Below are 56,158 nucleotides of genomic sequence, written 5' to 3'. Positions count from 1 at the left end.
CGATGGTGATACCTTGTTCACGCTCGGCGGCAAGACCGTCTACCAGCAGCGCGAAGTCAATTTCCTGCCCCTGAGTGCCCACGGTTTTCGAATCCGCTTGCAAGGCCTCAAGCTGATCCTCGAATATCATCTTGCTGTCGTAGAGCAGCCGCCCGATCAACGTCGATTTCCCATCATCCACCGAACCGCAAGTGATGAAACGGAGCAGCGATTTATGCTGATGCGTTTCCAGATAAGCGTCGATGTCATCGGCAATCAGCGCGTCGGTCTTGTAGATAGTTTCTGCATCGCTCATCAGAAATACCCTTCCTGCTTTTTCTTCTCCATCGAAGCGGCGCTGTCATGATCAATCGCGCGGCCTTGGCGTTCCGATGTAGTGGTCAGCAGCATTTCCTGAATAATCTCCGGCAAAGTCGCCGCTTCACTCTCGACTGCGCCGGTCAGGGGATAACAGCCTAATGTGCGAAACCGGATAGAGCGTTCCACCGGCGTTTCACCCTCGGCCAGCCGAAAACGCTCGTCATCAACCATGAGGAGCATCCCGTCGCGTTCAACCGTCGGGCGTTTTGCCGCATAATAAAGCGGCACGATCTCGATATTTTCCAGATGAATATATTGCCAGATATCAAGCTCGGTCCAATTCGACATCGGAAAAACCCGGATGCTCTCGCCCTTTGACTTGCGGGTATTATAAAGCTTCCACAATTCCGGGCGTTGATTCTTCGGATCCCAGCGGTGATTGGCCGAGCGGAAAGAAAATATCCGCTCTTTCGCACGGCTTTTTTCCTCGTCCCGCCGCGCGCCGCCAAAGGCCGCATCAAAGCCATATTTATCCAGCGCCTGCTTCAGCCCCTCGGTTTTCCAGATATCCGTGTGCAAGCTGCCATGATCGAAGGGATTAATCCCGCGCTCAATTGCTTCGGGATTTTGATGGACAAGCAATTCCATGCCCGCATCAGCAGCCGCCTTTTCGCGCAGCTTGTACATTTCCTGAAATTTCCACGTCGTATCGACATGCAATAACGGAAAAGGCGGCGGTGAGGGATAAAACGCCTTTTTGGCGACGTGCAACATAGCCGCGCTGTCCTTGCCCACCGAATAGAGCATGACGGGTTTTTCGGCCTCAGCCACAACTTCACGCATGATGTGAATGGCCTCAGCTTCCAATCGTTCAAGATGGGTCAATGTTCGTGCAGTCACGGCATGCTCCTAAATATCGGCCCTGTTGACCAGAGAATTTTCTGGCTGAACCCCGGACAAAGGCCATATGGGAATATATATCATCTTGTCATGACATTACCCAAAAATTCCCAGATAGAATTACTACTATCCTTGCAAAAGGTCGTTGTTGATGAGATTGGCTGGACAGGATTTCTGGCACCGATTGCGGCAACATCTTGGGAAAATCATTCTTCAATATCGGTAGCGGATGTTCACTCTGAGCTGGCGCGGCTCGACGGGATGGAAATGCCGATCTTCTGATGATGCAGCCTCGCCTGCTAGCTGTGATTCATAGAAATAGGTGATATCGGAATCCTTGGCGTCCAATAGATTAAAAAGCTCGGCACCGATCCGTAGCCTCCCAAAATCATAATAGCCGCCGAGATTGAGCAGCGTTGTAGGGTCGCTTCGCACGTTGTTATCCTCAATCAGCGGAGCGGACCCAAAATGGCGCAATTTAGCGGTAAGACTTAAAGCGGGCGTGGGATTAAGTGTGATCCCGCCAGAGAATACTTCCGGCACAGCGCCCGGAATATGGTTGTCTGCACCGACATTTACGAAGCGTGCGTCGGTAAAGGCGTAATCGGCATCAATGGTCAGCCAGTCGGTCGGGCGCCAGAACAGCGTCGCTTCAACACCATAGCGGCGCGATCCGTCATTGGGTTCGGTATTGCCCGCATCGCCGACAAACACGAGTTCGCTGCCAAGTTCCAGATAATAGCCGACGAGCGCTGCCGTAAGCCTGCCGCGTTCAAAACGCGCACCGACTTCCGCCCCGTCAGCGGGAGATATCACGCGCACGGGGTCAGTCGCATTACCGCTCGCAGAATCGACGCTGATGCTGGCCCCGCGCACATCATTGGAATGGAAGCTGCGGCCGTAGTTGGCATAAAGTTCAAGATCGTCAATTGGTTGCCATGCCAGCGCCAGCTTTGGCCCGAACAGATCGTCGTGGCCGGCGCCTGAATTGACTGTAAGATCGGACGCGACATCATAGCCGATCCGGTCGTAGCGCAGACTTGCAATCGCGCGCAGACGTGGAGCCAGTTGCATCTCCGCCTGTCCATAAAGTCCGAAACCGAATTCTTCTACCTCATCCTGCCGGACGGTGTTGATGGAAACGCCGTCGACGCTGTTGTAAAGACCAACCCGGTCGATTGCATCGTAACGCCAATCACCGCCGATGGTGAAGCCCACGGACCCCAAATTGAAGCCGTGGCTTGCGGTGCCGCCATAGATGGTGCGGCGGTCGCGCTGGATAAACTCGTCACCATTCACCGGATCGCCCAGAAAATAGGTAAAATTCGAGATAAGTTCGAAGTCGTAATAGGTCGCGAAGGCATTAAACTTCGTATTGCCGACAGTGGCATTAGCCACACCGCCGATGCGCGTGGTGGAACCGCCCAAATCATCATCGATAAAACCGAAGCGGCCAATTGTGCCGTTCTCGACGGCGCGTAGAGGAATCTGGTCGGTCGCGGTCCATCTGCTGTCATAGCCGTTCAGCTGAATATCCAAGCTACCATTGTTCAGCAAATGACTATATTTGACTAGCCCAGCGAAGCGCTCCAGATTCTCGTCGAGAACCCATGGCCCGTCGTAGCTTTGCGCCTCGGCCGCGATGAGCAATGTGCTGTTACCGAGCTGCGTACTTCCGGCCGCAACGCCTCGCAGGTAGGAAAAGGCCCCGACCTCAATCTGGGCAAACGGGTCGATCTCGTCTCGTGTAACAAACTGAACGGTTCCGGCTGCCGAGAAATCACCGACATCCGCAAAATAAGGGCCTTTGCGGTAGTCGATCCGTTCAAGTGTTTCGGGAATGACGAAATTGAAATCAAGATAGCCTTGTCCATGACCGTGACTGCGCATGTTAATGGGTACGCCGTCGACAAATCCGGCAAAGTCGGTGCCGTGATCAAGATTGAATCCGCGTAAAAAATACTGGTTCGCCTTGCCCGATCCCGAATGCTGGGTTGCAATAACGCCGGGGACATTCTCGACGAGTTCACCGGTGCGGCTGATCGGAATATTGTCGAAATCGGCATATCCCACCGTACCTTGCGATCCGGAGGTCGCAATGCCGATTTGTTCGATTGCGCGACCAAAGACTATAATCGGCTTATTTTCGATCGGCTTATTTTCCGTATCTGGTGAAGCCGCCATATCCTGCGTCGGCGTGTCATCGACTGACCTTACGCCTTGGGCATTTACCGGCTGGGAAAGAGCCCATGCGCTACCGAGCATCACCGCCGCCACAGTCAATTGGTTGGATGCACGCATTTACAATCTCGTAAACAGGATGACGGCGCGAGTGCGCGGTCAAATTGAAGAAATAGGCATATAACTAACGTCACATTGTATATAAACGATTTTTTCGCAAATGGATTCATCGGATTTGTGCTTTTTGCAGGCGTGGCATGGCAGCCCCGAGAAGTCAGCAAGCTATGCTGCGCGCCATCAAGTTGGTTCCCTTGCGGAAAACGCACTTTGGGAGTAGCATATCGGGGGTCGCGTAATTTGATTGCGCCGAGGGGGAATTGATGATCAGGAGTATGCTGGCAATCCTGTTGGTTGCGTTGTTTTTGTGGCCGCCTGCCGCAGAAGCCAAGCGTGCTGCGCTTATCGTTGCCAATTCGGATTATAAAAGAGCGGGCACCCTCAGAACGCCGCCCAATGACGCGCAGTTGATCGCTGAATCTGCCCGAAAAGCAGGCTTTGATGAAATAATTGTCGCCGAAAATCTGGAGTTTAAGGATTTCCAGAAGACGCTGGGCGAGTTCCGGGCAAAAGCGAGCGGCGCGGAAGTCGCGATGGTCTATTTCTCCGGCCATGGCATTGAAGGGCAGGGCAAGAACTGGCTCCTTCCGGTTGACGCCAAGCTCAAAACCAATTTCGATCTGACCTATGAAGCCATTGAACTGGAAACAGTCATTCAAACGCTTAGCAGCGCGGCCATACGATTGATCTTTCTTGATGCAAGCCGGAACAGCAGCTTTGGCGAAGCCTGGCGAGCGGGTAGCAAAACCATTCCCCGCGGGTTGGTTGAAATTAAGCCGGATGGCGCGTTACTCATCTATGCTGCTGCGGCCGGGGAAACCTCTGTTGGAAGTGCTGGATTAAATTCACGTTTTGCTTTGTCTCTTGCCGAACGACTGACGCAGTCTGATTTACCGGTGCAGATGCTCGGGGCATCGGTGCGTGACGATATTTCGAGCGCAACCGGTGGGACCCAGCTTCCCTTTGTCAGCGCGAGCATGAGCGGAACGCCGGTCTATCTGGTGCCACGCGGATCAGCGGCCCCGGCTGCCGTGGCCAGTATACCGGCACCTTCCCCAGCGCCTGCCACGCCTTCTTCGAACCGCGCAGGACTGGACGCTTTGGCATGGCGTGGTGCATTATCTGCTGATAATATAGGTGGTTATAGCGCCTATATTCGAGAGTTTCCGAATGGGTTGTTCGCGGATATTGCACAAAGTAAAATTGCCACATTGGGTCAGGCAGCGCCTGCCCCACGCGTGTCGTCCAGCGCATTAGGCGCCAGCGCGGGGACTTCAAACAGCGTCGCATCCGGTCGTCTTTCACTGGCCGGTTCATCTCCGCAGCCGATGGACATTGCCAGCAGCTCTGCGCCCGAACAACCGGCAATTGCGCCACCGAAACTGGAAGGCATATCGTCGCCGCCGACCACACCGGAACCCGCATCCCCGCAACCTGTGGCTGGAGAACAGACGGCCGATGATAATAAAGTCGGGGCAATGAGCATGGAACGGTCTGGCGCGGACGTCGCGCCAAAGGAATTGGCTCCGGAGGACCTGGCCTATGTTCCCCCGGCCGAAGCAGAGCCACCATTGCCGAAATTGCCGCCGACCCCGATCCTGTTGCGCGAAGATTATCCCGATTGCCGGGAAGACCATCAACTGATCGAAGCGCCGTTTGACAAGGCGGACGATATTAATCGTTGCACCGTATTGCTGGATAAATATTATGACGATGTTCTCAACGGCTATCGCAAACGGATGAATCAGCACCAGGACGAAATTTCCGCGATTTTCGAACAAAAAGTTGCTGGCAATATGAAATATTCTGCGGCCACACGTGACCGCTTCTATAAGGAAGTGATGCAGGAACATGCGGACTCCAACCCGGATGGCGTCAATCTGGAGACTTACCGCGCTGCTGTCGCGCTCTATAATCAGGATCGCAATTATCTGAGCGACCGGTTCTGTTATAATACTGGCTGTAATGGTTATCCGATGCCGCAATATGTGGCCAGCAAGAAGAAGCCCAAGAGCGGCGGCGGAGCAGCAGGTGATCGCGATGACGGCGAAAAATCTGCGCGGAACTCGCAAGATGCCAAGAAGTGCAAAAAATCGAGAAGTCGCGGGCAATTGCTCGGCGGCATTTTTGGCGGGCTGGTTGGAAAAGCGGCCGGTCTTGGCAAGGTGGGAACATTGCTAGCAAGCGGCGCAGGCGCGCTGCTGGTCGGTGAACTGGCCTGTCAGCTGGATGAAAAAGAGCAGGAGAAAGCCGGAGAAGCCACGGTTCTGGTTGCGCAGAAAGAAGAAGTCGGCGCGAAGGTGGAATGGCAAAGTCCCACGCGCTCCGGCGTGTCGGGCTCATCGACAATTACTGCTCTCAACACCCAGCCCAATGGTCGCAGATGTTTGAGCATCACTGATGTCGCGATTATTGATGGCGAAGAGACACGGATTGCCAAGCAAATGTGCAAAGGAGTGGGGGACGAGCGTTACGCGATTATGGCGTAATGCTCAGCTCGAGCTGCGTCCTGCCAATATCCGTTTGTTCCGTGCATCCACGGCGCGAAATGCTTTGAATACGCTCAGGTTCGGATCGGTTTTTCCAGTTTTGCCCAATTGCTCTAGCTGTTCGTAGAACCAGTAGATGGTGGCAAAGCCGTCTATCGCTTTGACCATCTGGAAATTCCTCAGAAAGCCGAGCCAGTCGGGAACCAGTTGCAGCTCGTTTTCATAACGTGGCAAGGCTTCCAATCCTTCCATCAGCTGCTTGGGCGCATCGGTCATTACGCACATCGGGCGGCCCAGACCGATGAGGTCAGCGGCTCCACTTTCGAGGGCCTGTTCCATCGCCACGCGGGTCCGAAAGCCGCCGGTAACCATCAAGGGAACACTGACGCTATCTTGCATCGCTTTGGCAAAATCGACGAAATAGGCCTCGCGCGCTTTGGTCGAAGGCGCGACGTTCTGTTCTTCCTTTGCCTCAAGACCAACTGCTCCCATCAGAGCCGGTTGTTCGTAGGTGCCGCCGGAAATCTCGATAAGATCAACGCTCGTCGCCTCGAGCCATTGCACCACTTGCAGGCTGTCTTCAAAAGCAAAGCCGCCTTTCTGAAAATCGGCGCTGTTAAGTTTTACCGAAATCGGGAAATCCGGGCCAACGGCGGCCCGCACCTTAGCGACAACTGCGAGAAGAAACCGCGCCCGGTTTTCAAGCGATCCGCCATATTCGTCTGTCCGCTGGTTCGCGCGCGGGCTCAGAAAACTGCTCAGCAAATAGCCATGAGCAGAATGGATTTGCGCGCCGGTAAAACCAGCCGCCTGGCAAGTTTTTGCTGCCAATGCGAAACGGTCAACCAGTTCTTCAATTTCGCTGGCAGTCAGCGCGACCGGTTCACCAAATTGTCCGCCGGGAAGCCCGAGCTTGACTGCCGAGGGTGCTTTTGGGGTCTTGTTGACGTTTGATTGGGTCTGCCGCCCCGCGTGGCTGATCTGCGCCCAGAAATGATTGCCACCCCGCGTGGCGACGCTTGCCCAGCTGGTCAACGCCGCCATCATCTCGTCATTTGCCGGGGCGTCGATAACCACATTGCCGGGACGCTCCAGATGGTCGCGGTCGACCTGGATATTACCGCTAAGCAGCATGCCAGCCCCGCCATCAGACCAGATGCCATAGAGCCGTTCCAGCTCTTTGGTGGGTACTCCATCCGGCGTCGCTAGTCCCTCGGTCATCGCGCCTTTGCCAATGCGGTTCGAGAGGGTGGCGCCGCAGGGCAGGGCGAGCGGATCAGATAAAGAGATGGTCATAAAAATGGAGCCCCGATTTAAATTGCAACAAGAAACTGATTCTGGAGTAATTACCAAATTATGCAAGCGTTTGCTGGTCTTAACCTTCTAATATATTGAAAATATGCGGATTTGGCTTTTTCGGATTTTAGCGTATACTGAGGGCATTGTATGTTAGGAGAAAAATTTCCGGCTGCAATATGAGAGATGTTTGGAAGGGGAAAAGACATGGTTGCAACGGCATCACATAAGCCATCCCGAAAATCTGTTCCGGTTCATCAGGATCGCGATAGAGTCAGTCCTGCTGGCGGAGTGCGTTGGGACAAAAAAATGAGCAATAACTGCGCGATGGCGCTGCTTGTTTATACCATGATACAAATATTTTTCGTACTCAGCTTTATCAAACCCGGAGGCATGTCGATCGCCCCTTATTTCGGTTTGGTATTGCTCGTAGCGATCATCATTCCGTTTTGCCGCAAATATGAGAAGCGCTGGGAAAATATGGCGCAGAGCGGTTTGACTGGACAAAGCCTCGCCGCGCGTTTTCGCAAAGATCAGGTCATGCTTTGGTTGCTTGCTCTTGGACTGCCATTTGTCTTTGTTGCGATCATCAAGGGCATTTCTGCCGCCTTCTAATTTAGGGTCCTGTTAGACTTGTAGCGTTGACCTGAGGCTACGGCATAACTATGTCCGGTGCATGTTAAAACCTTCCGAAGCGCAAGACCGCGCTGACGCCCTTATTTCCCAAGCCAAAAAAGCCGGAGCCGATGCAGCAGACACTATATACGTCTGCGATGCCTCGACCCAGGTCTCCATGCGGCTGGGCAATCTTGAAGATGTAGAGCGCTCCGAAGGCGAAGAAATTGGCCTGCGGGTTTTTGTCGGTAAACGCTCCGCGACCGTTTCGTCCTCCGATATGGATCCGGCCATATTATCGGCGCTCGTCGGGCGCGCGCTGGATATGGCGAAAGAGGCGCCGGAAGATCAATATGCCGGACTGGCGCCGGAAGCACTCATCATGAAATCAGACCCGCATCCTATCGATGGTGATGACGACGCTGATCCATCGCCGGAAATATTGCGCGAAATGGCGCTGAAAGCGGAAGATGCCGCGCGCGCTGTCGAAGGTGTAACCAATAGCGAAGGTGGCGGCGCAAGTGCCGGTCGCAGCATTGTTGCACTGGCCACCAGTCATGGGTTTTCCGGGGCCTATTCGACCAGCGGCTACAGCATTTCTGCCAGCGTGATCGCTGGTCAGGGCGATGGCATGGAGCGCGACTATGCCTATCACAGTGCGCGCCATTTTGAAGATCTGGATGCCGCCGAAACCATTGGCAAAAAAGCGGGCGAGCGCGCTGTATCAAGGCTCAACCCGATTGAATTTAAGTCAGGCGCGATGCCAGTGGTCTATGATCCCCGGGTGAGCAACAGCCTGCTCGGTCATTTTATCGGCGCGATTTCCGGTAGCAGCATCGCGCGTAAAACGAGCTTCCTGCTGGACGCTCTGGACACGCAGGTCTTTGATAGCGCGATAAATATCATCGATTGCCCGCACCGCAAACGTGGACTTCGGTCCAAGGCTTTTGACGGCGAAGGCTTGCCGACTGCCAAAACCAGGTTGATCGACAATGGCCGCCTCACGCAATGGATCATGGAAAGTGCCTCGGCGCGCCAACTCGGTTTGCAGCCCACGGGCCATGCCTCTCGCGGAGTGGGTGGTTCGCCCGGGGTAGGCGTGACCAATCTGCACATGGCTGCGGGTTCGCTAACCAAGGCGGAGCTTATTCAGGATATCAAGCACGGCGTTTATATAACCGAACTGATCGGCATGGGCGTAAACGGCGTGACCGGAGACTATAGTCGCGGGGCAGGCGGGTTCCTGATTACCGATGGGGAAATCGGTGCGCCGGTGTCGGAAATAACCATTGCCGGAAACCTCAAGGATATGTTCGCAAGCCTCGTCCCGGCGGATGATCTGGATTATCGGTATGCGATTAACGCTCCGACATTGCGGACTGACAGCATGACGGTTGCCGGTGGCTGAGATTGATTTTGACCGGGTCGTAGCCATAGCTGGTGAGGCCGGTGATCTTGCCATGCGTGATTGGCGAGCCGGAGAAAAAGCAGAAAATAGTTGGGATAAATCCCCCGGACAAGTCGTGAGCGATGCCGATCTTGCGGTGAATAAATTTCTGCGCCAAAAACTGGAAGCGCTGGTGCCAGAGGCTGGCTGGTTGTCTGAAGAGACCCATATCGACAAATCAGGTGCTGGCAAGAATCTGACATGGGTGGTTGATCCGATTGATGGCACCAAGGATTTCGTCAAAGGCAAGCCGGGCTGGTGCATTTCGATAGGCTTGGTGGAAAACGGCGCGCCGGTGTTTGGCGTGCTGAATGCGCCGGCCATGGGCGAACTCTGGGTCGCCAAAGCGGGTGATCATACGGAAGTGAACGGCAAGGCGCTTGTTGCAAGTACCCGCGACAAATATGATGGATCGCGGATTCCACTGGACCAGATTCCTCCGGACGTCGATCTTGTGGTTGTTCCAAAGCCCAATAGTATCGCACTGCGTATGGCGATGGTTGCCGATGACCGCGCTGACCTGGTGGCGACAATCCGTTGGGGTCACGAATGGGACATTGCCGCAGCGCACGTCATCGCGGCAGAGGCGGGTGCGCGGGTTACGGATGCCTTTGGCCAGTCGCTCAATTACAATGGCACCCATGGTCAGGCGTTCGGCGTATTATGCTGTTCGCCCAACATCCACGATGCAGCAGTTAAAAGGCTGGATAAAATTGCGCAAGAGATTTTGGCGCGCGAGACAAACCCTAATCTTTAGGTTGATCTTGGAATTTGTGGGAGCAGCTTAACTATTCAGCGCGCGACGGCCCGTTGCGCTGAATTACCGATCGCTTCATTTCTGTTCGCTAAACTGTTCCGGCTCCACAAACTTGATCGATCAACATAGGGTGATTTGAACATTGCCTGCCAAAGGGCTTTGGCAACCCAGCCCGCCTTGGTTGTCTTGGTTGTATAGATGCGCTGAGCGAGCGAACCGCCTTGGGAGACGCGCACTTGCCGGGCGATATCTCCATAGATTCCGGCAGCGGCGAGCACCGCCCAGCGCGACCGAAATGGCAATTGTGCCGCGCCCACCCTCGCAGACGCTTCATATAGCTCGGCAGAATCGCAAAGACGATCAATCAGTATCACCAGCGCATCGCGGCGGTTAATATTCATCAAGTCATCGGGATTGAGGCGCACTTCTGCGATCCAGTCCACCGGCAAATAGCATCGACCAGCTTCATTGTCTTCGGCGACATCGCGTGCGATATTGGCTAGCTGAAAGGCCAATCCCAGATCACAGGCCCGATCCAATGTGTCATTGTCACCCTTGGGGACGCCCATGACGATAGCCATCATGCAACCAACGGCACCAGCGACATGATAGCAATATTGATAGAGATCATCCTCGGTTTCGGGACGCCAGGCGTCTGCGTCCAGAACAAAGCCATCAATCACATCATTGGCGAATTCCAGCGGAATGCCACATTCCTGCGAGACAACACCAAAGGCATCGAAGGCTGGCTTGCCGGTTTTTTCGCCGCCATGCGCGCGCCGGGTGAGCATTCTTGTCGCGGCAACCGCCTTTTTTGGGTCGGGAACTGCTGACATCCTGCCGCCAAGCATTTGGCCATCGGCAAGATCATCACATTCGCGGCACCACGCATAGAGCAGCCAGACGCGTTCGCGGGTTTTTTTGCCAAACAGCTTTGAGGCCGCAGCGAAGGATTTTGATCCGCGATCAATGGTCGATTTAGCATAGAGGACAAGGTTTTTCCGGTTCACGGGATTACGCCAGATCTTCCAGCATCAGCTCAGCCGTCGCCTTCGCGCTGCCGACAACACCGGGAATTCCGGCACCTGGGTGAGTTCCTGCGCCGACAAAATATAGATTATGGATCACATCATCGCGGTTATGCACCCGGAACCACGCGCTCTGCGTCAGCAATGGTTCAAGACTGAATGCACTGCCGAGATGGGCGTTAAGATCTTCTCCAAAATCCTGCGGGGTATAGTGGAAGCTGGTGACGATGCGGTCATGAATATCGGGGATCAGCCGCTGGCCGATCTCGTCCAATATACGCTTTTCGTAGATCGGGCCCATTTCCTTCCAATCGATCGGCAGCTTGCCCTGATGCGGCACCGGTGCAAGCACATAGAAAGTGCTATGGCCCTCTGGTGCCATTTCCGGATCAGTGACTGTTGGGTGATGGAGGTAAAGTGAAAAATCTTTCGGCAGCACGCCATTGTCGTAAATATCTTCCAGCAGGCCTTTATAGCGCGGGCCAAACAGGATCATATGATGTGGGATACCGGGCCATGACCCTTTGAGCCCGAAATGGACAACAAACAGCGACGGCGAATATTTCTTCTTTTTCAGTGACGCAGTTACCTTTTCGCTGCGATGTTTATGCCCCAGCAGATCGCGGTAGCTGTGCATGATGTCGGCATTGGAGGCGACGGCATCAAAATTCTCGTTCCAGCCGGATTTGCAGGTGACACCCGACGCGCGATCGCCGATAGTATCGATTTTTGTAACCGGATCGCTCAGCCGGATTACACCGCCGATACGTTCAAAATGCTTCACCATCGCGGCAATCAGCATGTTGGTTCCGCCCTTGGCAAACCACACGCCGCCAAGCCGTTCCAACTTGTGGATAAGACCATAGATGGCGCTGGTCTTCATCGGGTTGCCGCCCACGAGTAGCGACTGGAACGACAGGAACTCGCGCAGTTTCTCGTTCTTCACAAAACCGGAAACCTTAGCATATACAGAGCGATAAGCCTCAAACTTCATCAGCGCTGGTGCGGCCTTGATCATTGATTTGAAATCAAGAAACGCTTTGGTGCCAAGCTTGACATAACCTTCTTCATATAGTCCGCCGCTATATTCGAGGAACTTTTTGTAGCCTTCCACATCATCAGGCTCGATTGCGGCGATATTTTTGTAAAGCTCTTGAGGATCGTTGACATAGTCGAAATTTGTGCCATCGGGCCAGTTGAGCCTGTAAAACGGCGATACCGGCATCAGCTCAATATCCTTGGCCATATCATGGCCGGTCAACTCCCAAAGCTGGCTGAGGCAATCGGGGTCGGTGATGACGGTTGGCCCGCCATCAAAGATGAACCCTTCTTTTTCCCAGAAATACGCACGCCCACCTGGCTTGTCGCGGCTCTCCAATATAGTTGTCTGAATGCCTGCCGATTGCAGCCGTATTGCCAGCGCGAGGCCGCCAAAACCTGAGCCGATAACGGCGGCTTTCCGGAACAGTTCTGATTGTGTCTGGGTTATGTCAGTCATCGAAATAGATACTCATCGATATTTCATCATAATGGGGAGGGCTTTGGTAATGGGAACCGGCGGTTTGCCGGAGAGCAGGGCGGCCTGATCCAGCATTGTTGTCTTGCCAGCGTAAAATCGCTCGATCAATGCCTGATCTTTTCTGTAAGTATGTTCCAGCGTAAGATATCGTTTATCCGGTTTTGCTGCTTTGAACATCATCGCGCATAACATCCGATAGAATTTCCCTGTTTGCCAGTGAGATGCGGAATATTCATAAAGCATATCATCAAGTTTCTTCTGTGCAATTATAGGCATCTCGGCAATTTTTATTGCTGTCCGCACGGCCATGGGCAGGGAATAGCTGGTCACCGGGTGGACGAGCGCAGCCCGGGCACCGACTTTCGCGTTCGCGCTATTAACGTTATTCCAAAAAGCATCAAAATCGCCGCCGTATAATACTGGCAAGCAACCATGCTCGCTGCGGGTTATTTCGGTGATCTTCCACTCTTGGTCCGCTGCATAGCTAGCAATGCGCTGATGGAGAGCATCCTGATCCAAATCGCGATCATCGGAATAATAGGTGTCTTCGACAAAAATTTCTCTGTCGCCAAACGGCAGGCAATAGACGAAGCGGTAGCCGTCAATCTGGTCAACCGTAGCGTCCATGATGATAGGGCGGTCAACACCATGGGGCTTTTCGAGCCGCAGCATCTGGCCGCAGAATTTTTGCCAGCCATATTCCAGAGCCGAGATATCACCGCCACCGCGCGCATCAATCACGGCTTTGGCAGCAATCTGATCGCCGTTTTCCAGCGTGACCAGGCCTTTTTCCATTGCCGCAATCTTGTGGCCGGCTTTCAAACTGGCTTTGGGCAACATCTTTCGCAGTATTTTGTCAAAATGGTCCGATGTAACGGAGCGATATCCGGTTCCGAAGCTGCGGCTGTATTTTGGAAAATGCACATCATAACTATCCCAACTCTGCGAAATCAGAGGTTCAACCAGCCAGCGATGTTCCGGTTCAATATCGGTTTCGAAGAATGACCAGATATGATTGCCACCAAAATGATTGTCCGCCTCGATCAGCGCGATCTCCAGTTCCGGGCGCAATTTTTGCAATGCCAATGCGACAAGACCGCCCGCCAATCCGCCACCTGCAATCGCAAGATCATATTGATTGGAGACGGGCGTGTTTTTAGGCATGACCGGGCCTTAGCGGAAGGTTCGTTTATGGGGAAGCCTGTCTGAAGGCATGTAGGGTCGTGCTCGCCTTAACTCTTGCTCCCCGGCATTAGTGCGCATACCTCACAAATATGGAATTTGTTGTCCTCATAGCGATCTCGGCATTCGCCATGACCTTAATCATCGGCGTGCGCTATCTTTTGAGTAGTGGTTTTTTCGCATGGCTTACCGGGCGCAAGCACCCCGGTCGCTATGACACTCTGAAATCCCAGATTTCGCGGGAAATACGCTGGTCGCTAGCGTCTGCCGCGATTTACGGCATACCTGCGGGCGTCGTCGCATGGGGCTGGCAGAATGCTGGTTGGACGCAGATATACATTGATCCTAATATGTACCCGATATGGTATTTGCCCTTATCGCTTTTTCTCTATCTTTTTCTCCATGACACCTGGTTTTACTGGACCCATCGGCTGTTTCACCGGCCAAACTGGTTCAAGCTGGCGCACGCCGTCCACCACGATAGCCGTCCGCCGACCGCTTGGGCAGCAATGAGCTTTCACCCGATTGAGGCTGTGAGCGGCGCAATTGTGATTCCGGCTCTGGTTATCGCAGTTCCGATTCATGTCGGCGTATTGGGGGTGGTGCTGCTGATCATGACGGTTATGGGTGTCACCAATCATATGGGATGGGAAATGTTCCCGCGCTGGCTGGTTCAGGGCAGGTTAGGGCGCGGACTGATAACTGCGACCCATCACGAGAAACACCACGAGTTGTACAGGGGTAATTATGGGTTATATTTTAGGTTCTGGGACAAGGTCTGTGGCACTGATATCGGGCTTGGGTCTTTTGATGGCGCTACCGCTGAGCGGACTGGCAGCTAATCAGGGAGCGGGCGCATCGCTGGCGACCGTCGCCGTTTCGATCTCGAATATCCGCTCTCAAAAGGGCGACGTGCTGGTTTGCCTGAGCAATAATCCCAAATATTTCCCTGACTGCAGCAAGGACAAGGCTGCTCGCAAAATCAAGGTTTCGGCGGCCAACGCAGGGAATGTGAAAATAACCGGCGTAAAGCCCGGCACTTATGCGATCGCCCTGGTTCACGACGAAAACGCCAATGGAAAGATGGACTTGCGCCTGTTTTTACCGCGCGAGGGTTTTGGTTTCTCCCGCAATCCAAAAATCGGCATGGGACCGCCCAAGTTTAAATCCGCCCAGTTCACAGTGGGTCAGGACGATGCGGATTATGCCGTGACGATGAAGTATATTTTGTAGCGCGCAAAGATTTACCTAGGAACTAACGCGATTTCAGCGCATTATGTTTCTATGAAAAAAGTCGAAAAAACTAACACCGCTGCATTTGTCCGCACCATTTTCATGGGCTCATTTCTATTCGCTTCCGCGCCAGCTTTTGCGCTACAAGGCCCGCCGGATATGGCCGACAGCGTTTTTGACGATACCTATGTCACCGTCGGTTTGGGCGGCAGCTATAGCCCTAGCTATGACGGGTCTGATGATTACACATTCTCGGTACTGCCGGTCGTCACTGGCAGCGTGAAGGGCATTGATTTTACGCCGCGCGGTCCCGGTTTTGCGATCAATGTGATTCCAGACCGCGACAATGCAAAGATCGATTTTCTATTCGGCCCTGTGATCACCGCGAGCTTTGACCGGGTGAATGACATCAAGGATACGGTGGTTGAACGTCTTGGCGAACTGGATACCGCGATTGAAGTTGGCCCGTCGGCAGGCATCAAGATCAACCGCATCACCAACCCGTTTGACTCGCTGACCGCAGCAGTCGACGTGAAATGGGACGTCGCTGGTGCGCACAAGGGCAGGGTCATCGCACCGAGCCTTACGTTTTTTACGCCGGTCAGTCGCGGTGCTGCGATAAGTCTGTCGGCCAACGCAGAGCATGTTGATGATAATTTTGCCAATTACTATTACAGCATCTCTGCTGCGGGAAGCGCCGCAAGCGGATTGCCCACTTACGCTGCCGATAGCGGCTGGAAAAGTATCGGTGCGAATGCTTTTGGCGTGATTGACCTCGATGGCAATGCGCTTAACGGCGGCTTTGGCATTATTGTGCTTGGCGGTTACAGCCGCCTGCTTGGCGATGCCAAGCGTTCGCCTATAACATCCATTCGCGGCAGTGCTGACCAGTGGTTTGGCGCGCTGGGGCTGGGATATACTTTCTAGATGATGATCGGTTCAGATCGCCAACCGGCTTGATATTGACCACGGTTCGGTCGCAGTTTAACTGAATGGTTAAATATTTTCACTCGATGGGATTGGACCAGCCTTATGAACGCGATCACGATTGATAAAGATGCCCTGAAAGCAAAATATGCCGAGGAACGCGACAAGCGTCTTCGCGGTGATGGCTCGGCGCAATATGTGCGGCTGGAAAGTGAATTTTCCGACCTCGCTACCGATCCCTATACGCCGCGCAAGGAGCGCGATCCTGTCACCGATCATGTTACATTTGCATTTATCGGCGGCGGCTTTGCCGGCCTAGTGGTTGGCGGGCGGCTGAAAGAGGCTGGCATCGAGGATGTCCGCATCATCGAAAAGGGCGGCGATTTTGGTGGCACTTGGTATTGGAACCGCTATCCCGGTGCACAGTGTGATACGGCCTCGATGATCTACATGCCGTTGCTCGAGGAAACCGGGCATGTTCCAACCGAAAAATATGCCCATGCACCGGAAATCCGCGATCATTGCTCACGGATTGGCAATCATTTCGGGCTTTATGAAAAGGCGCTTTTCCATACCGAAGTAAACGATCTGGAATGGGATGAAGCGCAGAAGGTGTGGATTATACGCACCAGTCGCGGCGATGCATTTACCGCGAAATATATCGGCATGGGCACAGGCCCGCTGCATGTTGCAAAGCTTCCCGGTCTTCCGGGAATCGAGAATTTCAAAGGCAAGTCGTTCCACACCAGCCGCTGGGACTATGCATATACTGGTGGCAATCCCGAAGGCGCGCCGCAGGATAAACTTGCCGACAAGCGCGTCGCAATAATTGGCACCGGCGCAACAGCGGTGCAGTGCATTCCACATCTCGCCAAGTCTGCCAAAGAATTGCTGGTGTTCCAGCGTACCCCATCAAGTGTGGATCGTCGTGACAATGCGCCGATTGAGGAAGACTGGTTCTCCGATGTCGCCGAAGAAGGCTGGCAGAGGAAGTGGCAGGAAAATTTTGCCGCGAATTTGGGTGTCGGATTCCCTGCAGAAGATCTGGTCAATGACGGCTGGACCGACCTCGCCAAACGCGTTCGCGCCAACTTGAAAGAAGTACCGCCGAGTGAATGGACACCGGAGCGTATGCTGGAATCATTCGAAGATTCCGACTTTCAAAAAATGGAAGAAATCCGTCAGCGCGCAGCGGAATTGGTGGACGATCCGGACACCGGCGAAAACCTGAAAGCCTGGTACAGGCAGCTATGTAAGCGTCCCTGCTTTCACGACGAATATCTGCAGGCCTTTAACGAACCGGCGACGCGCTTGATCGACACCGATGGCAAGGGCGTTGAGCGTATCACCGAAAATGGCGTCTATGCGGGCGGTCAGGAATATGAAGTCGATTGCATCATCTATGCCTCTGGCTTCGAAGTCTCGCTCGATTCTGTTTCCAGAGCAGGCTTCGACGTGACCGGCAAAGGTGGGTTGAAACTATCCAGGCATTGGGAAGAAGGCATGCGCACCAGACACGGACTGCATATGGCCGGTTTCCCCAACGCGTTCATGGTCCAGCCAACACAGGCCGCCAATTTTATCGCCAATGTTCCCCACAATATTGTCGATCATGCTGATACCATTGCGACGATCGTATCTCATGCCGAGCGTCAGGGGCATCAGACTGTTGAAGTCACGGCAGAAGCCGAACAGGCGTGGCTTGATTTTCTTGACACCGGTTTGGGCGTCAATATCGGAAATACCGAGTGTACGCCGGGATATTATAACAATGAGGGGGTCGGCTGGGGCGACAATACTCGCTTCATGCAGGGGCATCCGCATGGAGCAATGGCTTTTTTCAACTATATGGACGGGTGGCGGAAATCGGGCGAATTTGAAGGATTGGAATTTCGGTAATTTCGCGTTCGTACTGCGGGACAGCCAGCGATGACGTTTTACAGTTTTATTAACAGCATTAACCATCGCTCAGAAAATTCATGACTTTTCAGCCGATTTTGCTAATATCATTGCAGGAGAAATACCATGGGCAATGCGGCGAACATCACTGGCTGGATCACCTTTTTCATCGGCCTATACAGTGTCGCCGCCGGCATTGGCGAGTTTCGCCGTCCGGGTTTTTGGGCGAGCATGGTCCGTGAAGTGCGCGCCAGCAGCGCGATCCGTTTTTTGGTCGGCATGGTTACCATCGCGATCGGCGCGGCGATTTATCTCACCAATCCCTATAATCCGAAAGATATACTCTCCATCCTGATTACCGTCATGGGTGCGTTTATCTTTCTCGAAGGGGCCGTTATCCTTGCTTTTGGCGACTGGTTTCTGGGCGTGGCTGGCAAGATGATGAATGCGGGCAACAAGATTTGGGCCGGGCTGTCGATCGTCATCGGTGTTGCCGCAATTTTCGTCGCGCTGGTGCGTTTGCAGGTTTGACCGGCGCGCTGTTTAAACGCGCAACATTATCCACTGGACGTTTTATCGATATCCGCTAGACTTGCGATCATCCCCGGGGAGTCGCCATCCCATCAAATTTTGATGGGACTCGTAAATGCGTCTGAGAGGCAGGAGTAACGACCTGCGACCCGCTGAACCTGATCCGGCCCCCGTAAAAAGGGCTTACCGGCGGAGGGAGGGAGCGGTTTTCATCCTAGAACCCCGCCCTCGTTCCGAAATGCAAAAGGAACGAATGATATGGCCGATCTCCCCGCAAAAACCGAAATTGGTGTAACTACCGGACCCATTCGCGGTTCGAAAAAAGTGCATGTAGCAGCGCATTCAGGCTCCGGTATTCGCGTGGCGATGCGGGAAATTCATCTGGAGGGCGGCGAGGCGCCGGTGCGCGTTTATGATACGTCCGGGCCTTATACCGATCCCGAGGCGCTCATTGATATTACCACCGGCCTGAACGAACTGCGCAGCCCGTGGATTATAGCGCGCGGCGATGTTGAGGAAGTGGACCAGCGGGAGATTAAACCGGAAGATAATGGCCAGCTTGGCCCTGATCGCTCCGGCGGTGTGGACCCGTTCCCGAACGTGCGGCGCAAGGTTCTCCGCGCCAAGGCGGGCAAAAATGTCTCCCAGATGCACTATGCGCGTCAGGGGATTATCACCCCCGAAATGGAATATGTCGCCGAGCGTGAAAATCTCGGGCGCGAGCGATTGAAAGAATACACCCGCGATGGCGAGAGTTTCGGCGCGGCGATCCCCGATTATGTGACACCCGAATTTGTGCGGGACGAGATTGCACGGGGCCGCGCGATTATCCCGAATAACATCAACCATCCTGAATCCGAACCGATGGCGATCGGGCGCAATTTCCTGGTGAAGATCAACGCCAATATCGGTAACTCGGCGGTGGCTTCTGATGTGGCGGCGGAAGTCGACAAGATGGTCTGGTCGATCCGCTGGGGCGCGGACACGGTTATGGATCTCTCCACTGGCCGTAATATTCACGACACCCGCGAATGGATAATCCGCAATTCGCCCGTGCCAATCGGCACTGTGCCGATCTATCAGGCGCTGGAGAAAGTCGGCGGCGTGGCGGAAGACCTGACCTGGGAAATTTTTCGCGATACGCTGATCGAACAGGCGGAGCAGGGCGTCGATTATTTCACCATCCATGCCGGCGTGCGGTTGCCCTATGTGCCGATGGCAGCGAAACGCGTTACCGGCATCGTCTCGCGCGGCGGGTCGATCATGGCGAAATGGTGCCTCGCACATCACAAGGAAAGCTTCCTCTACGAACATTTCGACGACATTACAGAAATCATGAAGGCCTATGACATCGCCTATTCACTCGGCGATGGCCTGCGCCCCGGCTCGATTGCGGACGCGAATGATGAGGCGCAATTCAGCGAGCTCTACACGCTGGGCGAGCTCACCCACCGCGCGTGGAAGTCGGATGTGCAGGTGATGATCGAGGGCCCCGGCCATGTGCCGATGCACAAGATCAAGGAGAATATGGAAAAGCAGCTCGAAGTCTGCGGCGAAGCGCCTTTCTATACGCTCGGCCCCCTTACCACCGACATCGCGCCCGGCTATGACCATATCACCAGCGGCATCGGCGCGGCGCAGATCGGCTGGTACGGCACCGCGATGCTTTGCTATGTCACGCCCAAGGAACATCTGGGCCTGCCCGATCGCGACGATGTGAAGGTCGGCGTGGTGACCTATAAGCTCGCGGCCCACGCCGCTGATCTGGCAAAGGGCCATCCGGCGGCACAGGTCCGCGATGATGCGCTGTCCAAGGCGCGGTTTGAATTCCGCTGGCGGGATCAATTCAATCTGTCGCTCGACCCCGACACAGCCGAAGAATATCACGACCAGACCCTCCCGGCGGAAGGCGCAAAGACCGCGCATTTCTGCTCCATGTGCGGGCCGAAATTCTGCAGCATGAAAATATCGCAAGAGGTCCGCGACTTCGCCAGCAAGCAAAACCAGAGCGCCGAAGGCTTTATCGCGTCCGAGAAATTGGGCGCAGACACCGCAGCAGCCAGCAAGGCCGCAGCCGAAGAAGGCATGCGCGAAATGGCGAAGGTTTATAAGGACAAGGGCGAGCGGTTGTACTTGCCGGAGGATGAGGTTGGGGAAGTGGCGGAGTAATTGTGGAGTTGCAAGGCATACCTCGCGAACAACGTGCTCAACACTTGCGCCATCGGTTCCAGCCTGAACGCTTATTGCGAGACATAGAGGCAGCTACCTTGCCCAATAGACCCTTCGTTGAATTGATAGGGATCAAGGCGCAGGTCAACGACTGCGAGGAATTTGAAAGTGTTCACGTTCGCGAGTTCAAGGATCACTTGCAGACCGATCCCGCTATCACGGAACAGATTCGTCCGTTGGTCAAGCTAGGATTTCGCTTTCGCTGGACGGGTTATACTGACCCGACTGGGGTGGAATGCTGTCTTGCCATCGTGCGAGATGAAAAGGCTGAGCGTAAGTTGCGCGAACTGGTCGAAGGGCCACTCGAGGAGGAAGGGCCCGACAAGCGGCAATTACCACTTATTTGACTTTCGACTCTTTCGTCATGCTGAACTCGTTTCAGCATCTCCTCCGATTGAGCGCCATCCCCGTGGAGATCCTGAAACAAGTTCAGGATGACCAGATATAATTTTTGGAATATATTTTGACAGTTTCGGACTGAAGGATGCGCGAAATTTCAAAGATACGTAGGCACTAGGGTTGTCAGCTTCTTTTTGGGAGTTACGGTGACAGGTGCAACAACCCCCAATCCCCAAAAACCCTTTCCTACACATCCCCACATAACCTACCGTCCGTCCCATGACAGACACTCCAAATCCACGGCCCGCAAAATGCCGCCACCTGATCTCCCGCATCCCCGCCTTCACGCCGGTCCCGCTGCGCATGTCATTGGATGAAATCCACCTATTCGATTTTTAGAAACCTGATTCACTTCGTAGTTTATCGAGAAGGTTACAGTGCTCGGACCATTTCTCGCGCGCAAGCAAGCCTAAATTTTCATACATCTTACCCTGAATTGCGACCACCTTTTCCGTAGAGACTTTTCCACTGGTGCTCGCTTCAGCCAAATCGTCTTGCCATTGCAAAGAATATTCTTTTGTCGACTTGTCGTCTTTACATATGGGGTGTTCACCGCCTGAGCAGCTGACCATTGTTCCTGCCAAAAGCAGCGTTGTCACCGTCTGGATATATTATTTCATCGCAAATCCTTTTCAACAAATTTCTTTCTACGTAGCCTGATAATCGCACTTTCTTTTGATAACTTTAATATTGGTAAGCTTTTCTAGCATTTACTTCTCAGCGATTTTCTAAAATCGAACGGGTATGAGGGCAACGAGTTTTAAGCGCCCAACCCCCTTTCCTACAACCCCCCACATAACCTACCGTCCGTCTCATGACAGACACCCCAAATCCCCGACCCGCAAAAAGCCCCCAAAAAACTGGACATCACCCGATCTCCCGCTTGCCCGCCTTCACGCCGGTCCCGCTGCGCGCGCGGAAGGATGGGTGGACGCCGCTGCCAATTTCCAATCCAAACTTGACATTTCACCAAGATGTCATATATAAGTGACAATGTATCGCATCGAACAGACCGAAGAGTTTGCTGACTGGCTCGACGGGCTGCGCGATCGTGGCGCACAGGCAAAAATTGCTACGCGGCTGGTGCGGGTGCAGTCGGGATTGCTGGGTGACTGGAAATCGCTTGGCGACGGGGTGAGTGAGTTGCGGATATCATATGGTCCGGGCTATCGTTTATATTATACGATGCGCGGGCAGACTGTCATTTTCCTGCTCTGCGGCAGCGACAAGAAAGGGCAGGCGAAAGCGATAAAGAGAGCCAAGGAGATGGCCAAACAAATTTGATATGCAAGGACGAGGCTAACCTTGGGAAGATAAGCCGAATTTTGGATGATGAAATGGCAAAATTGAAAACCAAGCCCTTTGATGCGGCAAAATATATTACCGAACCAGAGCATGTCGTGGATTTGCTCAACGACGCGCTGGAAAGCGGAGAGGCGGGTTATATCGCCAATGCGCTTGGCGTCGTTGCGCGCAGTGAAGGCATGACTGCCATTGCCGAAAAGTCCGGCGTGAAGCGGCAGGCGCTATACCGCTCGCTGAGTGAAGACGGCAACCCGACGCTGGAAACATTGCTGGGTGTTCTGGGTGCGCTGGATTTGCGGTTAACGGTGAAGGAAGGCGCTACGAAAGCGGCTTGAACTCCACTAAATTTCGTCATTGCGAGGAGCTTTAGCGACGCGGCAATCCAGAGTTGCTATGCACCGCTCTGGATTGCCGCGCTACGCTCGCAATGACGGAACACCCTTTCCTACACACCCCCACATAATCTACCGTCCGTCCCATGACAGACACGCCATATTCCCGGCCCGCAAAACGCCCCCACAAAACGAGACATCACCCGATCTCCCGCTTGCCCGCTTTCACGACGGTCCCGCTGCGCGCCCGGAAGGACGGGTGGACGCCGCTGCGGCAGGCGGAGTTTATCGGTGTGCTGGCGGAGACGCGGTCGGTGAGCGCGGCGGCTGCTTTTGTGGGCATGAGCCGGGAGAGTGCCTATCGCCTGCGCCGCAAGCCGGGGGCAGGGGCGTTTGTTGCGGTCTGGGATGACATTATGGGAACTTCAAAGGTCAAATCAAAGGGGCCGCTGCCAAAGGTCACACTCGAACCGGTTTTCCAGCGCATCTTACAGGACCGCTACCGCCCGGTGATGCGCGGCGGAAAATATGTCGGGACAATCCAGAAACCCGATAATGCAGCGCTTTTGCGGGGACTGGCGCAGCTTGACCGGAGCGATCTGGTAAAGCGCGATGGTTGCGAATTGCCAGAAGTTTTGGCGAAAGGTCACAGAAAATAAAACGAGCCGTTGGTGTGACCCTTGTGCTAATCTTTTTTCCGTTGAGACGATTATGCAAGAAAACCATATAGACAGAGGAGACTATCATGCGCCTTTCCGCATTAACTGCCACTATCGCCGCCACCTTGCTCACCAGCGCCCCGCTCCATGCGAAGGATGCCAAGGACGTACTCATGCCCGAGGACCCGCAGGGCCTGGCGTTTCAAAATGCGGTCGGTTTTGCCGATGCAGTGATTGCGGATGACACCGTCTATCTTTCCGGCGTCGTTGCCAGCCCCAATCCGGGCGAGACTGACCTGAAGCCCGCCTATGAACGCGCCTTTGCCCGCATTGGCCGGACGCTGGAGCGCGCGGGGGTCGGCTGGGATGACGTGGTTGATCTGACGACTTTTCACACCGATCTCGCGGCGCAGATCAATGATTTCGCCGAAGTCAAAAGTCGCTATATCAAGGCGCCATTCCCCGCCTGGACCGCGATTGGCATAGCGGCGCTTTACGAGCCGATTGGCGTGGTGGAAATCAAGATTGTGGCGCAGCGGGCGGGTGACGGTGAAGCTATTGTCGCACGCCTGGACAAAGTGAGGGTTGAGAGCACGGAGCAGGCGCGATAAAAATTCACCGTTCGCCCGGAGCCTGTGGAAGGGTGCCAGTTGAGAGAAGATGTGCTTGCCAATGGCTGACATACGGCCCCGCAACCCGCATGGCCGATATCATGGGACTGGACGGACAGCCGCACCAATCCCGAGTCCAACCGCTCAAGCGACCCGCGCAATAGGCTCTGCACCTGCATCGGCACCCGTATCGGAATCGGCACAAACAACCCGATTGCGGCCTTGCGCCTTGGCGACATACATCGCGGCGTCGGCGCATTTGAACAGGTCTGAAAAAGCTTGAGCAGTTCCCGATGCGACGCCGAAGGAGGCCGTGACCGTCAGTTCGGTCGGCCAGTTTTCATCGCGCAATTTGGCAATGGCGAGGCGCAGCTGTTCGGCGATGGCGGCTGGCTGAATCGCGGTGGATTGGGGGATGGCGACGAGAAATTCCTCACCGCCCCATCTTGCAGCGATAGCTTCTGGCGCGGCATTGGCGAGCGTTTCGCTCAGGCAATGGCCCACGGCATGGAGAACGGAATCGCCCCGGTCGTGACCGAACTGGTCGTTGATCGCCTTAAACTTGTCGATATCGAGCAGCATCACCGCAATCTGCCTGCCGGCCAGCGTCGCGATATGCTCCTTCATCGCGGCGCTGTTGAGCAGGCCGGTGAGGCTGTCATGCCGCGATAGCCATGACGTGCGATCAAGCTCCTGTTCCAGTCTTTCGCTGAGCCGGACAACCTCAATCTGCGCGCGGCAGCTTTTATGCGCCTGCAGGTTGATCGCCTTGATAATCACAAACAGTCCGGCAATCATGAAGGTGAGGGCGGGGCTGGAAAAGTTGCTGAGCGGGAAACCGAGCGCCAGCGCGCAGGTTACGACCGCCGCCGCAAATCCTCCGAGCAAAGGAAAGGCAATACCGGCAATCGGGGCAGCGAGCAGGACGGAAACGGTCATCGAAACAAGTATCGTAATCCACGCCGTCAACGCCGCATCGGAGGAACCGATAATCGGGCCGATATAGAGCAGGATAATGGCCCAGATAGCTCCTGCAGCGGCCTCGGCAAACATCCAGAGGTTATGGCGGATCCGCGGGAAGGGTTTCGATTCCAGGACTTTTCGCAGCCTTTGCGAAGTAACAGCAATGGCACCCTGGGCAATGCATTGCAGACCCAGAAGCAGCCAGATGGTAGAGGTGTTGGGCAGGTTGTCAGCGAGCCAAGCGATCACACCGACGGGCACCATGACGCTGAGTTGTCCCGCAACGCGCCGTTCCAGACCGTCGCGCAGCAATTGACGACTGACTTCGCTGTCGCTGACCATCCTGTGACGATCACTTTTCTGCTCTAATGCCATCGCCATTTCTATCCCGATTATTTTCTATCGGAAAGGCATAGTGAAATATGGATAACGGATGGTTAAGGCGCCGAGAAAAACAGGTTCCAATGACAGGTGCAATAATCCCGCAGCCGATTAAGGAAACAGCCGATTTTTTGATTGGATCAAAAGGCTCTTTCCTACATCAGTCTGAATAAATTAGTGTCCGTCTCATGACAGACAAATCAAATATTTCCCGCAGCCCTGACTTCACGCTCCTCCCGGTTTGCGCGCGTCACAACGATTGGGCACCGGATAATCAGGCACTTCTGACCGTGCGAGCACAGCTGGATCGGGTCGCTCCGGCGGAATACGACGGGGGTGATCCAGCGAGAGATCATGGCAAACAAAAAGGCCGTTTGGCTTAATCTTGGGCGTACCGAGCTGACTGTTCCGGCAGGCGACTATAGTCCGCTATGGTAGCCGAACTTTTGCCAGAGCTTGCCGCCCTTGATCTTGATCTCGGCAATGTTGCGGCTGCCGGTTCTGAAGAAATAATTGTCGATCGGGCCGGCTTTGAAATTATTGGTCGAGTGGTGGCTGGCGTGGCATCCCGTGATATGCTCAACCTGTTCAAGGCTCATACCATTACGGACCTGGTTCCACTGCGCCGGGGTTATCCGGTCGCATTGGCCAGCCGGTTTAATGTCATTTTCCGGATGTGCGGCGACCGGCGTTGCGGCGAGCGCGCTTGCGGTCAATATGGCAGCGGCTGAAATGCTTAATTTGGACATGATATTTCCCCTCCATTGGCGGCAGGTCACAACGGCTCGCAATCGCCGGATAAATGATCCTGCATTTGTCGTCCATCCCATCACGAACGATTTTTTACACTTAAAACCGGAAACATGTACGAAATATGACTGCTATCGTTGTAACATGTTCATTTTCGCGTTGGGGGTGACAGCGCGATCTGGGGGATGCATAGTCCGGTCCATGACTATCGCAATCCGTCCAGAAACGCCTGCTGATCACGCAGCGATCTACGATATCACCAAACGGGCCTTTGCGCCGATGCCGTATTCCGATGGCGATGAGCAGGATCTGATTGACCGGTTGCGCAATGCAAGCGCGCTGGCAATTTCGCTGGTTGCGGAGCAGGATGGTGCAGTGGTCGGGCAGGTGACTTTTACTGAGGCCTTTGCGGCAGATGGTTCGGACGGCTGGTATGCACTCGGGCCGGTTGCGGTCGAGCCGGAATTGCAGAGCCGGAAAATCGGTGCGCAGTTGATTGAGGCGGGCATCGCCTTACTGTGTGAGCGCGGCGCAGCGGGCTGTGTGTTAGTTGGCAATCCTGCATATTATGGCCGCTTTGGTTTCAAGCCATTCCCGGAGCTCTGTCCCAAGGGAGAGCCGACGGAATCTTTTCAGATCCTGCCGCTTGGTGTCGCAGGGCCTAGCGCCGTTATCAGCTTCCACCCGCTATTTCATAGCGATCAACAATGAAATGAGAACCCAATGCCGGAAAGCCTGTTTAAAGCCATCATCATAGCCGCTGCGGTAATATTTGCGCTTATATTTTGTGCGGTCGTCATCCCGGCGCTGATCGCCGAGCCGGATGTGGTCGGTGCCTTTGCCGCCGGGTTCGTCAACCCATATTCCAGCGGCTATTCATCAGATGTGCTCGCCTGTTGGGCCATATTGGCGGCGTGGATCGCTTACGAGGCCCGAGCGCTCGGCATCCGGCATGGCTGGATATGTGCAGTGCTCGGGATCATCCCGGGAGTAGCGGTCGGTTTCGCCTTGTATCTGCTGATGCGGATGCGGCAATTGAACGGGCGGGAGGTTTGATCGTTCTCTGGTATAGTATCGTAATGCCTCGCTTTTTGACTAAGATGATAGTTTTCTATACACCTGCAAAATAAAAAACGGTCGCCCGAGTTAGTATCTGTTGAGCTGCTTCAAAAGAGGGAAAGACCATGACAAAATTATCTGACCATTTCACGCTGGAAGAATTCACCAAATCGCAAACCGCGATCCGGCGCGGAATTGACAATCAACCGAGCGCAACCCAGTCGGACCGTTTAAAATTGTTGTGTGAAAAAGTGCTGGAACCTGTTCGCGTCCACTATGACAAACCTGTACGGATCAGCTCCGGTTTTCGGTCAGAATCATTAAATTGGGCCATCGGCGGATCGCAGACCAGCCAGCACAGCAAGGGAGAGGCGGCGGATTTCGAGATCAAGGGCGTCTCCAACCAAGATGTCGCCGAATGGATTCGCGATAATCTGGAGTTTGACCAACTTATTCTTGAGGGCGCGAAACCCGATGATCCGAATGCCGGGTGGATCCACGTCAGCTATAGTAAATCCAGAGCCCGCCAGATGGCGATGACAGCGACTTTCATTGGCGGTCGGGCGAAGTACAGTAACGGGTTGGCTTAAAAACGGGCCTTTGGTGTAATCTTTGGAGGATGACGCGTGAAGCTGAGGTGATCGGCCGTTAAAAGGTGCCGGGGACTTCGCGCTGGGCCGGCGTTGGCTGTTGCGGCATCAGCAATTCGCGGCGTTCTTCCACAGCCGCAAATTTACCACGTTGTGCTGCATTTTGTCCGGCAACTGCGCCCGGCTGGCTGCTGGTAATAGGTGTGCAGGATGCGCCGGAGAGATAGCCCAGCGCGCGGGCGGTGGAGGCCTCAGCAGGGTTGCCCAGCGCGAGGGTAAAGTCATCGGCGGCATTGCAGCTATTGGTCAGCGAGCTAGCAAGGCCGGAAAAATAATTGGCGTTGCCAGCCGAATTTTCGGTGGTGAAGGCAACCACGCGCAGCCGGTCATCACAGGCGGCCTGATCCAGTCCAATCTGGCCTACCGGTTTGCCGAAAGTATTGGTGCCGACCAGCGCCATATTGGCATCGAGCGAGGGAATCATCGCGTTGATAACCAGCTCGCTGGCCGATGCCGAGCTGCCGGTAGTTATAAACGCGACTTTTGTCGGGCTAATCGATTGGGATTGCGGGCGGAAATTGCGGGTGACATTATTGGATGATTTGCTCGCCCGATAGCGGGTGACGCCCTGCACATCGCTGGTGACACGGGCACCACCCAGCAGATCGGCAAACAGCTCCGCCGTGCGAACCAGACCGCCGCCATTATACCGCAGGTCAATCACCAGCTCGGTGACGCCGGCGGCGCGAAATTGTTCGAACGCATTGCGCAGCTGCGGCTCCGCGCTGTCGATGAAGGTGCGCAGGTTAATATATCCGGTTTTGGTGCCGCCGTTGTCGATGATCTGGACGCCATATCGGGGAGAGATGGGCTGGATATCAAAGGTGGCCTTGGTGACCGTGACGGTGGTCTCATTGCCGCCAGCATCACGGATCCGCAGCACGCGGCTGGTGCCCGCAGTCGAAGGGCCGAGCGCGCTGCTGACGGCTTGGGCGCCGCCGCTTGCAAACAGGCTGGTCACGCTTTGGATATTGGCCGCTATGGTGCCGATGCCGGTGATTTCCGAACCCCGGTCGATCCCGGCAGCAAGAGCAGGTGCCCCTTCAAACGCCTCAATCACAAACACGCGGGAGGCGGCGCTGTCATAGCTCAGCCGGATGCCAAAACCTGCTGTCGCGCCGGAAGCGAGGAACGCGTTTTCTTCAGCGATGGAGGTGATGAAGGTAAAGAAGCGGTCGCGGTTTTGGCTGCGCGCCGTTGCAGTCAGTGCATCGACATATTCTTGCACAGTAGCAAAAGGGGCCGGGCTCAAGGTAGCGGGAAGGGTCTCAGGGAAGAGATACCATTCGTCGAGTTGCGCCTTCACCCAGTTTTGTCGGGAGACCAGCGAGCACGTCGAGCCTCCACCGGTTGGCGCGGGCGTCGCGCCGCCACCGCTGTTTATCGGGAGGGTGACATTGCTGGCACCGGTTCCGCCACCGCCACCGCAAGCGCTCAGCATCGCAGCCAGTGCCAGAACCGAAGGAAATTTACCTATGCCCATGATGCCCCCAATACGCTTTACTGCCAGCGGGATTAGCTATCGCAAGCTTAACCCAATATGATCGGTAGTGGTAGCGGTGTTAAGAGGGTGCACGTAAATATTTGTGACAAGAAAAATCCGCCGACATTGCTGCCGACGGATAGTCTTTTCCTCCCCAGGAAAACTTTTGAACGTCAGGCGTTTCCAGTTCCGGCGGACAAGGGGGATGTGCCGCCGGAACTAGAGCGGTTTATCCGAACTGGTTCATGGTGTTATGCTTGCCGCCTGCCTTCAGCGCAGCTTCACCGGCAAAATATTCTTTGTGATCATCGCCAATGTCGCTGCCGGACATATTCTGGTGTTTCACACAAGCGATACCCTCGCGGATTTCCTTGCGCTGCACGCCCAGGACATATCCGAGCATTCCTGCATCGCCGAAATATTCCTTGGCGAGGTTGTCAGTAGAAAGCGCCGCTGTGTGATAGGTTGGCAAAGTGATCAGGTGATGGAAAATACCAGCCCTTTTCGCGCCATCAGCCTGAAATGTGCGAATGCGTTTATCTGCCGCTTCACCAAGCTCGGTATCGTCATATTCTTCGCTCATCAGGTTGTCGCGATCATATTCCGACACATCCAGACCTTCGGATTTCATCGCATCAAACACCTGCTGGCGGAAGTTTAGCGTCCAGTTGAACGAAGGTGAGTTATTATAAACGAGTTTCGCGTTGGGAATGACTTCGCGAATCCGGTCCATCATGCCGGCAATCTGCTCAACATGGGGTTTTTCGGTTTCAATCCACAGCAAGTCAGCGCCATTTTGCAGCGAAGTGATACTGTCCAGTACGCAGCGGTCTTCTCCGGTTCCGGCACGGAACTGAAAAAGGTTGGATGGCAAACGTTTCGGGCGCAGCATCTTGCCGTCGCGGTTAAGAATGACATCGCCATTTTTCGCGGTGGATGGATCAATTTCTTCGCAATCGAGGAAGCTGTTATATTGGTCACCCAGGTCGCCGGGCTCGTTGCTCACCGCAATCTGCTTGGTCAGGCCAGCACCCAGCGAGTCGGTGCGGGTGACAATGATACCATCATCAACGCCCAGTTCGAGGAAGGCATAGCGGCAAGCGCGGATCTTGGCGAGGAAGTCCTCGTGTGGAACAGTAACCTTGCCGTCCTGATGACCACATTGTTTTTCATCGGAAACCTGGTTCTCAATCTGCAAAGCACAGGCTCCGGCTTCAATCATCTTCTTGGCAAGCAAATAAGTTGCTTCGGCATTACCAAAGCCGGCATCAATATCCGCAATGATCGGAACAACATGAGTCTGGAAATTCTCGACCTTGTCCATCGCCGCTTTTTCAGCTGCGCTGTCGCCAGCATCCCGCGCTGCGTCGATGTCGCGGAAGAGCCCACCCAGTTCGCGGGCATCGGCCTGACGGAGGAATGTGTAAAGCTCTTCAATCAGTGCAGGAACGGACGTTTTCTCGTGCATGGATTGGTCGGGCAACGGGCCAAATTCGCTGCGCAACGCGGCAACCATCCAGCCGGAGAGATAGAGGTAACGGCGCTTGGTATCGCCAAAATGTTTCTTGATTGAGATCATTTTCTGCTGCGCGATAAATCCGTGCCAGCAGCCCAGAGACTGGGTATATTTGGAACTGTCGGCATCATAGGCGGCCATGTCTTCACGCATGATTGCGGCGGTATATTTCGCAATGTCGAGGCCGGTCTTGAAGCGGTTTTGCAATTGCATCCGCGCAACGGACTCGGCATCAATGCCGGTCCAGGTGCCGTCTTTGCTATTGATCAGCTGCTCGCTGGACTTTTTAAAATCTTGGTAGGACATGATATTTTCCTTCTGGGGAGTAGGATGTAAGTTATGCTGTCAATTTATTTTCAGCTGCTGATTGAGGGAATGCCTGCTTTTCCGATTCGCCGCCACATGAAATTGTCAATTTTCGTGTCGTTCTGTCGGTAAAAGAGAGAAAATACTTGTAAATTTGTCACATACTTGACAAAAATATCCGAGCTTCTCGGTTTTTTGTCTAAGTCCTGGTGTTCAGGGCTTCAAAAAGTTAGCCTAGGGCTGGAATAATCCAGACGATGGATAGCACAATTATGGCTAGAAGAAGTGAAGCGGCCAGGACCCATCGAACTTGGTGAGGTTTACGCGGAATATTTGCAGCTTCGCGTTCCGTAACTTCGATTTTGTCGCCGTCGGGTTTCATATTTAACTCCTGTTTGCACTATCATATGCGCCGTTATAGCATGCCTGTGTCTACTTTACGACCGGAAGCGAGAGTAGGAATGCCTGTTCTGCGCAACTAACTCTTTCCTTGCGTATGATGCGCATATCAAACTAGTCAGTGTGATCAGCGTCAACAGAATGCTAGTACAACGCAGCAGGGGAGAAAATTTGACGGAAGCCACAGCGTCTTACGTGTCGGGACAGAAGCCGTCTTTTTGGACAAAACTGGCTTATGGCTTTGGGTCCGCAGCATATGGCGTCAAGGACGCCGGGCTCAAATATTTTCTGTTATTATTTTATGCCCAAGTCGTCGGTATGGACGCGCGGCTGGTTAGCTTTGCAATCCTGATCGCACTGGTGGCAGATGCCCTTAGTGATCCGATCATGGGCTATTGGTCTGACAATTTTCGGTCCAAATGGGGGCGCAGGCACCCCTTCATGTATGCCGCAGCAGTCCCTGTGGCACTGAGCTATTATTTCATCTGGACGCCGCCGGAAGGGTGGAGCGATCAGGCCTTGTTCTGGTATATCGTGATACTGGTGATTATCACGCGCACGTTCATTACAGTTTACGAGACGCCCAGCGCTGCACTTGCCCCTGAATTGACGACAGATTATGACGAGCGCAGCAGCATCCTCAGTTTTCGCTATTTCTTTGCCTGGTTTGGCGGCAATGCGATGTCTGTCATCGCGTTCGCGTTGATTTTCCCGGCCTTTGTTACGGTTGCTATCACAAACGGACAATTTAACCCTGATGCCTATGCCTTTTACGGACTGTTCGGATCTTTGGTTATGTTCGGTGCGATTATGATTTCAGCGCTTGGTACGCACCACTATATTCCCCGCCTTCGCAAAGCACCGCCGAAAAGGGACATGACCCTGAAGATGATCTTCAAGGAGATTTATCAGACGGTATCCAGCAGCTCCTTTTTCGCGCTGTTTTTCGCTTCGCTGCTTGGCTATACGGCGAGCGGGCTGGCGGCTGGTTTGGCGTTTTATTTCTCAACATATTACTGGGGTTTCAATTCGGCGCAGATCGGCGCGATCACCTTTGGCGTCTTTCTCTCTGCGTTCATTGGTGGCGCTCTGGCACCAATTATCACGAGGAAGATCGGCAAAAAACGTGGCGCTATCATCATCGGTCTTATCGCGTTTACTGGCGCTCCCATGCCCATATTCCTGCGTCTGATCGACGTATTGCCAGCAAACGGTACACCGGAGATTTTCTGGATTATTTTGGTGGCCAACACAATCGATGTGGGTTTGATCGTTTGCTACCAGATATTGGCGGCATCGATGATGGCAGATCTCGTAGAACAGGGCGAGATGAAGACCGGCAATCGTTCCGAAGGGCTGTTCTTCGCAGCGGCAACCTTCATGAGGAAATTTGGCGAAGGCTTCGGGATTGTCGTCGCAGGCTTTGTCATTTCGGCCGTTGGTCTGGCGGCAGGCGCGCAGCAGGGCGAAGTTTCGGATGATACCTTGTGGTTGCTCGGCGCGGTCTACGTGCCGGTCATTCTGGCGATATGGCTGACCATGGTCGCGATTATCGGATTTTACCGGATCGACCGGAATAAACATGAGCAAACCGTGCGTGATCTGGCAGATCGGGCAGCGACAAATAGCGTCACTTGAATTTGGCTAGGAGCTAAACCCTGACGTTAGCCTTTTTGAACGGCCAGTTGATGACCCCGCCTGCAATCAGTGCCCACCAGATAAACACCGGCTGAAACAGCAGGCGAGGGCCGTGATACCACCGGCTTGCCGTCTCTCCGCCGATTGCGATATTGTTGATCGCATGGTTCACATTGGCGGGATACACACACAGCGCATAGAGCGCGAGGCCAATTCCCGCCGCATAGCGCACATGCGGGATAAGCCGGGGCGGGATCATCAGGCCGATGGCACCGGCAATTTCAGCAACCCCGGTCAGGAATACGACCTGCCCGGGAAAAGGCACCCAGCCTGGCGTGATCGCGAGAAAGCCTGCCGGGTTTTGGATATGCGCAATCCCCGCTACCAGATAAAATGCCACCAGGACCAAGCGGAAAATGCGCCGCAACAGGCCATGTTTTTGAATGTCATCGGTCATCGCACCCGCCCATTCTCGTTACTGTGTTTACGAAAAACGCTGATCGCTAGCCAGGCGCCTGTCATTCACCCCATGCTTGCGGCGGTATGTCAACCGGCTTGGAAAGATCAAACTCCACCCGGAAATGCCGTCCACCGGCCGCAGCAGGGCGGCGCAGTTCATAAGCAAACTTCGCATCTTTTTTGCCAGGCGGGCTGATCTCGACCGCCCAGGTGTTAGTGACCGATTGCTCCAGATCATTGGCCTTGAACGAGGCAATGGTTTCGGCATCTACGGGAAACTCCTGCCGCGTTTCGCTGCCCTGACCGGCAGTGTCGCCGCCATAGTTGGTCACCGCGTCGAGCGTGCCGTCTTCATGGCGATGGCGATGCTTCAGCCTTATGCCATCATCGGTACGGGTGATAATCCACGTTCGGGATCTATCCCAAGTGCCGTCCTGCGTGCCGTCACTCGCGCCGATGTGGAAGGGGATATAGACCTCGTTGCGCGTGCAATTGGTCACATGCATGATCATCGGTTTTCCGGCCATCTCGGCGTCAGCCTCCTGGGTGGAGACGAGACTTCCCGAATAGGCCTTGTTGCACAGCAGGGTCAGGCGCTCGAAAAACACATCCTGCGGGTTGGTTGCATCCGGTTCGGCGGGGGTTGGTTCACAGGCGGCCAGCGCAGGCAGGGTTGCGGCAAGGAGGATGAAGCTATGGATTTTTTGTGTCATGGATTGCATAGGTACACATTTCGTCCGATGGATGAAACGCCAAATCCCGCAAAGCCAATTTGGGTTCCGACAACATTTGCTTAGTCGGCAAGTTGCTGCTATGGTGATCTTTGCTAATCAATCGCGTCTCGACGAAATTATGGTTTCGCGCGCACAAGATATCATTAATCTGATATTCTGTACCGCATACTCTTTTTCCCTTTTCTCGAAGTTGGCTACCCGTTTGATCCCGGCAAACCCGTCTGGAACAAGCATAATTAAGTAATGAATAGGAATAAGAATATGCCTACAGGCACAGTAAAATTTTTCAACGCAGACAAAGGCTATGGCTTTATCGCTCCTGAAGACGGCGGCGATGACAGCTTCGTGCACATCACTGCGGTTCAAGCTGCTGGCATGCAGACCCTCGAGAAAGAGCAACGTCTTAGCTATGACGTTGAAACCGGTAACAACGGCAAAAAAGCTGCAGTAAACCTGCAACAGGCTTAAGCCGGCAAACAGATTTTTAGGGGGCGGGGATGCGAAAGTATCTTCGCCCTTTTTTTGGATGGGTGTTTGGCGGAAAATGAGAATATTGGCACGCTGCCGAATGCCTCGCTATGGAAGCATAGGCTGACATTTCAGAACTGATAGTGGACATTCCGCAAGCGCTACAATTATTGCCGTTTAGGCAATCCCATAAGCCTTGGATCGAGCCCAAAGCAGACACTAGGCAAATGCCGACCACTGCACTATTGTGGTGATGCGCTTGGCGGAGGGGAAAGATGGGTGGCAATAACAGTTCGGTCCTGTTTCTAACCTTTCGATTGAATCGTTTCAATCTTACTCATCTGATTTATCTCTGCATTGGCTTTGCGATAACTCTGTCGGTTCCGTTGACAGCATCGCCCCGCGTCGCGCCAACATTGAGCATAGCGACAGAAAAGGTAGGGCAACTCTTGTCTCAAGCAACTGAGCAACAAGTCGCCGGAAACTATGATCAAGCAGCCGATTTGGCAGAGCAGGCACTTAGTATTGCCAAGGAAGCGTTTGGGGCAGAACATCCCGATACGTTGGCTGCGATGAATGCACTTGCGGGGTATTATCGCAGACAAGGACGTTATAGCGAAGCGGAACCAGTCTTCTTGCGCGCACTGCAGGATTCAGAACGGATTCTTGGGAGAGATAATCCATTATCGATCAGCTTGGTTCGAAATCTCGCAATACTATATACAGAACAAGGTCGCTATTCCGATGCAGAACCGCTTTTTCTGCGCGTGCTGCAAACCCGTGAGCGGACCTTGGGGCCGGACCATCCTGATACTCTTGCATCGATTAACGATCTTGCAATATTGTACAAAGAACAAGGTCGATACGCCGAGGCAGAGCCGCTGTATCTGCGCGCGCTGGAGACTGCCGAGCGGACTCTGGGGTCAGGGCACTCAAGGACGGTCAGTTTGGTCAGTAATCTCGCGCTACTTTACTCCAACCAAGGCCGCTATTCCGATGCTGAAGTGCTTAGTCTGCGTGCACTTGAATCGGATGAGCAGACCTTGGGTTCGGATCATCGAGACACACTCGGATCGGTCAACAATCTCGCGGTGTTGTATAAACGGCAAGCCCGCTATACCGAAGCGGAGGAGCTTTTTCTGCGCGGGTTAGAGACAATGGAACGGACTCTGGGATCCGACCATCCCGATACGCTCAGGTCGTTGAGCAATCTTGCGGAGCTGTATCGCAATCAAGGTCGTTATGCCGATGCGGAGCGGCTTTTGCGCCGCGCATTGCAAACCCGGGAACGAACCTTGGGAGTGGAACATCCTGGCACGCTGAACTCGGTCAACAACCTGGCGCTGTTATATAGCGATCAGGTTCGTCATGCTGAAGCGGAGCAGCTTTTTCTGCGCGCGCTCGAAGCGCGTGAACGAACCCTGGGGCCAGATCATCCAGATACGCTCGCATCGGTCAACGATCTGGCAGTTCTATATCGTGTTCAGGGCCGACATGCCGAAGCGGAACCGCTTTTTCTCCGGGCGCTGGAAGCGCGAGAACGCACATTGGGTCGAGAGCATCCTGCTACGCTCGTAACCATGAACAATTTGGCCTTGCTGTATCAGTCACAGGGCCGTCCCGAAGAGGCCGAACCGCTCTATCGCCGGGCGCTCGAATCGAGCAATCGAGTGAACGGGTCCGAACATCCGCGTACGCTAACACTCATCAACAACCTTGCGAGCTTGCTGATCTCGCAGGGGCGCCATGCGGAAGCCCAACAGCTTATGAGTCGTTCCCAGACTTCCGCAAAAAAACAGATGGGGCCAGATGCTCCTGAAACCCTTACAGCCGCGAACAATCTTGCTGTTTCCCTGCAGGAGCAAGGCCGATACGCCGAGGCAGAATTGCTCTTTCGGTTGGTGCTCGAAACCAGCGAGCGGACTCACGGTTTTGAGCATCAAGATACGGTTGCCGCGCGGGTAAATCTGGCCACTGTTCAATATTTGGAGCGGGGTTTGGCCAAAAAACATACCGGAGAAATGGCTGGACGGACCTGTATGATTGTCAATGATATTGTAATCATCAATGGCGCAGAAACGAAAATGCCTAGGCGCCTTTGCAAAACACCGCATTCGACCCGATGGCGGCCCGCCTGATCCGCATCGAAACAAAGTCGCCCGAAAAAAGCTAGAAAACTACGGTTAGGACTTTCCGAACAACAGCTACTAACAATATTCACTCTTGGTCGCAAAGCTGCGATCAGCGTTTATCGCCTCTAGACCCTGGATTGCTTCTTGGCTTCCAATAGCGGACAGATAGCAACCCACCCAGTTCCTGCATTCAAAAATGACACAGCCATATTCGCTCTGGAAACAATCTCTGAAAACAAAGCACTCCAAAACACCCTTTCCTACAACAAACCAAATGGGTTATATCAGCCCCCATGAGCAACCACCCAACCGACCCGCAAAATCTCCCTCAACACAACAACCCGGAGGCAGAGCCTCCCGAAATTGATGCCCACGGCCATAATCCCGCCGATTATGACTGGGTTCCTGTTCCGCGCAAACGGCGCAAGGATGGGTGGACGCCGGAGAAGCAGCGGCGGTTTATCGAGACGCTTGCCGATAGCGGGGTGGTGATTGATGCAGCGCGGGCGGTGGGAATGTCGGATACGGCGGCCTATAAGCTGCGCCGCGCTCCGGGGGCGGAGGGGTTTGCGGCGGCCTGGGATGCGGCGCTTTGCGCGGCTTCCGGGCGGCTGGCGGATATTGCCTTTGACCGGGCGATCAATGGTGTCGATGATGTCGTGCTCGACCGCGAAGGGCATCATGTTTATACCAAGCGCAAATATAATGACCGATTGCTGATGTTTCTGCTGCGTGCCTATCGACCGGATCGCTATCGCCATGCCCATCGCGACATGCGGGCGCTGAATGAAGAGCCTGCGGTAGCTGCGACCCCGCCTGTGGCCGAAGCCCTGAAACGGCTTGGCCCCGCGCAGCCCGCCGAACCTGAAAAACTGATGTCGCCGGACGATCTCGACGTCGCATTGACGGTAGCCGATATCATGGACGGCCAATTGCCGCACTGGCAGCGGCAGGATGCTGGTGGAACGGAAGATGAAGCGATTGATACGCCGAAGGTGCAGCGACTTACCACAAGCAAGCTGCAACTTTCTGAAAACGCTGAAGAATCTGATGAAAAATCATCCTGAAAATGCGAATTCCCGAACGCCTCCTGGGCCCAAACTTTGACAAACTTTGATGGTCCTGCGCAGGAGCACTTAACGGCCGGAGGGTTTGCAAAATCAAATATTTGGCACTTCCACCGCTTTTCCGATATTAGCCGATCCATTGTTTTAAGGAAAACCGGCCATGAAAAAATTGATCCGCATTCTTCTCATCCTGCTGGCTGTGCTGATCGCGGCATTCTTCATTTTTCGCACGCCCGACACCGACCGGGCCGAGATGATTGCGAAATATTCCAATAGCGCTTCGCAATTTGTCGATGACGGTGCGGGCGGGACGATTCACTACCGTGACGAAGGCAATAAGGCCGGTATTCCGTTGTTGCTGATTCATGGTTCCAACGGACATCTCCAGACGTGGGAGCCGCTGGTCAAATTGCTGGGCGACAAATATCGCTTGATATCGCTGGACCTGCCCGGACATGGCCTGACCGGTCCGCATGGAGCGGATGATTATAGCGCTGATGCCAATATCGCCTCGGCAACCAAGGTGCTGGACACGGTTGGCGTCGATAAAGCCTATTGGGTGGGCAACAGCATGGGCGGCTGGCTGACCTGGCGCGCGGGGCTTTCCGTGCCGGACCGGACTTTGGGGCTGGTTTTGATCGACGCCTCGGGCGCGCAGGTGGATGAAAAAGTAAAGCCATATCTTGGCGCCCGGCTGGCGCAAACGTCCATCGGGCAATGGGTGATGCCGCATATCACGCCGAAATCGCTGATCAAATCTTCGCTGGAACAAAACTACGCAAAGCCGGAGCTGATCACCGATGAACTGGTAACACGCTATTGGGAAATGTTGCGATTTCCCGGCAATCGTCAGGCTGCGGTGCTGCGGATGAACACGAAACGCGAGCCGGAAAAATGGGCGGAAGTGGGCAATCTGAAAATGCCTGTGTTGTTGCTCTGGGGCGAGCAGGATACGGTCATCCCATTGTCCCATGCCAAGGCGTTTGAAGCGGCGATTTCGGGGAGCACGCTGATTACTTATCCCGATGCTGGTCATTTGCCGATGGAGGAAACGCCGGAGCAGGTGGCGCGCGATATTGATGCGTGGATAACCGGTGTAACCAACGCCGCAGAATGATCGAATGGCAGGCATGAACAGGCCTGAACATGACCCGGAATATGCCCCGGAATATTTCAACGCAAAGATCATTCTCGTCTACAATGCAGACGAGGGATTGCTGGCGAGCATCAAAGACACTGTGCACAAGATCGTCCGTCCGGAGACCTATCCTTGCAGCTTGTGTGCATTGGGACATGGCCCGCTGGCGATGCGCGGGGCCTGGCGGAAATATCTGGACAGCCTGCCGATGGAGAAGAAGTTTTATCACCGGCAGGATTTTGCCCGTGATTACGAGAATACCGCCCGGTTTGCGCTGCCCGTCATATTGATTGAAAAAGACGGTATGCTCCAGACGCTGGTAGAAAAGCAGGAGCTGGATTTGATGCTCGACGTCGAGGAGCTGATCTCGGCGATGGGAGCGGCTCTAAATGACCATTAGCCTTCGGTCTCGACGCCCGCTTTCTCGAGCTCCGGTTTCAAGCGCCCCGTGATCCATAAGCTCCACATCTTGAAGTCCGCGATCAATGACCACAGCGGATAGGTAAACGTCGCAGGCCGGTTTTTCTCCACCCGCCAATGGGCGATCCATGCAAAGAAATATCCGGCGAGCGGCATCGCCAGCAAGAGCATCCAGTTGGCTGTGACAACAGCGTAAATCCCGATCAAGACAACCAGACTGGTGCCAATATAATGCAGGTTGCGCGTCGCTGGCTTGGCGTGCTCCTGCAAATAGAATGGCCAGAAACTGTCAAAACTCTTATGTTCTTTCGGTCGGTTGGTGGTCATTGGCTTTCTCCTTATTCTACTTCCGGCAGCAGCCAGTTGATCGGCGACAGCCCCTTGCTCTCCAGAAACGCGTTTGTCTGGCTGAAATGTTTGCAGCCCAAAAACCCGCGATGGGCGGATAGCGGTGAAGGGTGCACGGATTTCAGCACCAGATGCTTGCCGCCCTGTTCCACACTCTGCACAAATGCTGCCTTTTTTTGCGCGTAGCTGCCCCACAGCAGAAACACGACTGGTTGGCTCTTGGCTGCGATCAGGCGGATGATCGCATCGGTAAATTGTTCCCAGCCCTTGCCGCGATGCGATGCTGCCTCGGCCAATTGCACGGTCAGCACGCTGTTGAGCAGGAGTACGCCTTGCTCCGCCCAATGCTCGAGAAAGCCGTGATTGGGTTGGTTAATGCCGAGATCATCGCGCATTTCCTTGTAGATATTAACCAGCGAAGGCGGCGGGCGCACGCCGGGCTTTACGCTGAAACACAGGCCATGCGCTTGCCCCGGGCCATGATAGGGGTCTTGCCCCAATATCACGACGCGCACCTTATCTAGCGGCGTAAGATCCAGCGCGCGAAAATATTCGCTGCCTTTGGGAAAAACCTGCTTGCCCGCCTGCTTTTCCGCCAGCAGAAAACTGCGCAAATCTGACATATAGCTGCTGGCGAATTCGTCAGCCAGCGGCAGCTTCCAGCTTTCATGGAGTGTAATGTGATCGGTGCTGGCCATGGCTTTTGATAGCAAGCTTTGCAGGATACTCAATAATCCATCAACCAGCTTGCCAGTTTGCCCAGGGGGATTACGCTATTTCCTATAGCGCCAGGCAAGAGCGCAGTAGCAGAAGGACCATATTCTCTCCATGACTGATGCCCATATTCCCGTCATTTCCGCCACTGGTCTGTTCACTCCGACCGATAGCATCAGTAATGAAGAGCTGGTGTCGAGTTTCAACGCCTATGTCGATCTTCACAATCGCGAAAATGCTCAAGCGATTGCGGCTGGTGAGGTTGACGAACTACAGCATAGCTCAGTTGAATTTATCGAGAAAGCATCAGGCATCAAATCCCGGTTCGTGCTGTCCAAGGCCCCCATATTGGATCCGGAAACCATGTGTCCGCAATTGCCTGAGCGGCCCAATGATGAAATCTCGATACTAGCCGAAATAGGCGTGAAGGCGGCGCGACAGGCGCTCGACCGGGCGGGGCGCAAGCCGGAAGATGTCGACGCTGTGTTATGTGCGTGCTCAAACATGCAGCGCGCATACCCCGCCATTGCGGTAGAAATTCAGGATGCGCTCGGCATGGGTGACGGCTTTGGTTTTGATATGAATGTCGCCTGTTCTTCAGCGACTTTCGGAATCCAGACAGCGGCGGACTATATCCGCTCGGGCAGCGCGAAATCAGTGCTGGTGATCAATCCTGAAATCTGTTCCGGCCACCTCAACTGGCGCGACCGGGACAGCCATTTTATCTTTGGCGACGTGGCAACAGCGATACTGGTCGAGGCCAAGGACATCGCGCCCGCGCAGCATTGGGAGATTGTCGGTACCAAACTCAAGACGCAATTCTCAAATAATATCCGCAATAATTTTGGTTTCCTCAACCGTACGGCTCCAGAAACCCGCGACCACAAGGACAAGCTGTTTGTGCAGGAAGGCCGCAAGGTGTTCAAGGAAGTGGTGCCGATGGTTGCGACCATGATTGGCGAGCAGGCGGGGCGGCTTGGGCTCAAGAGCGAAGATATCCGACGTCTATGGTTGCATCAGGCCAATGCGGGAATGAACCGGCTTATTGCGCAACGCGTTCTCGGTCATGAAGCCAATGATGATGAAAGCCCGACCGTGCTGGATACTTATGCCAACACATCGTCTGCGGGATCGATTATAGCCTTCCACAAGCATAGCGACGATCTCAAGGATGGTGATCTCGGACTAATCTGTTCCTTTGGCGCGGGCTATTCGGCGGGAACGGTTTTTGTGCGTAAAGTTGGGTGAATAGGAGAGATACATGACAATGACAGGACAGTGCCTTTGCGGCGCGGTAAGTTATAAAATCGAAGGCGACATGCAGATGTGCGGCGTATGCCATTGCAAAAACTGCCAGCGGCAGGCGGGCAGTTCCTATTCGGTGTTATTCGCGGTGGGTGATGACCAGATTGAAATTACAGGCGGTCTGACAACCTATGACGATCACTCCGATACCGGCAATGTCGTCCACCGCCATTTTTGCGGCACATGTGGCTCACCGGTCAAAACAACGCTTCCAACCCAGCAAGGTGTGACCTTTATCAAGGCGGGTACTTTGGATGATACCAGTGTCCTGAAACCAGGCATTCATTTCTGGACGGGCAGCAAGCAGGACTGGGTGACGGTCGATGCAGATGTGCCGCAAATCGAAGGCAATCCGGGGTGAGTTTTTCCGACACTGCCACCATCTTCGTACTCGCTGTCGGTTTGCTTACGGGATGTGCGGGATCAAGCGACGAGACAAAGAACAAGGCTGCAAGTCAGCCCGAGGCCGATATACAATTGGCTCCGATTATATTGTTGCCAAATGGCTTGTCACAAGGTGGCGACCATTCATTTTCTTATGGAGCCGATAAAGAACAGCTCGTTGTAATGTTGCAGCGCTTTGGCCCGGTTGATCAAAACGCGAATGAGGAATGTGGCGCTGGACCAATGGACTTTGTAACATTGTCATCTGCTGGCCTCTCAGTAAATTTTCAGGATGATAAGATCGTCGGATGGTTCCTCGATGGTACGATTACGACACTGAAGACAGAAGAAGGCATCGGCATTGGTTCAACCCGCGCTGAGCTGGAAAAGGCTATGACAATAGAAATGCAGCCAGACAGCACGCTTGGCATCGAATTTTACGCTCCCCGGCCCGATGGAGGCTTTATCGGCGGTTTTCTAACTGGCGATGGAATGGACGCCAAAGTCGAGAGCCTCTACGCAGGAACCAATTGTTTTTTCCGCTGATGCCTAGAGCGTTGGCACAGGGGGCATATAATGATAAGTTTACGCGCGCGATTGCTGTTTTTCGTCGTCCGGATATCGGGGTTGAAAAACCGTTTGCTGCGGCCCGGTTTGGCAGAGAAATTTCTCGCACGCGATCATGCCAGAGGGCACGCAAAACCGGTGCGCTGGCTGCGTAAACATTGTGATATCGAGCAGGCCGAAATCAACGGTCAGCCATTATACCGGTTAAACCCGAAGGACGGCGGCACAAGTCTCCATCTATTTTATCTCCACGGCGGTGGATATGCTTTCAACATCGTGTCGCTGCACTGGCGGTTCATCAAGAAACTGGTCCGCAAAACTGGCGTCAGTGTCACAGTTCCCATCTACCCGTTATCACCGGAGAATAAATGGGACACCAGCTATGCAATGGTGATGGAAGCCTTTGATCAGGCGGCTGCGCGCCATCGTGCCGAAAATATCGTGGTCATGGGCGATAGCGCAGGTGGCGGATTTTCTCTGGGTCTTGCACAAATGCTGCGCAATAAGGGCAAGTCCTTGCCGCGTCAGCTGGTCTTGCTCAGTCCCTATCTGGACCAGACGGCTGCTGATCCGAAACAGCTGGACCTAGAAAAGACCGATGTCCTGGTATCGGTAGAAGGCATCCACCGCATGGGATCATGGTGGGCGCGCGAGGGCGAAGACCCGGCATCTTTCCCGGTCAGTCCGTTGTTCGAACGGGTGGACGGGCTTCCGCCAATGCTGGTTTTTGCCGGAAGCGACGAGGTGCTGCTTTCCGATTCAATGCGTCTGAAACAGCAAGGTGATGTGGTAGACGCGCAGATAGATCTTCAGGTTTATGACAAGATGCAGCACGTTTGGATGTTGCTGCCGATCCGGGAAGCGAGGCGGGCGATTGATCAGATCGTGAAATTCCTACTCGCCGCGAAAGTTTAGCTCCAGCAATACGCCGTTGGTTTCCGCGAAAAATATCTGCTTGAGTTTGATCGAGGCAATGTCGTTCATGCGATAATCTATGTCATGTTCTTCAAGGCGCCGGATAAAAGCCTTATGATCGCTGCAGTCGAGCGCAACATGATGGATTGCACCGGTGGTCGGCCCGGACTGCGTTTCGCGTTGATAGGCCTGCTGCATCTCTTTTGCATTAATATGGAAAATCGCGCGGTCATTGTCGTCATAGAGCCATTTTACGTGTTCGGGGGATAAATGTGCAGGTCCATCGCGCAGGTCGAGGTCAAAAATGTCCACAAAAAAGCGCGATGTGCCTTCCAGATCATCGGTGATGATATTGACATGATCGAGCGCATTGATTTTCATGACGGCGTTATCCTTTCAGCTTGCGTCCACGCTCGATAATTGCGAGCCGTCGCTGCTCGACTTCATCCATGGATACCCTTGCGTTATAAGGCGCGGATATTTTGTGCTCATAGGCCAGAGCATCGGAAAAATTCATACCATATCCGGTCATGATCATCGACTTGTAGATCTTCAAAAACTCGCGGTCGATGGTAGTCATGTCTTTAGCGAGCGCAAGCGCAGCGGGCATCAGTTCATCGGGCGCATATACCCGATTGACCAATCCCCAGTCAAAGGCGGATTTTGCATCCAGAAACTGTCCGGTAAAGCTCAATTCGCAGGCACGGGACAGGCCGATAAAACGCGACAGTTTTTGCGAAAGGCCCCATCCCGGCGTTATCCCGACCCGCGCGTGAGTATCGGCAAACCGCGCATTGGTCGAGGCAATGCGAATGTCGCAGGCCAAGGCCAGTTCAAAACCACCGGTAATGGCGACGCCATTAATCGCGCCGATGACCGGAATATCCAAAGACTCCAGCGCAAATATCGGATTGCTTTTCGGGCTCTGGTCATTGGCAGGGCCAAGTCCGGATTCGCCGAGTTCCTTCAGGTCCAGACCCGCAGTAAAGGCGCGCTCGCCAGCGCCGGTCACTATCAGCGCGTGGATGCTATGGTCTGCTGCAACATCGTCGCAAGCCCCACAAAATTCATCCCGCAGGGCAAAGGACAGTGCGTTCATGGCCTCTGGGCGGTTCATTGTGATTGTCGCGACGCCCTCGGCTTTTTGAAGCAGTACCAGCGCCACTAGTCATCATCTCCGGCTTCATATTTTTCTGCAGTCTGCGCTCCGAATTGTGCGAGCATGGCAAATAATTGCTCCGGATCGCTTTGCCGCAGCTGCGCCATCATCAATTCGGGACCTTCGGCGATAATCAACTCGGGCACGTTGTTGGCAACGGCCTCCAATATCTGGCGCGCGCATTCCTCTGGCGCCAATCCGTTTTCAATCACCGCATCTGATTTGCCCCGGCGCTCGCCTTCCTTGGTCAGGGCATTCCGCGACACATCGGTCTTGATTGATCCGGGTAAAATATTGGTAACGTGAATATTATGCAGCAATTCGGTCTCTGCGCGCAGGGCATCCATATATCCAATAAGGCCGTGCTTCGCTGCGCTATAAGCGGTGCGCAGTGGTGCGCCAATGCGACCAGCAACCGAGCTGATCCCGACAATATGCCCGCCGCCTGCCTCAACCATATGGGGCAATAAAAGCTGCGTCAGCCAAATCGGCGCGAGTAGATCAACATTGATAATCTTGTGATGGACATCGGGATGGGTATCTATCGCCAGACTGCGCTGGCTGATCCCGGCGTTATTGACCAATATATCAATGCGCCCTTTCCATTGGCGGGCTTTGTCAATCTTGGCGGGTAGAACATCATAGTCGGTTGTCTCAAAGGGCAGAAGCATCGTATCTGTGGCTATGCCTGCCGCGACAGCCTCCAACGCTTTAATCCGGCGACCGGACAGGATGATATGCGCGCCTTGTTCGGCAAAAGCCTTAGCCAGCGCTTCACCGATGCCCGAAGAGGCACCGGTAATCCAAACAACCTTGTCCTTGAAATTCATGCGTCATCCTCTTCCATTTGTTTCAGTTTATGCCAGCCAACGTAACAGAGTGCGAGCATGATGATGTTACCCAAAGCGTCAATCAGACCCATGCTGGTGAAAACGGGATCGTGAAAGGTGAAATAATAATTGAACCCGAAAAAGGGCAGTAACGCGAGACCGTAAACCAGAAAAGTGGTCGCCGTGAATCGGGCGAAGGCCGCAAAGAGCCCGGACAGCAAGGCTTGCGCGCCAAAACAGGCAATGGCGAATGGCAATATCCGGCCACCTTCCCGATATTCGGGCAAAAAGACAGTGTCGATTACATGCTGCGGAAAAAAGGTCGCCCAGCCGCCCAGAACAAAGAATACCAGCGCAATGAAAAACTGGATGCGCTGGGGTGTCATGGCAGTCTCTATGCTCTCTAGGCGTTTTTGCTGTTCTTGGGCGCATCATCACCCAGATCCTCAAACCACGCCTCCACTTCGCCGTTGAGCTTGATCAGCAGCGGGTTGCCTTTGCGGTCCATTGTCTTGCCAGCCTGAACTTTCACCCAGCCCTCGGAAATGCAATATTCCTCTATGCTATGCTTGCGCTGGCCTTTGAAATTAATGCCGATGCCCCGAGATAGCATCTCGCCGCCATAATGCGGGCTGTGCGGATGGACAGAAAGATGATCGGGCGGAATATCCGGGCCGGAAGCGGCGCTGTTTGTCTGGTCGGGTTGCTGGTCTTCGGTCATGACTTGAATGGGCTCCATCTTGTTAGCAGCGCTTTGCCACAGCCTGTTCGAAAATCAAGGCTTTCAAATGAATTCCGGCCTATCGAAACACTTCGCCGACATTCTCATTCATTTTAGGGTCGGTTCCGAATTTGTTATCACCCTTGGTTCCTTCCAGGCAAAAGAAGACGAGCAATACAATGCTGCCAATATAATTGACAATCGGGATGAGGCCGATCAAAATCCACCAGCCACTTTTATCTGTATCATGAAGTCTGCGGACCTGGACCGCGAGATTTGGGATGAACATCGCGAGCGCAAATAACCCCAATATCACGATAAAGACCATCGCTCCGGCCGAAATCTCTTCGCCCGTAGTGGGATCACCGAAACCTCCAAACATTACTGCCAGAAGGCCGAGCGCGATAAACACGATGACCTGAAACAACACAAACATCCAATATTCTTTGCGCTGGGATCGTCCGCTAAACTCAGCATAACGTCGCAAAGGCATCAACATCCATTCCATAACTTATCCCCTCCAACTATTGTTTGGCAATTTGAGTGTATGCATAAATGCTTTGGAAGCAAGCGATGGATTATTCTAGCACCGGGAAGCAGGACAGATCATCGGCAAATTCTATCGGTCCCGCGTAATTTTCGCGGATCGCCGCAACGACAGCCTCTTTATCGTCCAGAGCCCGCCGCATGTGATGAGATAAAACCAGTTTTTGCGCACCGGCCATTTGCGTGGCTTCTCCGATGGACCGGCCGTCCCGATGTAGTCCGCGAGGCTGGCCGTCCGCCATGGAAATTGCGTTGTGCATGACCATGATGTCGGGTTTGCTATTGCGAGTGGCTTGTTCAAACCCTTCACTCAAGAAACTCTGGTCACCGGAAAACACAATCCGCTTTCCGCGATTTTTTATAACAAAGGCGAGAGCTGGCACTTCAAGGTGCTTTACCGGAATAGCATCTATCTCAAGTCCGTCGTTGCGCATCACTGCCTTCCTATTTTCACCATCAACGCCAATATTGAGCGACGTGATTTTTGGTAAGTCGGCACTTCCGTCCAGATAGGGCGATAGATAACGCAACGCGCCATTTTTGCCGACAAAGGCTTCCAAGAGTTCGGATGCGGAAGGAAACGCATCTGATCCCTCGGGACCAGCGATCATCACAGGCTTGTCGCGTTTTGAAAAACTGCCGGCGTTCAACAACCCGGGCAGGCCGCCGACATGATCGCCATGAAAGTGGGTTAACAGGATAACGGCGAGGTCTTCAAACTTCGCCCCTGCTTCGCCGAAGCGGACAAAGCTCCCCGGCCCCGCGTCAATCAGTACGCGTGCTTTGCCATCAATCCAGACAAGATTACTCGCGCCCGCACGGTGGTCATCGGCGATAGGGCCGCCCGAGCCGAGGATTTGAACGGCCAGCGTGTTGTTCTTGCATGACGCGGGATCAGGTTCAGCCGTTTCGCTCGCACACCCGGAAAGCAGGATTGAAAGCGCGAGTAAGGGGCCAGATAGACGCATAAGCAGTCGTCTATCCTAATTTAAGTCGATTGAATAGTTTGTCGGCAGACTTAGGCCGCCTCCGCCCGCCGCGATGCTTTCTTCCGGTCATTGGGATCAAGATAGCGCTTGCGCAGACGAATGTTCTTTGGCGTGACTTCGACCAGTTCATCATTGTCGATATAGGCGATCGCCTGTTCCAGTGTCATAACCTTGGGTGTGGTCAGACGGATCGCGTCTTCCTTGCCAGACACGCGGAAGTTGGTCAGCGCTTTTGACTTCATCGGATTGACATCCAGATCGCCGGGCTTGGCATTTTCGCCAATGATCATGCCTTCATAAACCGGTGTCTGCGCGCCAATAAACAATACGCCGCGTTCTTCCAGCATGTTGAGCGCATAAGCGGCGGTCGCGCCCGTTCCGTTGGAAACAAGCACACCAACCGGGCGGCCTTCGATAACCCCTTTATAGTCGTCATATTTCTCGAACAGACGGTTCATCAAGCCGGTACCGCGTGTGTCGGACAGGAATTCGCCGTGATAGCCAATCAGACCGCGCGATGGTGCACTGAAGGTGAGGCGCGTCTTGCCTGCGCCGGATGGGCGCTGCTCGGTCAGCTCTGCCTTGCGGCGCTGCATTTTGGAGACAACTGTGCTGGAATATTCATCATCCACATCGATTACTACGGTTTCATAAGGCTCCTGACGCTTGCCATCTTCTTCGCGGTAGAGAACGCGGGGACGTGAAATGCCAAGTTCAAAGCCTTCACGGCGCATCGTTTCAATGAGCACGCCAAGCTGCAATTCGCCGCGACCAGCAACTTCAAAGCTGTCCCGGTCTTCGCTTTCAGTAACTTTGATCGCGACATTCGATTCCGCTTCTCGCTTCAGGCGATCACGGATGACACGGCTGGTGACCTTGTCACCTTCACGGCCCGCCACCGGACTGTCGTTCACGGCAAAGCGCATCGACAATGTTGGCGGATCAATCGGTTGCGCTGCGATCGGCTCGCGTACCGAGATATCGCAAATCGTATTAGAAACAGTGGCCTTGGTGAGCCCGGCCAGTGAAATAATGTCGCCCGCCTTGGCGCTTTCCACCGGCACCCGTTCAAGGCCATTAAACGCCATGATCTTGGTTGCGCGGCCTGCTTCGACAATTTCACCGTCCATATCAATGGCGTGAATCGGCATGTTGATATCGATCTTGCCGCTCTCGACCTTGCCGGTCAAAATACGGCCAACGAAATTGTCACGATCGAGCAGCGTGACGAGAAACTTGAACTCCGCGTCGGGATCCACATCTGGCTCAGGCACATGCTCGATAATTTTGTCGAACAGGGGAGATAAATCGCCTTCGCGGACGTCGGGTGTTGGTCCGGCATAGCCATTGCGGCCACTGGCAAACATCGAGGGGAAATCTAACTGCTCATCATTGGCATCAAGATTGACAAAAAGGTCGAACACCTCGTCGAGCACTTCTTCGGCGCGACCATCGGGGCGATCGATTTTGTTCACAACGACAATTGGCTTGAGGCCTAAAGCGAGCGCCTTACCGGTAACAAATTTCGTCTGCGGCATCGCCCCTTCGGCGCTGTCGACGAGCAGGATAACCCCGTCGACCATCGAAAGGATACGCTCAACCTCGCCGCCAAAGTCGGCGTGGCCCGGCGTATCGACAATATTGATGCGCGTGCCTTTCCACTCGACACTGGTGCATTTCGCCAGAATCGTAATGCCCCGTTCTTTTTCCAGATCATTCGAATCCATAGCGCGCTCTTCAACGCGTTCATTATCGCGGAAAGTACCGGATTGGCGGAAAAGCTGGTCAACCAGCGTGGTTTTGCCGTGGTCAACGTGGGCAATGATCGCGATATTGCGTTGGGACATAGTATATTCTGCCGTATTAGAGAGGGAAGGGGGCGTCTCGCCCTGCCTTATGTTGCCGCGCCCTTAGCCTGTTTGGTGCTGCACTGCAACATTAGAAAGCGGCGCCGCAATTCCATGTTCGCATCGTTCGAATTTTCGGTTAGGGGCAGCCATGGAAATGTTTCGGTTAGTCCTGTCTGATAAATTTATCTGGTTGCTTGGCGGGGCGGTGCTGCTGGCGACACTATTGCCGGTCAGTGGTGCTGCTGTTGGGATTGCTAATATGGCCGTTGCCGTCGCGGTCTTCTGGATATTCCTGCTGCACGGCATCCGGCTCGAACGGCACGAGGTAGTGGCGGGATTCCGAAACTGGAAATTACAGGGTACGATCTTTGGTTTTGTCTTCGGAGCGATGCTGGCGATTGGCTACGGCTTGTCCGTGCTGCTTGATAATCATGTGATGCCAATGATCGCCATCGGTTTTCTTTATCTGGGCTGCCTGCCCTCGACGGTGCAATCGGCCGCGAGCTACACGGCCATTGCGCGCGGCAATGTCGGCGCATCAGTGGTTGCGGCAGCAACGGTGAATCTGTCTTCAATCGTTCTGTCACCAGTGTTGTTTGCTTTATTTGCCAGTTCGGTAGGGATTATTATTACGGCAGGTTCGTTTATTAAAATCATCACCATGCTGTTTATCCCGTTTGTGATCGGGCAAGTCATCCAGCGTTGGGCGCGGCCCTGGGTTCTGCGCAACAAGGACCTGACGGGTTGGGCGGATCGGCTGGCGATTAGTCTTGCGGTCTATGTTGCCTTCTCTGGCGCGGTGGTGGCGGGTGTTTGGCATAGTGTGCCCAGCGATCAATTCATGCTGGTTGGCGTTGCTATCGTGGCCATGTTGGTGTTGGCTTTTGGCGGTGCTTGGTTGCTCGGCGGGATGCTCGGCTTTCCGCGAGATGACCGCAAGACGCTGTTATTCGGTGGCGCTCAGAAAAGTGTCGCAGTCGGTGCGCCGTTGGCCGCAATTCTGTTCCCTGCCGAGACAGCCGGGTTTTTGATGATACCCCTGCTGTTCTATCATCTCTCCAGCTTGACACTATCTGCGCCTCTGGCGATTATTTTGGCGAGGGATTGAAGCTTTACCGGCGTTAGAGTTCTCTCAAAGCCCGCGCAGGTTTGGCCGATAATATCGGGATAGAACCCAGTAATCCGATACCCAAAGTCACAATCGCGCCGATCGCGAGCGTCACCAAGACCACGCCCCAATCCGGCTGCCATGTAAACTCGAAAATCTGCGTGATAACAAACCAACCGGCAAGCAGACCCAGTCCCAATGCGACGACAGACAGGATTAGCGCCAAGGCGGAATATTCAATCGCCTGTGCTGACAATATTTGTCGCCGGGTCGCGCCAAGCAGTTTGAGGATCACGCTGTCGTAAATACGTGACTGGCGGGACGCTGCAACTGCCCCGATCAGCACCGCGATTCCGGAGAAAATAGCGATGGAGGCGGCGGAGGCAATGGCTGTTGCCATCTGATTGAGGATCGTGCCGATTTGCGAGGCAATTTCCTTGACCTTCACCATCGAAATGGATGGGAAATCCGAGGGTAGGTTATTCAGCAATCCCTCTTCTTCGGGGCCGTTCAACTGGATTGTCGCAGCGACGTTATGAGGGGTGTTCGCGAGTACATTGGGCGGGAAGACCAGCACATAGTTAAACCCGAAATTTCGCCAATTGACTTTGCGCAGTGATGCCACAGTGGTTTTAATCTCGACACCCAGCAAGCTGACGGTCAGGCTGTCGCCCACTTTCAGGCCGAGCGCGCCGGCTTGTTCGGCATCAACCGATACCAGCGGCGGGCCATCATAGTCAGGCGCCCACCATTCGCCCGAAACTATCTCGCTGCCTTCCGGAATGTCCGCGCTGTAGGTTAGTCCGCGATCTCCGCGCAGCACCCATGCGCCTTCAGGGATTTCGTCAAGCTCGGACACCACTTGCCCGCCATATTCGGTGATGATGCCGCGCAGGGTCGGGACGATATTAACCTCGGCTTCAGGGGCTTTGGCGGTGACACTGGCGCGAAATTCATCCGAGCGTTCGACGGGAATGTCGAGGACGAAGAAATTGGGGGCTTCCTGCGGAATGCTCAGGCGGATTTCGTTGGTCAGGCTTGTCTGGATCGCCGCTAGTGTCGCAAATAACGTCAGGCCCAGACCAAGCGCCACCACAAGCTGACCAGTCTGCGCTCCCGGCCTGTGGAGGTTGGTAAGGGCCAGACGAAGCAAAGGTTGCTTCGGGCGCGGTGCTTTGCTCGCAAGCCAGCGGATCAAAATGCCGAGCAGGCTGAGCAACAACAATATGCCCAGCGCGGAGAGGATGAAGAAGAAGGAGAAGGTCGGTTCTCTGGTGCTGCCAAGCGCCAGCCCAACAATGGAGAGACTGGCCACGGCCACGGCAATTAAAGTTGAGCGGTCAATGCGTCGCCAGCCGCGGGCATCGCCGCGGAATAATCCCGCAGCCGGTATCAGTTTCGCTTTTGAGAGAGGAGGCAGGGCGAAGATGGTCGCGATCAAAAATCCGTAGGCTGCGCTAACCAGCAATGGGAGTGGATAGAGCGCAAATTCGGGCTTGATCGGCAACACATCGCCCGCAATCTGAATGATGAATAGCGGCACAAATGCTCCGACTATCAAGCCCGTGACGATGGCGATCATCGCGACCGCAAATATCTGCAGCATATAGATCCGGAATATCATCGCGCTATCCGCGCCGAGGATTTTCAAAGTCGCAATTGCGCCTTGTTTGCCGCGCAAATATGAGGCCACACCATTGCCCACGCCTATGCCTGCAATGACGAGGGAGGCGAGCCCGACCAGAGTCAGAAACTGCCCCATGCGTTCGATAAACCGCCTTGTACTCGGTGCGCCATTGTCACGGGTTTTAACCTCCCATGCAGCGTTTTTATATTCTGCTTCCAGCTTGTCGCCAAGCTCTTCCGGATTGGCAGTCGGCGGCAGTTTCAGGCGATATTTGCTCTCGAAGAGACTGCCCGGCTGGATCAACTTTGTGGCGCGCAGGCCCTCGACCGAGGTGATCGCGACCGGCCCGAGAGACAGCCCTTCACTGAGCCGGTCAGGTTCATCACCAATGATGCCTTTGACCGTGAAGCTTGCTTCGCCAAATTCTATTGCATCGCCGGTTTTGATCGAGAGCCGCTGGACTAGCGCCGGGGTGATTAATATGTCCGTGGCATCAAGCTTGGGGGCAGCGCTGCCATCAGCCAGCGTAAATTTACCATAGAGCGGATAGGCGGTATCGACGCCCTTCAGCTCGACCAATTGCGTATCACTGCCGTCGGGCAAGCGTGCCATCGCCTGCATGCGCAATGTTTCGGATAGTTCGCCGGTCGCTTCCAGGGATGCGATTTCGGCAGGGGTTGCCTCGCGCTGCGCTACCGATATTTCCAGATCGCCACCCAATATCGATTGTCCGCGATTGGCGAGTTCTTCGGTGATTGCGCTGGTCAAGCTGCCGATCGCCGCGAGTGTGGCGACGCCCAAAAATAGGCACACGATCAGCAGCCGCAAGCCGACAAAACGTCCGCGAAGGTCGCGGCGTGCGATGGTCCATGCTTTGGAGAGACTGGACGTCATAAAACCCGCTCATGCTGAGTTTGTCGAGGCGTCCTGTCGATAAAACTCTTCGACCGGCTCATCGTGAACGGTGTTATCTGCTCAAAGCTCATTACGCGCCGCTATCCGTTTCAATCATCCCGTCACGAAGCGAAACGATCCGGTCGCACCGTTTTGCAAGTTCGGGGTCATGGGTGATAATCAGCAATGTCGCCTGCGTGGCCATTTGGCGTTCAAACAAAAGTGCAATGATTTTCTCGCCGGTCGTCTGGTCGAGATTACCGGTTGGCTCGTCGGCAAAAATAATCGACGGCCGCGACGCCATAGCTCGGGCGATAGCCACGCGTTGCTGTTCACCGCCGGATAATTGCATAGGATAATGGCCCAGTCGATCACCTAGGCCAACCGCTGCCAATTCCTTTGCTGCAATAGCAAACGGATCTTTTTGACCATCGAGTTCAAGCGGCACGGCCACATTTTCCAGCGCGGTCATCGTCGGCAGCAAATGAAAAGCCTGTAGCACAATGCCAACGCGCCCGCGCCGCGCGACCGCCAGTTCGTCCTCGTTCATCGCGCCGAAATCGGCACCCGCGATATTCACCGTCCCGCCGGTGGCGCGTTCGAGGCCCGATAAAATCGCCATCAGCGAAGATTTGCCCGAACCCGATGGACCCAGCAATGCCACGGTGGTGCCGGTCGTTATCGACAGATCGATACCACCCAATATATCGACGCGCGCATCGCCTTCGCCCAAAGAGAGGGTGACATTTTGTGCTTGAATAGCAATATGGGGTGTAGAGCTAGTTTCAGTTTTTGCGGCGTCGCGGGTTGCGGCGGTTTGTGGGGGCATGATGGGAGAAGTTATCCAATGTTGAAGACGTTATCCGCATATGGGTTTTGTATTGCCATTCTTCAACTTCTGATTGCCTGCGGACCAGCAACGGAAACGCAGACCGCGCCAAAGCAAAGTGAGCAAACCGCGAAAAGCGAACCGGCAAAAGAGGCCAAGACCCTGATATTGGCTTTCGGCGATAGTCTTTATGCGGGATATGGCCTTGCGCCTGACGAGGGCTTTGTCCCCGATTTGCAAAAAGCGTTGAATGATGCCGGGCAAGATGTGAAAGTCCATAATGCTGGTGTTTCGGGCGATACCACTGCCGCCGGACTGCGGCGGATGGATTTCGTTCTGGACAGCCTGCCACGAAAACCGGATCTCGCCATTCTTGGACTGGGCGGCAACGATTTGCTGCGCGGATTAAAGCCTGAAGAGACCCGGGCAAATATGGATGCGATGGTCAAAAAGCTCAAAGACCGCGATATTCCGGTGCTGCTGACCGGCATGCTCGCGCCACCTAATCTCGGCAAAGATTTTAGCGATAAGTTTAATGTCATCTACCCAGCACTCGCAAAAAAATATGGTGCTGATCTCTATCCGTTTTTCATGGATGGTGTGGTGGCACGGCCGGATTTGATTCTGCCCGATGGTATCCATCCCAATGCGGCGGGGATCGACGTGATCGTCGCTAAAGTAGCGCCATCAGTTGCATTAGCGCTTAAAGACTGAGTGCTGGACCAACGGCGCACATTACCGGCTTTTTTGCGCTCTACTGTATTATTTTTGCAATACAGTAGCGGTAACGCTTGAAAAATGGAGCATTTGCATCCATTTATGGAGCAAGATGCTGTAGTTTAAACAGCGATATGGAGGCTTGAACCCAATGGCGACAGAAACAATTACCGCGACCGAAGAGTTAAAACTGACGCCACCAGATCCGGTTGTGGCGGTTGCTCCGGAAAAATCCGTTGGTCTCGTCCCGGTTGGTGACGAGGTGAAATCCAAGCTTGAGGAGAAGGTCGATAGCTTCATTGCAGACTTGATCGCGCAGGATGAGAATAGCCCGGAATTTGGCAAGAAGGTGGACCAGATCACCAATATGGGCCGCAAGGAAATTACCGAGGCTGCTGGACAATCCAATCGTTTTCTTGATCGGCCGATCCGTTCGATGGACGGTGAGAGCGGTATTGGCGCTGATTTATCCGAACTGCGCCGCACTGTGGAAGACCTTGACCCCGGCAAACGTGGCAATCTGACGACCAAGAAAAAGCTGTTCGGCATTATTCCGTTTGGCAACAAGCTGCGCAATTATTTTGATGGTTATGTCAGCGCGCAAGGCCATATCTCGTCCATTTTGGATCGTTTGCGGTCGGGCAAAGACGAGCTGCTGATGGACAATGCAGCGATTGATGTGGAGCGCAAAAACCTGTGGGCGGCAATGGGCCGGCTTGAGCAGATGATCCATGTCTCGCAAGTCATGGACCAGCGGCTAGAAGACAAGGCAGCAGAGCTCGACGCGAGCGACCCTTCCAAAGCAAGAGCGATCCGCGAAAGCGCGCTGTTTTATGTACGCCAGCGCACCCAGGATTTGATGACCCAGATGGCGGTGACGGTACAGGGCTATCTGGCGCTTGATCTGGTGAAGAAGAATAATGTCGAACTGGTCAAGGGCGTAGACCGCGCCAGCACTACTACCGTAGGCGCGCTGCGCACCGGTGTGACTGTCGCACAGGCGCTGACCAACCAGCGTTTGGTGCTCGATCAAATTACGGCTCTGAACACGACCACTGCAGGTATTATCGATAGCACTGGCGAGATGCTCAAAAATCAGACCGGATTGATCCACGAACAAGCGGCGTCTTCGACCA

At 54.2% G+C, this 56,158-nt stretch carries 58 protein-coding genes (2 of these 58 cut by a window edge); 32 read left to right on the top strand and 26 right to left on the bottom strand.

Annotation, left to right across the window (positions count from 1 at the left end; genetic code table 11):
- The 3 genes from cysN to HF685_RS04940 all read right to left on the bottom strand — a co-directional run.
- Positions 1–295, bottom strand: the start of a protein-coding gene (gene cysN / locus HF685_RS04950; RefSeq protein WP_168818551.1) for a sulfate adenylyltransferase subunit CysN. It extends 1,619 nt beyond the left edge of the window; the window shows 295 of its 1,914 coding nt (coding positions 1–295); it begins with the start codon at positions 293–295; its stop codon lies off the left edge, out of view.
- Entirely contained in the window at positions 295–1,143 is an 849-nt protein-coding gene (gene cysD / locus HF685_RS04945) for a sulfate adenylyltransferase subunit CysD (RefSeq protein WP_246218816.1), read from the bottom strand. Before cysD ends, cysN begins: the two co-directional genes overlap by 1 nt.
- Before the next feature lie 270 nt (positions 1,144–1,413).
- Entirely contained in the window at positions 1,414–3,501 is a 2,088-nt protein-coding gene (locus tag HF685_RS04940; RefSeq protein ID WP_168818549.1) for a TonB-dependent receptor, read from the bottom strand.
- A gap of 260 nt (positions 3,502–3,761) precedes the next feature.
- Here HF685_RS04940 and HF685_RS04935 point away from each other — a divergent pair, with 260 nt between their 5' ends.
- Positions 3,762–5,987, top strand: coding sequence for a caspase family protein (locus tag HF685_RS04935; RefSeq protein WP_168818548.1), 2,226 nt, complete (start codon positions 3,762–3,764; stop codon positions 5,985–5,987).
- 3 nt (positions 5,988–5,990) lie between these two features.
- Here HF685_RS04935 and HF685_RS04930 read toward each other — a convergent pair whose 3' ends face one another.
- Positions 5,991–7,283 carry an NADH:flavin oxidoreductase/NADH oxidase family protein gene (locus tag HF685_RS04930; protein ID WP_168818547.1) on the bottom strand — a complete coding sequence of 431 codons (1,293 nt, stop codon included), beginning with the start codon at positions 7,281–7,283 and terminating at the stop codon, positions 5,991–5,993.
- Positions 7,284–7,490: 207 nt separating this feature from the next.
- Here HF685_RS04930 and HF685_RS04925 point away from each other — a divergent pair, with 207 nt between their 5' ends.
- The 3 genes from HF685_RS04925 (at position 7,491) to HF685_RS04915 (ending at position 10,102) form a co-directional block, all read left to right on the top strand.
- Entirely contained in the window at positions 7,491–7,898 is a 408-nt protein-coding gene (locus HF685_RS04925; RefSeq protein WP_246218756.1) for a hypothetical protein, read from the top strand.
- 61 nt (positions 7,899–7,959) lie between these two features.
- Entirely contained in the window at positions 7,960–9,306 is a 1,347-nt protein-coding gene (locus tag HF685_RS04920; protein ID WP_168818546.1) for a TldD/PmbA family protein, read from the top strand.
- Positions 9,299–10,102, top strand: a complete 804-nt coding sequence (locus tag HF685_RS04915; RefSeq protein ID WP_168818545.1) for a 3'(2'),5'-bisphosphate nucleotidase CysQ — start codon at positions 9,299–9,301, stop codon at positions 10,100–10,102. Before HF685_RS04920 ends, HF685_RS04915 begins: the two co-directional genes overlap by 8 nt.
- Positions 10,103–10,137: 35 nt before the next feature.
- On the opposite strand, the gene HF685_RS04910 is transcribed toward HF685_RS04915, so the two are convergent.
- Genes HF685_RS04910 through crtY form a run of 3 tightly spaced genes read right to left on the bottom strand, consistent with a single transcriptional unit; the run spans position 10,138 to position 13,813 of the window.
- The gene (locus HF685_RS04910) at positions 10,138–11,112 is read right to left on the bottom strand and encodes a phytoene/squalene synthase family protein (RefSeq protein WP_168818544.1); all 975 of its coding nucleotides are present in this window, start codon (positions 11,110–11,112) and stop codon (positions 10,138–10,140) included.
- Positions 11,113–11,116: 4 nt separating this feature from the next.
- On the bottom strand, positions 11,117–12,628 hold the full coding sequence (locus HF685_RS04905; protein ID WP_168818543.1) for a phytoene desaturase: 1,512 nt from the start codon (positions 12,626–12,628) through the stop codon (positions 11,117–11,119).
- Between the two features lie 12 nt (positions 12,629–12,640).
- Complete coding sequence (gene crtY, locus HF685_RS04900) at positions 12,641–13,813, bottom strand: lycopene beta-cyclase CrtY (RefSeq protein WP_168818542.1); 1,173 nt, start codon at positions 13,811–13,813, stop codon at positions 12,641–12,643.
- Between the two features lie 110 nt (positions 13,814–13,923).
- On the opposite strand from crtY, the gene HF685_RS04895 reads away from it, so the two are divergent.
- From HF685_RS04895 to HF685_RS04865, 7 genes are all read left to right on the top strand, one after another.
- Positions 13,924–14,673, top strand: coding sequence for a sterol desaturase family protein (locus HF685_RS04895; RefSeq protein WP_168818541.1), 750 nt, complete (start codon positions 13,924–13,926; stop codon positions 14,671–14,673).
- Positions 14,642–15,064, top strand: a complete 423-nt coding sequence (locus HF685_RS04890) for a DUF2141 domain-containing protein (RefSeq protein ID WP_168818540.1) — start codon at positions 14,642–14,644, stop codon at positions 15,062–15,064. Before HF685_RS04895 ends, HF685_RS04890 begins: the two co-directional genes overlap by 32 nt.
- 51 nt (positions 15,065–15,115) lie before the next feature.
- Complete coding sequence (locus HF685_RS04885; RefSeq protein WP_246218755.1) at positions 15,116–15,991, top strand: MipA/OmpV family protein; 876 nt, start codon at positions 15,116–15,118, stop codon at positions 15,989–15,991.
- 105 nt (positions 15,992–16,096) lie between these two features.
- Positions 16,097–17,890, top strand: a complete 1,794-nt coding sequence (locus HF685_RS04880) for a flavin-containing monooxygenase (protein WP_168818539.1) — start codon at positions 16,097–16,099, stop codon at positions 17,888–17,890.
- A 126-nt stretch (positions 17,891–18,016) separates the two neighbouring features.
- Positions 18,017–18,421: a hypothetical protein gene (locus tag HF685_RS04875; RefSeq protein WP_168818538.1), complete on the top strand. Its 405-nt coding sequence runs from the start codon at positions 18,017–18,019 to the stop codon at positions 18,419–18,421.
- A 258-nt stretch (positions 18,422–18,679) separates the two neighbouring features.
- Positions 18,680–20,590 carry a phosphomethylpyrimidine synthase ThiC gene (gene thiC / locus HF685_RS04870; RefSeq protein WP_168818537.1) on the top strand — a complete coding sequence of 637 codons (1,911 nt, stop codon included), beginning with the start codon at positions 18,680–18,682 and terminating at the stop codon, positions 20,588–20,590.
- A gap of 98 nt (positions 20,591–20,688) precedes the next feature.
- On the top strand, positions 20,689–20,997 hold the full coding sequence (locus HF685_RS04865; RefSeq protein WP_168818536.1) for a hypothetical protein: 309 nt from the start codon (positions 20,689–20,691) through the stop codon (positions 20,995–20,997).
- Positions 20,998–21,384: 387 nt separating this feature from the next.
- Here HF685_RS04865 and HF685_RS04860 read toward each other — a convergent pair whose 3' ends face one another.
- Entirely contained in the window at positions 21,385–21,648 is a 264-nt protein-coding gene (locus HF685_RS04860) for a hypothetical protein (protein ID WP_168818535.1), read from the bottom strand.
- Between the two features lie 394 nt (positions 21,649–22,042).
- Here HF685_RS04860 and HF685_RS04855 point away from each other — a divergent pair, with 394 nt between their 5' ends.
- From HF685_RS04855 to HF685_RS04840, 4 genes are all read left to right on the top strand, one after another.
- Positions 22,043–22,333, top strand: coding sequence for a type II toxin-antitoxin system RelE/ParE family toxin (locus tag HF685_RS04855; RefSeq protein ID WP_168818534.1), 291 nt, complete (start codon positions 22,043–22,045; stop codon positions 22,331–22,333).
- Between the two features lie 53 nt (positions 22,334–22,386).
- Positions 22,387–22,689 carry an addiction module antidote protein gene (locus tag HF685_RS04850; protein WP_168818533.1) on the top strand — a complete coding sequence of 101 codons (303 nt, stop codon included), beginning with the start codon at positions 22,387–22,389 and terminating at the stop codon, positions 22,687–22,689.
- A gap of 143 nt (positions 22,690–22,832) precedes the next feature.
- On the top strand, positions 22,833–23,345 hold the full coding sequence (locus tag HF685_RS04845; RefSeq protein ID WP_168818532.1) for a hypothetical protein: 513 nt from the start codon (positions 22,833–22,835) through the stop codon (positions 23,343–23,345).
- 86 nt (positions 23,346–23,431) lie between these two features.
- Positions 23,432–23,956, top strand: coding sequence for a Rid family hydrolase (locus HF685_RS04840; RefSeq protein WP_168818531.1), 525 nt, complete (start codon positions 23,432–23,434; stop codon positions 23,954–23,956).
- Positions 23,957–24,100: 144 nt separating this feature from the next.
- Here the strand turns inward: HF685_RS04840 and HF685_RS04835 are convergent, their stop codons facing one another.
- Positions 24,101–25,300 (bottom strand): GGDEF domain-containing protein, encoded by a 1,200-nt coding sequence (locus HF685_RS04835; protein WP_168818530.1) that lies wholly within the window; start codon positions 25,298–25,300, stop codon positions 24,101–24,103.
- A gap of 188 nt (positions 25,301–25,488) precedes the next feature.
- Here HF685_RS04835 and HF685_RS16075 point away from each other — a divergent pair, with 188 nt between their 5' ends.
- The gene (locus HF685_RS16075) at positions 25,489–25,683 is read left to right on the top strand and encodes a hypothetical protein (protein ID WP_211051356.1); all 195 of its coding nucleotides are present in this window, start codon (positions 25,489–25,491) and stop codon (positions 25,681–25,683) included.
- A 36-nt stretch (positions 25,684–25,719) separates the two neighbouring features.
- Here HF685_RS16075 and HF685_RS04830 read toward each other — a convergent pair whose 3' ends face one another.
- Positions 25,720–26,049 (bottom strand): hypothetical protein, encoded by a 330-nt coding sequence (locus HF685_RS04830; protein WP_168818529.1) that lies wholly within the window; start codon positions 26,047–26,049, stop codon positions 25,720–25,722.
- Positions 26,050–26,251: 202 nt separating this feature from the next.
- Here HF685_RS04830 and HF685_RS04825 point away from each other — a divergent pair, with 202 nt between their 5' ends.
- The 3 genes from HF685_RS04825 to HF685_RS04815 all read left to right on the top strand — a co-directional run bounded on the left by HF685_RS04825 (position 26,252) and on the right by HF685_RS04815 (position 27,699).
- Complete coding sequence (locus tag HF685_RS04825; protein ID WP_168818528.1) at positions 26,252–26,761, top strand: GNAT family N-acetyltransferase; 510 nt, start codon at positions 26,252–26,254, stop codon at positions 26,759–26,761.
- A gap of 12 nt (positions 26,762–26,773) precedes the next feature.
- A complete protein-coding gene (locus tag HF685_RS04820) occupies positions 26,774–27,106 on the top strand; it encodes a DUF2834 domain-containing protein (RefSeq protein WP_168818527.1) in 333 nt (110 codons plus the stop codon).
- A gap of 128 nt (positions 27,107–27,234) precedes the next feature.
- Positions 27,235–27,699: a D-Ala-D-Ala carboxypeptidase family metallohydrolase gene (locus tag HF685_RS04815; RefSeq protein ID WP_168818526.1), complete on the top strand. Its 465-nt coding sequence runs from the start codon at positions 27,235–27,237 to the stop codon at positions 27,697–27,699.
- 58 nt (positions 27,700–27,757) lie between these two features.
- Here HF685_RS04815 and HF685_RS04810 read toward each other — a convergent pair whose 3' ends face one another.
- Positions 27,758–29,242, bottom strand: a complete 1,485-nt coding sequence (locus HF685_RS04810; protein WP_168818525.1) for a S41 family peptidase — start codon at positions 29,240–29,242, stop codon at positions 27,758–27,760.
- A gap of 229 nt (positions 29,243–29,471) precedes the next feature.
- The gene (locus HF685_RS04805; protein ID WP_168818524.1) at positions 29,472–31,064 is read right to left on the bottom strand and encodes an isocitrate lyase; all 1,593 of its coding nucleotides are present in this window, start codon (positions 31,062–31,064) and stop codon (positions 29,472–29,474) included.
- Between the two features lie 570 nt (positions 31,065–31,634).
- On the opposite strand from HF685_RS04805, the gene HF685_RS04800 reads away from it, so the two are divergent.
- On the top strand, positions 31,635–33,101 hold the full coding sequence (locus tag HF685_RS04800; protein WP_246218754.1) for an MFS transporter: 1,467 nt from the start codon (positions 31,635–31,637) through the stop codon (positions 33,099–33,101).
- A 13-nt stretch (positions 33,102–33,114) separates the two neighbouring features.
- On the opposite strand, the gene HF685_RS04795 is transcribed toward HF685_RS04800, so the two are convergent.
- Both HF685_RS04795 and HF685_RS04790 read right to left on the bottom strand, forming a co-directional pair.
- On the bottom strand, positions 33,115–33,558 hold the full coding sequence (locus HF685_RS04795) for a DoxX family protein (protein ID WP_168818522.1): 444 nt from the start codon (positions 33,556–33,558) through the stop codon (positions 33,115–33,117).
- A gap of 61 nt (positions 33,559–33,619) precedes the next feature.
- Positions 33,620–34,273, bottom strand: coding sequence for a hypothetical protein (locus HF685_RS04790; RefSeq protein WP_168818521.1), 654 nt, complete (start codon positions 34,271–34,273; stop codon positions 33,620–33,622).
- 282 nt (positions 34,274–34,555) lie between these two features.
- Here HF685_RS04790 and HF685_RS04785 point away from each other — a divergent pair, with 282 nt between their 5' ends.
- From HF685_RS04785 to HF685_RS04765, 5 genes are all read left to right on the top strand, one after another.
- On the top strand, positions 34,556–34,762 hold the full coding sequence (locus tag HF685_RS04785) for a cold-shock protein (RefSeq protein WP_168818520.1): 207 nt from the start codon (positions 34,556–34,558) through the stop codon (positions 34,760–34,762).
- Between the two features lie 386 nt (positions 34,763–35,148).
- Complete coding sequence (locus HF685_RS04780) at positions 35,149–36,900, top strand: tetratricopeptide repeat protein (protein WP_211051353.1); 1,752 nt, start codon at positions 35,149–35,151, stop codon at positions 36,898–36,900.
- Between the two features lie 287 nt (positions 36,901–37,187).
- Positions 37,188–37,961: a hypothetical protein gene (locus HF685_RS04775; protein WP_168818518.1), complete on the top strand. Its 774-nt coding sequence runs from the start codon at positions 37,188–37,190 to the stop codon at positions 37,959–37,961.
- 160 nt (positions 37,962–38,121) lie between these two features.
- Positions 38,122–39,078, top strand: a complete 957-nt coding sequence (locus HF685_RS04770) for an alpha/beta fold hydrolase (RefSeq protein WP_168818517.1) — start codon at positions 38,122–38,124, stop codon at positions 39,076–39,078.
- Between the two features lie 13 nt (positions 39,079–39,091).
- A complete protein-coding gene (locus HF685_RS04765) occupies positions 39,092–39,499 on the top strand; it encodes a hypothetical protein (protein ID WP_168818516.1) in 408 nt (135 codons plus the stop codon).
- On the opposite strand, the gene HF685_RS04760 is transcribed toward HF685_RS04765, so the two are convergent.
- Entirely contained in the window at positions 39,496–39,846 is a 351-nt protein-coding gene (locus tag HF685_RS04760; protein ID WP_168818515.1) for an Mpo1-like protein, read from the bottom strand. The genes HF685_RS04765 and HF685_RS04760 overlap by 4 nt on opposite strands.
- Positions 39,847–39,857: 11 nt before the next feature.
- Positions 39,858–40,565 carry a uracil-DNA glycosylase gene (gene ung / locus HF685_RS04755; protein ID WP_168818514.1) on the bottom strand — a complete coding sequence of 236 codons (708 nt, stop codon included), beginning with the start codon at positions 40,563–40,565 and terminating at the stop codon, positions 39,858–39,860.
- Between the two features lie 130 nt (positions 40,566–40,695).
- Here ung and HF685_RS04750 point away from each other — a divergent pair, with 130 nt between their 5' ends.
- The 4 genes from HF685_RS04750 to HF685_RS04735 are packed head-to-tail and all read left to right on the top strand — an operon-like array spanning position 40,696 to position 43,752.
- On the top strand, positions 40,696–41,829 hold the full coding sequence (locus HF685_RS04750; protein WP_168818513.1) for a beta-ketoacyl-ACP synthase III: 1,134 nt from the start codon (positions 40,696–40,698) through the stop codon (positions 41,827–41,829).
- Positions 41,830–41,842: 13 nt separating this feature from the next.
- Entirely contained in the window at positions 41,843–42,247 is a 405-nt protein-coding gene (locus HF685_RS04745; RefSeq protein WP_168818512.1) for a GFA family protein, read from the top strand.
- Positions 42,244–42,816, top strand: coding sequence for a hypothetical protein (locus HF685_RS04740; protein WP_168818511.1), 573 nt, complete (start codon positions 42,244–42,246; stop codon positions 42,814–42,816). The genes HF685_RS04745 and HF685_RS04740 overlap by 4 nt, the downstream gene beginning before the upstream one ends.
- Positions 42,817–42,846: 30 nt before the next feature.
- On the top strand, positions 42,847–43,752 hold the full coding sequence (locus HF685_RS04735) for an alpha/beta hydrolase (RefSeq protein WP_168818510.1): 906 nt from the start codon (positions 42,847–42,849) through the stop codon (positions 43,750–43,752).
- On the opposite strand, the gene HF685_RS04730 is transcribed toward HF685_RS04735, so the two are convergent.
- From HF685_RS04730 to typA, 8 genes are all read right to left on the bottom strand, one after another.
- Positions 43,732–44,133 (bottom strand): VOC family protein, encoded by a 402-nt coding sequence (locus tag HF685_RS04730; protein WP_168818509.1) that lies wholly within the window; start codon positions 44,131–44,133, stop codon positions 43,732–43,734. The two genes, HF685_RS04735 and HF685_RS04730, sit on opposite strands and share 21 nt — an antisense overlap.
- 7 nt (positions 44,134–44,140) lie before the next feature.
- Positions 44,141–44,917, bottom strand: coding sequence for an enoyl-CoA hydratase (locus tag HF685_RS04725; protein ID WP_211051351.1), 777 nt, complete (start codon positions 44,915–44,917; stop codon positions 44,141–44,143).
- A complete protein-coding gene (locus HF685_RS04720; protein WP_168818508.1) occupies positions 44,917–45,741 on the bottom strand; it encodes an SDR family NAD(P)-dependent oxidoreductase in 825 nt (274 codons plus the stop codon). Before HF685_RS04720 ends, HF685_RS04725 begins: the two co-directional genes overlap by 1 nt.
- Complete coding sequence (locus HF685_RS04715) at positions 45,738–46,127, bottom strand: hypothetical protein (RefSeq protein ID WP_168818507.1); 390 nt, start codon at positions 46,125–46,127, stop codon at positions 45,738–45,740. The genes HF685_RS04720 and HF685_RS04715 overlap by 4 nt, the downstream gene beginning before the upstream one ends.
- Positions 46,128–46,144: 17 nt before the next feature.
- The gene (locus HF685_RS04710; protein ID WP_168818506.1) at positions 46,145–46,462 is read right to left on the bottom strand and encodes a DUF3297 family protein; all 318 of its coding nucleotides are present in this window, start codon (positions 46,460–46,462) and stop codon (positions 46,145–46,147) included.
- 79 nt (positions 46,463–46,541) lie between these two features.
- Positions 46,542–46,970, bottom strand: coding sequence for a DUF805 domain-containing protein (locus HF685_RS04705; RefSeq protein ID WP_168818505.1), 429 nt, complete (start codon positions 46,968–46,970; stop codon positions 46,542–46,544).
- Between the two features lie 70 nt (positions 46,971–47,040).
- On the bottom strand, positions 47,041–47,976 hold the full coding sequence (locus HF685_RS04700) for an MBL fold metallo-hydrolase (RefSeq protein ID WP_168818504.1): 936 nt from the start codon (positions 47,974–47,976) through the stop codon (positions 47,041–47,043).
- Positions 47,977–48,026: 50 nt separating this feature from the next.
- Positions 48,027–49,844, bottom strand: a complete 1,818-nt coding sequence (typA, locus tag HF685_RS04695) for a translational GTPase TypA (RefSeq protein ID WP_168818503.1) — start codon at positions 49,842–49,844, stop codon at positions 48,027–48,029.
- Positions 49,845–49,995: 151 nt separating this feature from the next.
- Between typA and HF685_RS04690 the strand changes: the two genes are divergently transcribed.
- Entirely contained in the window at positions 49,996–50,955 is a 960-nt protein-coding gene (locus HF685_RS04690) for a bile acid:sodium symporter family protein (protein ID WP_246218753.1), read from the top strand.
- Positions 50,956–50,968: 13 nt separating this feature from the next.
- Here the strand turns inward: HF685_RS04690 and HF685_RS04685 are convergent, their stop codons facing one another.
- Together HF685_RS04685 and HF685_RS04680 are read right to left on the bottom strand one after the other, a co-directional pair.
- A complete protein-coding gene (locus tag HF685_RS04685; protein ID WP_168818502.1) occupies positions 50,969–53,476 on the bottom strand; it encodes an ABC transporter permease in 2,508 nt (835 codons plus the stop codon).
- A gap of 91 nt (positions 53,477–53,567) precedes the next feature.
- A complete protein-coding gene (locus HF685_RS04680) occupies positions 53,568–54,305 on the bottom strand; it encodes an ABC transporter ATP-binding protein (RefSeq protein WP_168818501.1) in 738 nt (245 codons plus the stop codon).
- Positions 54,306–54,323: 18 nt separating this feature from the next.
- On the opposite strand from HF685_RS04680, the gene HF685_RS04675 reads away from it, so the two are divergent.
- Positions 54,324–55,019 carry an arylesterase gene (locus HF685_RS04675; RefSeq protein WP_168818500.1) on the top strand — a complete coding sequence of 232 codons (696 nt, stop codon included), beginning with the start codon at positions 54,324–54,326 and terminating at the stop codon, positions 55,017–55,019.
- Between the two features lie 154 nt (positions 55,020–55,173).
- On the top strand, positions 55,174–56,158 hold the 5' portion of the coding sequence (locus HF685_RS04670; RefSeq protein WP_168818499.1) for a toxic anion resistance protein. 221 nt of this gene lie beyond the right edge of the window; 985 of the gene's 1,206 nt are visible here — the first part of the coding sequence; the start codon lies at positions 55,174–55,176; its stop codon lies beyond the right edge, outside the window.

The organism is Parasphingorhabdus halotolerans, from assembly GCF_012516475.1.
GTDB classification, from domain to species: domain Bacteria; phylum Pseudomonadota; class Alphaproteobacteria; order Sphingomonadales; family Sphingomonadaceae; genus Parasphingorhabdus; species Parasphingorhabdus halotolerans.
The sequence above is the reverse complement of the archived record's forward strand: the minus strand, read 5'-3'. Positions and strand labels throughout refer to the sequence as shown.

What these genes read in the sequence shown, in the direction of transcription:
- HF685_RS04705 (WP_168818505.1), bottom strand. Translation starts at nt 46,970, where the DNA reads ATGGAATGGATGTTGATGCCTTTGCGACGTTATGCTGAGTTTAGCGGA.
- HF685_RS04845 (WP_168818532.1), top strand. Translation starts at nt 22,833, where the DNA reads ATGACAGACACGCCATATTCCCGGCCCGCAAAACGCCCCCACAAAACG.
- HF685_RS04790 (WP_168818521.1), bottom strand. Translation starts at nt 34,273, where the DNA reads ATGACACAAAAAATCCATAGCTTCATCCTCCTTGCCGCAACCCTGCCT.
- HF685_RS04855 (WP_168818534.1), top strand. Translation starts at nt 22,043, where the DNA reads ATGTATCGCATCGAACAGACCGAAGAGTTTGCTGACTGGCTCGACGGG.
- HF685_RS04840 (WP_168818531.1), top strand. Translation starts at nt 23,432, where the DNA reads ATGCGCCTTTCCGCATTAACTGCCACTATCGCCGCCACCTTGCTCACC.
- HF685_RS04930 (WP_168818547.1), bottom strand. Translation starts at nt 7,283, where the DNA reads ATGACCATCTCTTTATCTGATCCGCTCGCCCTGCCCTGCGGCGCCACC.
- HF685_RS04830 (WP_168818529.1), bottom strand. Translation starts at nt 26,049, where the DNA reads ATGTCCAAATTAAGCATTTCAGCCGCTGCCATATTGACCGCAAGCGCG.
- HF685_RS04765 (WP_168818516.1), top strand. Translation starts at nt 39,092, where the DNA reads ATGAACAGGCCTGAACATGACCCGGAATATGCCCCGGAATATTTCAAC.
- HF685_RS04820 (WP_168818527.1), top strand. Translation starts at nt 26,774, where the DNA reads ATGCCGGAAAGCCTGTTTAAAGCCATCATCATAGCCGCTGCGGTAATA.
- HF685_RS04835 (WP_168818530.1), bottom strand. Translation starts at nt 25,300, where the DNA reads ATGGCGATGGCATTAGAGCAGAAAAGTGATCGTCACAGGATGGTCAGC.
- HF685_RS04735 (WP_168818510.1), top strand. Translation starts at nt 42,847, where the DNA reads ATGATAAGTTTACGCGCGCGATTGCTGTTTTTCGTCGTCCGGATATCG.
- ung (WP_168818514.1), bottom strand. Translation starts at nt 40,565, where the DNA reads ATGGCCAGCACCGATCACATTACACTCCATGAAAGCTGGAAGCTGCCG.
- HF685_RS04675 (WP_168818500.1), top strand. Translation starts at nt 54,324, where the DNA reads ATGTTGAAGACGTTATCCGCATATGGGTTTTGTATTGCCATTCTTCAA.
- HF685_RS04720 (WP_168818508.1), bottom strand. Translation starts at nt 45,741, where the DNA reads ATGAATTTCAAGGACAAGGTTGTTTGGATTACCGGTGCCTCTTCGGGC.
- HF685_RS04795 (WP_168818522.1), bottom strand. Translation starts at nt 33,558, where the DNA reads ATGACCGATGACATTCAAAAACATGGCCTGTTGCGGCGCATTTTCCGC.
- HF685_RS04745 (WP_168818512.1), top strand. Translation starts at nt 41,843, where the DNA reads ATGACAATGACAGGACAGTGCCTTTGCGGCGCGGTAAGTTATAAAATC.
- HF685_RS04760 (WP_168818515.1), bottom strand. Translation starts at nt 39,846, where the DNA reads ATGACCACCAACCGACCGAAAGAACATAAGAGTTTTGACAGTTTCTGG.
- HF685_RS04690 (WP_246218753.1), top strand. Translation starts at nt 49,996, where the DNA reads ATGGAAATGTTTCGGTTAGTCCTGTCTGATAAATTTATCTGGTTGCTT.
- HF685_RS04750 (WP_168818513.1), top strand. Translation starts at nt 40,696, where the DNA reads ATGACTGATGCCCATATTCCCGTCATTTCCGCCACTGGTCTGTTCACT.
- HF685_RS04850 (WP_168818533.1), top strand. Translation starts at nt 22,387, where the DNA reads ATGGCAAAATTGAAAACCAAGCCCTTTGATGCGGCAAAATATATTACC.
- HF685_RS04815 (WP_168818526.1), top strand. Translation starts at nt 27,235, where the DNA reads ATGACAAAATTATCTGACCATTTCACGCTGGAAGAATTCACCAAATCG.
- HF685_RS04805 (WP_168818524.1), bottom strand. Translation starts at nt 31,064, where the DNA reads ATGTCCTACCAAGATTTTAAAAAGTCCAGCGAGCAGCTGATCAATAGC.
- HF685_RS04920 (WP_168818546.1), top strand. Translation starts at nt 7,960, where the DNA reads ATGTTAAAACCTTCCGAAGCGCAAGACCGCGCTGACGCCCTTATTTCC.
- HF685_RS04895 (WP_168818541.1), top strand. Translation starts at nt 13,924, where the DNA reads ATGGAATTTGTTGTCCTCATAGCGATCTCGGCATTCGCCATGACCTTA.
- HF685_RS04730 (WP_168818509.1), bottom strand. Translation starts at nt 44,133, where the DNA reads ATGAAAATCAATGCGCTCGATCATGTCAATATCATCACCGATGATCTG.
- crtY (WP_168818542.1), bottom strand. Translation starts at nt 13,813, where the DNA reads ATGCCTAAAAACACGCCCGTCTCCAATCAATATGATCTTGCGATTGCA.
- HF685_RS04810 (WP_168818525.1), bottom strand. Translation starts at nt 29,242, where the DNA reads ATGGGCATAGGTAAATTTCCTTCGGTTCTGGCACTGGCTGCGATGCTG.
- HF685_RS04905 (WP_168818543.1), bottom strand. Translation starts at nt 12,628, where the DNA reads ATGACTGACATAACCCAGACACAATCAGAACTGTTCCGGAAAGCCGCC.
- HF685_RS04880 (WP_168818539.1), top strand. Translation starts at nt 16,097, where the DNA reads ATGAACGCGATCACGATTGATAAAGATGCCCTGAAAGCAAAATATGCC.
- HF685_RS16075 (WP_211051356.1), top strand. Translation starts at nt 25,489, where the DNA reads ATGACAGACAAATCAAATATTTCCCGCAGCCCTGACTTCACGCTCCTC.
- HF685_RS04770 (WP_168818517.1), top strand. Translation starts at nt 38,122, where the DNA reads ATGAAAAAATTGATCCGCATTCTTCTCATCCTGCTGGCTGTGCTGATC.
- HF685_RS04885 (WP_246218755.1), top strand. Translation starts at nt 15,116, where the DNA reads ATGAAAAAAGTCGAAAAAACTAACACCGCTGCATTTGTCCGCACCATT.
- HF685_RS04710 (WP_168818506.1), bottom strand. Translation starts at nt 46,462, where the DNA reads ATGACCGAAGACCAGCAACCCGACCAGACAAACAGCGCCGCTTCCGGC.
- HF685_RS04685 (WP_168818502.1), bottom strand. Translation starts at nt 53,476, where the DNA reads ATGACGTCCAGTCTCTCCAAAGCATGGACCATCGCACGCCGCGACCTT.
- HF685_RS04940 (WP_168818549.1), bottom strand. Translation starts at nt 3,501, where the DNA reads ATGCGTGCATCCAACCAATTGACTGTGGCGGCGGTGATGCTCGGTAGC.
- HF685_RS04935 (WP_168818548.1), top strand. Translation starts at nt 3,762, where the DNA reads ATGATCAGGAGTATGCTGGCAATCCTGTTGGTTGCGTTGTTTTTGTGG.
- HF685_RS04715 (WP_168818507.1), bottom strand. Translation starts at nt 46,127, where the DNA reads ATGACACCCCAGCGCATCCAGTTTTTCATTGCGCTGGTATTCTTTGTT.
- HF685_RS04925 (WP_246218756.1), top strand. Translation starts at nt 7,491, where the DNA reads ATGGTTGCAACGGCATCACATAAGCCATCCCGAAAATCTGTTCCGGTT.
- HF685_RS04875 (WP_168818538.1), top strand. Translation starts at nt 18,017, where the DNA reads ATGGGCAATGCGGCGAACATCACTGGCTGGATCACCTTTTTCATCGGC.
- HF685_RS04680 (WP_168818501.1), bottom strand. Translation starts at nt 54,305, where the DNA reads ATGCCCCCACAAACCGCCGCAACCCGCGACGCCGCAAAAACTGAAACT.
- typA (WP_168818503.1), bottom strand. Translation starts at nt 49,844, where the DNA reads ATGTCCCAACGCAATATCGCGATCATTGCCCACGTTGACCACGGCAAA.
- HF685_RS04700 (WP_168818504.1), bottom strand. Translation starts at nt 47,976, where the DNA reads ATGCGTCTATCTGGCCCCTTACTCGCGCTTTCAATCCTGCTTTCCGGG.
- thiC (WP_168818537.1), top strand. Translation starts at nt 18,680, where the DNA reads ATGGCCGATCTCCCCGCAAAAACCGAAATTGGTGTAACTACCGGACCC.
- HF685_RS04775 (WP_168818518.1), top strand. Translation starts at nt 37,188, where the DNA reads ATGAGCAACCACCCAACCGACCCGCAAAATCTCCCTCAACACAACAAC.
- HF685_RS04785 (WP_168818520.1), top strand. Translation starts at nt 34,556, where the DNA reads ATGCCTACAGGCACAGTAAAATTTTTCAACGCAGACAAAGGCTATGGC.
- HF685_RS04890 (WP_168818540.1), top strand. Translation starts at nt 14,642, where the DNA reads ATGGCGCTACCGCTGAGCGGACTGGCAGCTAATCAGGGAGCGGGCGCA.
- HF685_RS04825 (WP_168818528.1), top strand. Translation starts at nt 26,252, where the DNA reads ATGACTATCGCAATCCGTCCAGAAACGCCTGCTGATCACGCAGCGATC.
- cysD (WP_246218816.1), bottom strand. Translation starts at nt 1,143, where the DNA reads ATGCGTGAAGTTGTGGCTGAGGCCGAAAAACCCGTCATGCTCTATTCG.